Below are 57,671 nucleotides of genomic sequence, written 5' to 3'. Positions count from 1 at the left end.
TACGCAACACATTCATTTGAATTAAAAGGTTATCTTTACTATGGCTCATGTAGGCATTTTCTTTGGCAGCGACACTGGCAATACCGAAAACATTGCCAAGATGATCCAAAAGACGCTTCAGCAAAAATTCGGCAACGACGTGGCAGAAATCCACGACATCGCCAAAAGCAGCAAAGAAGATCTGGCAGCGTTTGATATCCTGCTGCTCGGTATCCCAACCTGGTACTATGGCGAAGCCCAGTGCGACTGGGATGATTTCTTCCCGACGCTGGAAGACATCGACTTTAACGGCAAGCTGGTGGCGCTGTTTGGCTGTGGCGATCAGGAAGACTACGCGGAATATTTCTGCGATGCGATGGGCACCATCCGCGACATCATTGAACCACGCGGTGCGGCCATCGTCGGCCACTGGCCAACCAAAGGCTACCATTTTGAAGCCTCCAAGGGTCTGGCAGACGATGACCACTTTGTCGGGCTGGCCATTGACGAAGATCGTCAACCTGAGCTGACCAACGAACGTGTAGACGCCTGGGTCAAGCAAATCACTGAAGAGCTGAGCCTGGCCGAGATCGTCGGCTAAGCCTCTGCCCCGGCGGATAGGTAACACATAGTAAGGGCGCCGTAGAGCGCGCCCTTCTGTTATCGGCATCACGGATTAGAGCAATAGAAGCTACAAGTTTGTAACTTCCTACCTCGCCACGGTAGACTGAGATATCGGTTTATCCCATCCATCAAAGCTTTGCATGATTACCCTGTAAACGTGCAAAGATATGTTTGTTAACAACCGGCGGTTTCTATTTGCAGCAACCGGTTCTATAATGAGACGCAATTAACGCTTTGTGCCAACCGATGCCATAGGCGAGAACGCCTCAACTTGATTAGCATAGTAACAGGACTGAATCCGCATGACTGATAACAACTCCGCATTGAAGAAGGCTGGCTTAAAAGTCACTCTTCCGCGACTCAAAATCCTGGAAGTCTTGCAGGATCCGGCATGCCATCACGTCAGTGCGGAAGATCTGTACAAAAAACTGATAGATATGGGTGAAGAAATTGGTCTGGCCACGGTATACCGCGTGCTGAACCAGTTTGACGACGCAGGTATTGTGACCCGCCACAATTTTGAAGGTGGCAAGTCGGTTTTCGAACTGACTCAGCAACACCACCACGATCACCTGATTTGCCTGGACTGCGGCAAAGTGATCGAGTTCAGCGACGAATCCATCGAAGTGCGTCAGCGCGATATCGCCAAGCAACACGGTATCAAGCTCACCAACCACAGCCTGTACCTGTACGGCCACTGTGAAACCGGTGATTGCCGCGAGAACGAAACGCTGCACAACAAGAACTGATTCTGGCCAGCCAGAACGCGAAAACCGCCTAAATGGCGGTTTTTTTATGCCCGGATGATAGGCAAAAAAATCCCCGGACAGGCCGGGGAAAAATATCCACTCAATTATCACAATTGCAGTTTGCTCTCACCTCGCACTATCTCCGCCCCTCTACCGACACGTAGGTGGGCGGAGTTCTCACTTACGCTTTCACTGGCTCGGCACGGCTGAAGCGTTTGCCATCCGGGCTGATTGCACGGATTTGCACGTCACCCGCTACGGATGGGCGTGCTTTATCGTCATAACGCTGCCACTGTTTGCCGCCGTCGGTGGAATATTCAATTCCCAGGCCCGGCAGAGCGATATTCGCCTCCAACTTGCCACCGATGATGCGTGCACCTGGGACCGGCAGGCGATAGCTCACACCCGCTTTATCCATCTTGGCCAGCTCACGTTGGCCAATCAGGTTGGCAAAGCGCAGCCAGTCCTGATCCAGAGTTTTGGTATCGACCTGATGGGTTTCGCCACCTTTGTACTCACGGCCAGCTTTGTAATCCTGCTCCCAGCTGGCGCGGTGCCATGCACGTTCTGCCAGCGACACAGCACGTGGGTAAATCATGTATTCCATCTGCTGGTCGGTACGCACCACTTCGCTCCACAGTTGGGCGGAAAGACCATATGCGCCCGGCCATGGTTTGTCGCTCTTGGCGGTGAAGTGGTTACCGTCACGGTCAACCGAGGTTTCGGCGTTCTGCGGCAGGTTGTTCGGCGCAAAGCTGAAGATCTTCTGCTCGTCGCTGAAACGGGTGCCCCAGTAGTAACCGTGCTCGTCCGGGCTGACTTCATACGGGAAGTCCATGTAGACGTAGTCCGGGTTAGAGATCACCACGTCATATCCCTTGTTCGCCCAGTCGTTAGCCGAGTCGAAACCACCCCAGTACAGGGTATCCCAGAAGTTCACCGCCACATGCTTGGTCGCGAAGGCCTTCGAGTCTTTGGCATCTTTCAGGCCGTCCTGCCACGCCTGCATTCTGTCAATGCCGTGCGCTTTCACCAACTGGCTGACTTCCAGACCGAAGTAGCTTGGCAAGTGTTCCATATCTTCCACTTTGCCGTCTTTGATGATGGCCTGACAAACCTGCGATTTGGCCCACGGCTTGTCTTCTTTGCTCAGATCGAGGATGCCCTTGCCCGCTTCCGGGTTTTTCACGTCGGTATAGCCAGCGCCCAGACGGATGTTCTTCGCTTCGTCCCCACCAAAGTGCCAGGTTTTCAGCGGCTGACCGGCCTCTTTGTGCATCTGAGCCACTTCGCCAATCACTTTGTCCACGAAGTTCTTGGAGGAATCCAGGCATGGGTTCAGGTAGCTCTGACGGTTGAAGTACTGTACAGAGGTGGTATTGGAGGTATCGGTCGGATCCACCAGGCGGAACTCGTTGGCCTCTTTCTCTTTCCCTTCGGCCAGCAGCTTCTTGTAGCGAGCTTCCATGGAAGTAATCGCCGCACGGGCGTGCGCCGGCATGTCGATTTCAGGGATCACTTCAATCTGGCGTGCCTGAGCATATTTAACGATGTCGATATAGTCCTGACGGGAGAAGAAGCCACCGTGCGGTGCCGGGCCAGAGCCGTATTGTGGCATCAGGCAGGTGGTCTCGCTCAGGTCATGACAACGCTGGCCGCCCACTTCGGTCAACTCTGGCAGGCCAGGGATCTCAATGCGCCAACCTTCGTCATCCGTCAGGTGGAAGTGGAATTTGTTCAGCTTGTAGGCTGCCATTTGATCCAGCAGGCGCAATACGGCGTCTTTTTGGTGGAAGTTACGCGCTACGTCCAGGAAAATGCCGCGGTATTGGAAGCGCGGTGCATCTTTGGCATCCAGAGTCGCGATCTTCTTGCTGCCGTCGGATGGGATCAGCGACAGGATGGATTGCAGACCATAGAACACGCCGGTCTGATCGAAACCAACGATCTCGGCACCTTTCTCGCCAATCTTCAGTTGGTAGGCACCTGGCACGGCCTGATCGCCTTTGAATGCCGCTGGCTTGATATCCGTCTTGATCGGATAACCGTTCGCCTGGCTCTCAATGCCCAGCAAGGCAAAACGCTCGGCTGCAGCATCTGCCGCTGGCTTGGTCAACGCGCTCAGCTCCAGCGCCACGCCTTTGCTCAGGTCAATATCCTTCGCATGGACTTTAACTTCCATCGGGGTTGGGATGATTTGCCCACGCAGCGATGCCATCGGCAACACTTTCAGATCCTGGTTCTTGGTGAAGCGGCTTTCTGGCACCATCAGAATGTTGTTGTCATCCTTGGTACGCTTCCACTGGTCACCGGTGAACGGGGCCACAAACTGGTTAACATCTTCGGTATCGGTATTTGACAGGATCTTCGGCTGAGCATCGCCGGAAGTGGCATACCAGCGCGGCAGGAAGTCGGTGCGGAACAGCTGCCAGTATTCAGCGATAATCGGGATTTCCACCGCCTGATTGGCCGGGAAGCTGGTGAATTTGTCCGTCGGTTCCAGCTTATACAGATCGCCGGTAATGTGGGTGATTTTGAACTGGTCGTTATCGACCTTCAACGTTTGGCGCGGGCTGTGGAAATAGATCGCCCAGTCTTTATCTTTGATTTCCTGATTGCCGTTGGTCAAGGTGATCAGCACCTTGTGGCAGGACGCCCAGTCGGCACCCAGCTTGGCACAGTCCACGCCGTTCTCAGCGGCACGGTTGTCCAACATCTTCAGATTGACCTGCAACTGGCTGAGTTGATCAACCACCTGCTGGTTGGCCATGGCAGAACCTACGCTGCCCAATAGTCCAACGGTAGCCGTCAGGGCGGCGAGAGCACTCATCTTAAACTTGTTCATCTGCAACCTCTTGCGTAATCAGTTGTTGTTTGCGCGAATTTCTTTCCAAATCTTGCCGCATTTGGCGTCATACGCCTGGCCATTGCCGGTATGGGCAGCCTGGATGCAGCTTTGGTAATCCAGCACCCGCACGGTTTCCTGCTCAGCGAACTGTTGGTGCTGTTTCTCTTGCTTCAACACGTTCAGCACCGCCTGGCAGGCCTGCAATTTCTCTGGTGAACCTTCCGCGGTATTGATACAGGCGCTGTAGGCCTGGCGCAGCTTGACATCTTCCGGTGGCGCGGCCGATTGCGAGCAGGCGCTAAGCCCGGCAACCGCAGCGATAATCAGCATCAGTTTTTTCATGGTTAAAGTCCTGTGGCATTTCCCCGGCAGCCTGGCCACCGGGGAGCGCATTAGAAGATAGTGAACGGTGCGATAACGATGAATTTGACGTCTTTCTCGTCCTGGAAGATGTTGCCGTAACCGCCGCCCCAGCTTGGAATATCGGAATGGTTGTCATACTGCGTGAAGTGCAGTTTGAACAGGGTGCCTTTGGCGCGCCCGTCCTGCATGGTGTACATCGCATCCAGGCTGTAAGCGCTCTCTCTCAGGCGCTGGCTCTGATCGTAAATCGGGTTGGTGCTTGGCTTGGCGTCCCAGGCGTAAACGTAGGAAGCGCCGACGGCCATACCAGGCAGGTTCCAGTTGCTCAGGTCATACATCACGCCACCAAACACGGCTTTTTCACCGTTGGCGTTAAAGTCGGAGCGGTTATCCCACCAGATATCGAGGCGGCCGTTTGAGGAGGCGTAGGTCGGGGTCATACGCTGCAGGAAGAAGCCTTGGTTACCTTCCGCCTTGACCATGGTGCCTTCCAGACGCCAGTTGAACTGGCCGGTGGTATAACCGAAGGTCAGCGCCTGCAACCATGCCAGACCATCATAGATGCTGTTCGGATCGCTATTGTCACCGATACGATCTTCAGCACCGTAGAACTGGTAGCTGGTAGTCATCGGGTTACCGGCCAGGTCAAACTTGTAAGATGCCTTGGTGAAATACTGATTCACGTAGCCTTGCGCCTGGCCAAATGCGGCTTCCAGCACCAGATCGTTTTTGAAATCGTATTTGGCACCCAGTGAGTGCAGATAGGAAACGTCGGTCTTGCGATCGTTCTGACGGAAGTCGTCCATCTCGATGTGCCAAGGCGCTTTGTACTTGTTGGTCCACATGTAGGAGAAACTCAACGCACCTGAATCGCCATAGTCAAAGTTGGCACCGGCTTCAGCACCCTGGTAGGTACCCGGCATAAAGCTCCAGTGCGGGGCCAGCAACGTTTGCCCGCTTGGCTGGATATAACCGGCACGCGCCCAGACCGGGCCGTACTTGAACTTACCGGCCGCTTTATACAGGCTGATACCGCTTTTATCGCCGGAGTAATCTTCATCATAGGTACGGTTACGGCTGGAGAACGCGATTTCGTTCGGGTGGCCACTCTCGCTGGATTCGGCCATTTCGATGGCGGTGAACGCCGCCACATCGATGCCAAACATGTCCGCCGCATAGCCGGAGTTGAAATCCAGGTTGGCGTTCCAGGTGGAGTGAGAGAGGTTGGTTTTAAAATCACCGGTTTCAACGTCTTTGCGATCGCGTTGACGTTGCCAGTAATAGACCCCACCGGTCAGCGTAGAATCGTCGATAAACCCTTCGGCTTGCGCTTCTGGGGCCATGACGAATCCGCTTCCTAATATTGCACCCGCGACTGCGAGCGCCAGCGTTTTACGCTGAGCACCGTGCGTACCCATAAGAAAATTCCTCTTTGACTTTGACTTTAAAGTGCGCCCGCCTGCGTTCACCACTGCCCTGCACGGTCGCTAATAAAAAAACCCTAATCGGGTAAAATTGTGCCGGATGATAAAATTCACCTCGGCCTTGATACTGTAGCTAGACTATTTTTCGCGACGCGAATTATCAAATGAAAAATGAGAGAGATTTGTCAAAGTATGACAAGGTGCACACATTGATGATAATTCGTTACAATAATGAGCAAGGTCACTATTTATAAATAATTACCAATAAAATCATATAATAAAAGCTTAAAAAAGCTAATCCCCTGTGGATTGAAAGGTTTCAGCAAGCGGAATACGCCGATTGGCGCCAAAAATGAGAGCGCTCTACAAATGATATTAATTCGCATCGCGAATATATAAGTCGAGATGATGAAAAATGATACGCGGTGACAACCAAGTTAATTCTTAGAAAAAAACAAGCGTGATCACCGCTAACACCAACGCAAGGGAGGGTTGGTTTTAGGGATAAAAAAAGCCGAAACGGACGCAGCATGTACACTGGTTTAGGTGCGGGATTTGTAGGGACGAACATGTTCGTCCCAAGTGGGTCAGGCAGTTAACCCTCCGTCGAGGATCAGGTTCTGTCCTGTCATATAACGACTGTCATCACCTATCAGAAATACCGCCGCCCTGGCGACTTCGCTGGCCTTGCCCAAACGCCGCAATGGGATTTGTTTGCGCAGCGCCTTCAGCGCCTCCGGTGGGATCGCGTCTGTCATCTCACTGTGAATGATCCCAGGCAGCAGGCAATTCACCCGTATGTTAAAGCGCGCCACCTCCAACGCCAGTGACTTGGCCAGGCCTATCATCGCCGATTTGCTGGCAGCGTAAGCCGTTTGCCCTACATTGCCCTTGATCCCCGTTATCGAAGACATCAGTACGATGGCACCTTCGCCCTGCCCCATCATGGCTGGCAGCAGGTGGCGGTTCCAGTAGAATACGGCATTGAGGTTAGTGTCCATCACCTGGCGCCAGCGCTCACTCGTTTGTTGGATGTGCAGACTGTCTTGGGCGATCCCCGCATTATGGATCACCGCCAAAGGCGCACCGAGGCGGGCCAACAGATCTGGCGCTACAAGGTTCACCGCCTGTTCATCACTGCCATCACAAGCAACGCTTTCCACCCAGCCAGGCAAACCGGCGCAGGCCTCAATCACCTCGGCTGAGGGCGACCGATCGCTACGGCAGGTCAACACCACGTTCCACCGTTTGGCCAACTCTTCCACCAGCGCGCGGCCAATCCCCCGGCTACCGCCGGTCACTAATACCCATTGTCTGGTCATAGGCTTATTCTTGCTGTTCGGCCAGAGATTGGCACAGTTCACCCAGTGTCATATTGGGTTTATCGATAAACATTTCGGCACTCAACGTAGCCCCGAATTCACGCTTGGCCAGCACCATCAGTTCGACGTAATCCAGGCTGTCGAGTTTGAGCTGATGCAAGGGCATCTCTGGCGAGAGGTCGTCCATCTCGAGATCTTTGGCATCACAGATCATTTCGCTGACGGTGAGGTAAACTTGTTGGTACTTTTCCATGGTATGTCCTTATGTTGTTAACTGACCAACGGCCAGGTTTTCAAGGTGACTGCCGTTGTTATCAGCGGCTGCGGCAGCGTGTTAGCCTGGATCTCCGCCCGTAACACCAGGCCGCTGTGTTTATCCCCCATGATCAGCATGGGCGAAATCTGGTAGTACAGCCGCTCTTCAAGATGAAAATGGGGATCGGGGGTAAAAAGTTGGGCGCTAAAGTGGGTTTCATGGTGTGTCTGCACCACCGGGATCTGTGCGAACACGTCGAGCAGCGTCTCGGCAGCCAGTTCGGGAAACGCTGCACTGAGCGTCGCCAGCGTTGCCGGGGATTGCACCAACAACTGAAATAACAGCGCATCAAAGAACCCCCAGGTCTGAGTGATATCAGAGACCTCTCCGGGAAACAGGCGGGCTAGTGCCATCACTTCAGCCACCGTCAGCGAGTGTTCCTTCACGCCAGCACTCAATGGCAAGAGTGGGGCCGAAGTCAGCGTGCTGCTAAAACAGCGTTCCTGCGTGGTACTGTCCAGCAGCGCACCGGTCACCGAGCTTCCCTTGCTGGCAATTTGCAACTGATACGACGTCTGGCACAACACTGGCTGGCGCAAACGTGCGCGGAAGGTACAGCCCTCCTGATCCGGCGCTGTAGCCAACAGGGCTGTGCTCAGGTGACGTTTCATATCCAGCATCGCACGCATGCCATGTACGCTCAGTTGCGCCACACCGATCTTGCGCGCCTGTTGCAGGTCAAAATGGATCGGATTGTAATCGCCAGAAAATGCGGCCCAGGCTTCAGCATCTTGCACGCTATAAGTGAGATCCATACTCATGCCTGCCCAATCACCAAGGCCGCATTGGCGCCGCCAAAACCAAAGCTCAGATTCAACGTATTTTGTAACGATGCAGAGCGATGCCCCTCACCGATGTAATCCAGATCGCATTGTGGATCGGCATTCGTCAGGTGGCAGGTCGCGGGCATCACCTGATGCTGCATGGCTTGCAGGCAGATGATGGATTCAAAACTGCCCGCCGCCGCAATAAGATGCCCGGAGTATGATTTGGTGCTGGAAAGTGGTGTGCTAAAAGCGGCTTCACCGAAGGCCAGTTTGATGGCCTGCGTTTCGTTCAAATCGTTGAGCGGCGTAGAGGTGCCATGCGCATTGATATAGTCGATATCAGCCGCCGCCAATCCCGCCTGGTCCAATGCTCGCGCGATAGTCTTGACCCGGGCAAGCTTGTCTTCGGCTGGGGCAGTAAAATCGACGGCATCGGAATAATTACCGTAGCCTTTGATCTCGCCAAGGATAGTTGCCCCACGAGCCAGCGCGGCTTCCCGTTCTTCCAGGCACAAAACGGCCGCCCCTTCAGACAGCACAAAACCGTTGCGATCCAGGCTGAACGGGCAGCAGGCCTTGCGGATATCTTCCTGCTCGCTCGCCAACGCGCGAAGGATATCGATGTTCCACACGGCGGCATCGGTACGCAGCGACTCCCCGGCTCCGGCAAGCATCATGGAGGCACGTCCACTGCGGATCACCTCAAAAGCATCCCCGATGGCGATCGTCCCGGTCGCACAGGCCGCAATCGGGCTGTTTTGATAACCGCGCAGGCCCCAGAACAGGCTGCATGCCGCCGTAGCCGCATTCGGCATCGACAGGAAACAGCCAAACGGTGACCCCAACCCCGTGCGCAGATAGCCTTCATAATTCATATGGGTTTCATCCTGCCCCGCCCAGCCGCTGCCCATAATCGTGCCGCACTCCAGCAGATCGTAATAGGCCGCCGGGCTTTCACCCTGAAACGCCATGCCCATCGCCTCACGGGCCGCGGCCAACACCAGCCGGGCAAAACGCGGCAGGCGACGACGGATCGCCGCAGGAACCCCTTTCAAGCTAGGCTCCTCGTCGATCAGCCCCAGAAAACGTGACTGGATCCCGACGCTGGATTTATCGTAATAACGGTAACCTAGCTGATAATCCATGATCGCTGCCCAGCTTTGCGCTGCATTCATTCCCAGCGGCGTCACCGCCCCGTAACCGGTGACCACCACTCGGCGCGGCATTAAACCTTTATTCATGATTTCCCCTTTCCCTGTCATTGTCTTTTGCCACACCACCGCCCAATGCCAGCCAGAGTTTCATGGTGGCATTGAGGTAGCTGTACTGCAGATCCGCCAGATTATTTTCAATGGTCAGCAGGGCATCTTCTGCATCCAGCAGAGTCTGGAAAGAAACGGCTCCCGCCTGGTATTGGCTAGTCGCCAGCGCTAAACGCTGCTGGCCTAGCTGCAGATTTTGCTGCTGGTTTTTTCTTTGCTGCTGATAGCCAAGCCGCTGCGTCATGGCGTTATCCACATCGGACAAGGCGCTGTAGACCGTGCTGCGAAACACAATCGCCGCCTGCTTGACATCCAGATCCGACTTTTCGATGGTCAGTTGTACGGTGTTCCATTCCACAAACGGTAAGGCAGCGTTAGCACCCAATGTTCTGGCCGGATTGCTGAACCACTGCTGGAAAACATTACTGGCAGCGCCGAGTGATGCACTCAACGAAAGCGTCGGATAAAAGCCTAGGCGGGCCACATCCGAACCCGCCAACGCCGCGCGCAGCTGGCTTTCCGCCGCTTTCACATCCGGGCGGTGGGCGATAACCTCAACCGGCAGCATCTTGGCTATTGGCACATCCTGGTGAGTGTCCAGAGAAGCTCGCTCTACCTGACGATCGGTGGGCGAACGGTTGAACAGGATGGCCAACGCGTTGCGGGCCTCCTCGCGCTGTTGTTGCAACAGGCGTAGCCGGTTTTCACGTTCGATCACCGATTGCTGCGCCTGCAATACATCAAGTTGCCCAGCCGCGCCCGCTGCGTAGCGGGATTGCAACATGTCGAGCGTCTGCTTACTGATTTGCAGCCCGGTCTGCTGTTGCGCGATCTGCTGATTGAGGCTGGCGATCTGCCAGTAATAGCGCGCGGTATCACCGATCAATATCAGCGCGGTGTTTTGCCGATCCTGCTCCGAGGCCTCAACCTGCCACTGGGCCTGCTCTCTGGCCCGCGCCAGCTTGCCCCACAAATCCAATTCATAGCTCAGATCCAGCGAGGTACGGTAAGACTCCGTCGGGGTGGTATTGCTGCGCAGGTTTTTTTCATTGCTTGCGCCGCCGCTAACCGCAACGTCCGGTGTAAGGTTGGTATTGGTTAACCCCGCCGCCAATCGCGCCTGCTGTAGCTGCAATCCGGCAATCGCCAAATCGTTGTTACTGGTCAGCACCCGACCAATCAGTGTCGAGAGTTGTGGATCGTCAAAGCTGTCCCACCAGCGTTGGCTGTGCTGTAAATAACCTGCCCCGCTCTCCTGCTGCCGCCATTCGGAGGGCACAGAAAGCATGGGCTGCTGATAGTCGCTTTTGACTAATGAGCCACATCCCGTCAGCAATAAGGGGAATAACAGTGTCCAGGAAAGTCTGCCCATCATCATTCGCGTGCCAACGCCTCCGTAGGGTGAAGGCGCGCGGCATTACTCGCAGGGAAAAAGCCAAACCCCAGGCCGATCAGCGCCGAGAACCCGCAGGCCAGCACCATCGGTGGCCAGGTAAAGATCATGGAAAACTCCTGCGTTACCCAGGAGAAAATCACCCCGGCCAGCCCGGCACCGATAATGCCAATCAGCCCACCCAGCGAGCAGATCACCATCGCTTCGATCAGGAACTGGCGCATAATATCCGCAGGACGCGCCCCAACCGACAGGCGGATGCCGATCTCATGGGTTCGTTCTGTCACGGATACCAGCATGATATTCATTACGCCAACGCCCCCCACCAGCAGGGAAATTCCGGCGATGGCGGTGATCAGCAGCGTCATGGAATCCGACGCCTTACGGATGGCCTGCGTCATCTGGTCATTGGTTTGGGTGAAAAAGTCACGCTGGCCATGCGCCTGCTCCAGTAATGCTTCTACCCGGCCTTGCACCTCACGCAATGAAATACCATCGTTGACCCGCAGGGTTATTGATTCGATCGGCATATTGCCGGACATACGCTCCAGCAACGCGGTGTAAGGCATCCACGCCCCAAGCATCATGCCGCTAAACTTACCGCCCTTACGCTCGGCTATACCGATCACCCGGTAAGGCGTACCCGCCAATTGGATGATCTCCCCCTCGGGCAGCTCATCTGGCTCAAACAGCGTGGCGCGCAGTTCCGGATCGATGATCACCACCGGTTCACGCTCGTCCAGATCACGCCCGGTAAAGCCGTTGCCGGAGAGGAAATGCAGGCCCTGCACGCGAAAATACGCGTTGCTGATGCCGGAAATCGACACCATAGCCTGCTTGCCTCCACGTACCGCTTTTACCGTATTGCTGACCAACGGCGAGACGCTATCGACATAAGGTTGCTCCGCCAGCAGTTCGACATCAGATACCGTAAGCGCCCGCGCAAAGTCGGGGCGGAGATTATCCCAGCCCAGCCCCGGCCGGATCTCCAGCGTGCTGGTGCCCAGTTGGCTGATTTCATTCAGAATACTTTGCCTGGCCCCTTCCCCGACCGCCATGGATGACACCACCGAAGAGATACCGATGATGATACCCAGCATCGACAGAAAGGCCCGTGCACGGTGCCCTAACAAGGCCCGCCAGGCCATCTTGACGGCCTCTTTCACGCTTTGCCAAAACCTTGTGCGGCCAGTAGCCACGGCAACCGGCAGCGCTGGCGGGGTCTCCAACGGCGCGACGGCATAGTTGGCCTGGTCGGAAATAATCTCACCGTCGCTGATTTCAATGATGCGCTGTGCCTGATTGGCAATATCACGATCGTGGGTCACGATAATCAGAGTGTGTCCTGCCTGGTGCAGCGCGTGCAGGATCCCCATTAACTCTTGGCCGCTGGCACGATCGAGCGCCCCCGTCGGTTCGTCAGCCAGAATGATTTCCGCCCCGTTCATCAGTGCCCGGGCGATACTGACCCGCTGTTGCTGCCCACCGGAAAGCTGGGCCGGTTTGTAATGAATACGCTGCTGCAACCCAAGCCGGGTCAGTAAATACTCGGCCCGTTGCTGACGCTCAGCCGTCGGCATCGCCGTATACAGAGCTGGTATGGCGACGTTTTCAGCGGCGCTGAGGTACGGCATCAGATGATAGCGCTGGAAAATAAACCCAATGTACTGGCTGCGTAATTGAGCCAGCTGTTCGCTACTGGCCTCTGGGGTGGAAATACCCTTGATGGACATCTCCCCCTGCGTCGGCTTATCCAGGCAGCCAATGATATTCATCAGCGTGGATTTCCCCGATCCGGAAGCGCCAATGATCGCCACCATTTCGCCCCGCTGAATGGTGAGTGAGATAGCTTTCAACACCGCCACCGTCTGCAATCCGGACACAAAATGGCGAGATACGCCGCGCAGGGCGATCAAAGGCTCACTATGTTCAGCCATGATGATCGCTTCCCGTCACTGAGGAGCTCAGCACCACGCGATCTCCCTCGTTGAGCCCTTCTTTGACTTCGGCAAACTGCCGGTCATTAAGTCCAATACGGACCCAGCGTAGCTCAAGCTGCTTGCCATTCATCACACGCACCTGATAGTGGTCTGCATCCCGCTGTGCACCAAAGGCGGCAACCGGCACACGCAGGATATTCCTGGCCTGTTCGGTGATGATAAACACCTGAGCAGTCATTGAGGTTCGAAGCAAACGCTGGGCGTTGGCGATCACAAATACGCCGTTGTAATACACCGCAGAGGCTTGTTGGCTGGAGGACGTCGCGAGGCTGTCGTCCAGCAAGGCCTCGCTAGGCGCATCCTGGATCGAGCCCATCACGCTTTCATAGCGCTTTTTCGGATCGGCAACCACGTAAAACCACAGTGGCTGCCCAACGCGAACCTTGAGGATGTCCGTTTCTGAAATGCGGGTATGCACTGACATGGTATCGACATCCGCCAATACCAAAATGGTGGGTACGGTTTGAGAAGAGACAATGGTTTGCCCCTCTTTGGTGACAATCCCCAACACTTCGCCATCTATCGGCGCGACAATGCGGGTAAAGCCCAGGTTGGCGCGGGCCGTTTCCAGCTCCATCTGTGCCTGAACGATTTGGGCATCATTCACCTTTAGCTGGGCGACCTGCGTCTGGAGCTGGGCCTGGGCTTTCTGCAACTCACTTTTTACGCCGGAACCTTCGCGATCCATTCTGCGCTGCCGGGTCAACTCCTGCTGATACTGTTTGAGCATCGCCTGAGTGACCTGCTTCTGCGCCTGAGCGCTTTGTAATGCCGCTTCTGATTTACGCAACGCATTCTGCTGCAACGTGGGGTCAATCTCTGCCAACAGTTGCCCGCGAGTGACGCGATCCCCCTGTTTCACATACAGCTTTTGCAGTTGCCCGTTGACCTGCGCCCCGACGCTGACCTGTAGCAATGGTTTAAGTATCCCGGTAGCCAGCACCGTTTTCTCAATATCACCACGGGTAATTTCGGCAGTATTGAGGGCACCCTCTGAAGTTGGCGTCATGGCATACCAGACAACCGCACCGCTCAATGCGGCCAATGCCAGCACAGCCATCAGCAACTTCTTCCCTGTCATTTTAATTTTCATGAGTATGCTGCCGCTGTCAGGTCTGGTTGCGATGCGAACAGGGTATCAACCTGCGCCATCCCCCCATTGTCCATGCGATAAACCCGATCAAACATCGACAGCACGCTTTCGCTGTGTGTCACGGTGATCAGCGTTTTGTGCTGTTCACGGCAATGGTCCAGCAAGGTCGTCATCACTTGATGCGCCGTATTTTCATCCAGGTTAGCCGTGGGCTCATCCAGCACCAGCACCGGGCAATTGCTGTACATTGCCCGAGCTAATAACAGGCGTTGGCGCTGCCCCAGGGACAACCCGGCATGGCTTTCACGGATCAGGGCATTGAGCCCACCCGGCAGTTTTTCTACTACCGAGTGCAGGTTCAGCCCCTCAAGGGAACGCTTAATCCGCTGGTGTCGATGCTCATCCACGTTCTCATCAAACAGCGTGATGTTCTCTAGCACCGAGGCATTGAACAGAATATCTTCCTGACTTTGCAGGAAGAACAAGGTGTGTATCTGCCGATAATCGACCGGCTGACCATCGACCACCACCTCACCTTGCTGCGGTGCCATCAGACCGGTCATCACTTTCAGCAGCGTGCTTTTGCCCGTCCCCGATTCACCGACAATGGCAATCCGTTGGCCGGGTTGCAGCGATATCGACAAATCATGCAGCACCGGCAGTTGGGCATCGTAGGCAAAGACAATATGGCGAAAACTCAACCGAGAGCTGAACTGCGGGAGCGTTTTAGGTGCTGCTTCATGCTCTGAGTTGGCAGGAAACAGATCCCGCGCACGGGTATCGATGACGTGCAGCTGGTTCTTCTGCAAAATGGCGTAGAATATTTTGGTGATATACGAGGTGAAAATCTCCCGCACAAAACTGTAGGCAAAAAACTCCCCTAGCGTCAGGACACCCTTTTTCAGTAATGGCAACGCCAGCAGCATGAAAAACACCATCTCCAGGCTGCCGATCAGCTGATACAGGCTGCTTTTGACCTGCTCATAGATCCTCTGCTGTTGCTGGCAGGTAAACAGGGATAGCGCGTAGCGGGCAAACACGCTTTTGCGCTGGCTATCCAACCCAGCGGATTTGATGGTGGAAAAACCCTGAATGCTTTCCAGAATAAAGTCGCTTTGCTCCGCCGTTTTTACCTGCAACTGCTGGGTGTAATAGCGATCGCGGTAGATGGCCCAGACGCTGATCAATCCCATTAGCGTAACGCCAACGCCAGAGACCATCGCCAGCAGCGGGCTCATGTAACACATGACGCCTAACGCGATAGCGCCGATAATCCAATCGGTACGCAGGCCGTTATCCAGCTCGATCTTGATGCCGGACGCCTGCTGCCAGTTAGAGAAGCGGCTGAACACGTCGCCCGGTGCGCGTTTGGCAAAGAAGTTGAGCGAATTACCGAGTAACCGCGAGAAACCGGCTACGCTGTTGACCACCACAAAGCGTTTGATAAACCGCTCCGTAACCCAACGCACGGCAAAGGCCAGCAGGGTAGAAACAAAAAACGCCAGCAGGAAATAGAAATACGGGAAGTCGGCGTCACCCGCCGAGGAGTAAACCTGATTGATGGCGCTGCCTACCATCGTCGGCATGATGAACAGGGTTAAGGAAATCAGAAAGGCCAGCACCATCAGCCGATAGATACCCGGCATCCTGGCGGTCTCTTTCAGGCTCATACACTCCAAGGCTTTGAAACCCGTACTGCGCTTTTTATCAGCCTGTGCCTGTGGGTCGGGTTGGTTTTCACTGTCCAGCACCAGCGCGTAGCCGCTGATTTCCAGTTTTAATGCATCGATGGGCAACAGTTGCTGGCCTATCGCCGGGTTCATCACGCAGACATAGTTGCCTTGGCGGTACGCCAACAGCACATAGTGGCTGGCACCATAGTGTAAAATGGCAGGCAGGGGCAGCTCCGCCAGCTCACCATGATCGAAAATCACCGGGTAAGCGGGTATGGCCAGCTCAGAGAGAATGGTGCATAACGTGGTCAACGAGGTGCCATGCTGCGACGCTGGATAGCGTTCACGCAAGTTCTCCAGCGGGGCATCGATGCCCTGCGTCTGCGCCAGCATGGTGATACAGGCCAACCCACACTCATTGGTTTCACCTTGAAAAACCTGCGTCGGGATTATCTTTTCCATGATCTGACTTCTTCAATTTCCAGATTATTCATTGATAAAAAATAACGAATGCGAGTGCCATAACAGCCAGTCTTCAGGATGCCGGGCTATCGACGTTTCAATGATTTCCGGCAGCCTGGCTTTCAAGCTGCGAGCCTGCACCGGCGGCTCAATATGGATTTTTAGTTCCTGGTCGTAATACAGGTAATAAAAAACCACCTGTGCCGATAACGCCCGGGCAATGCGTATCACTCCGCTGTGCAGATTGGCAGGGCGATCAAAAAGCCGACAAGGTAGTTTTGCCGTTGCTGCCGTATTGGCATTGACGGTGTAATCGGGGGTGATATCAGGGAAGATCATGATGTTCCGCCGATGATCCGCTGCCTCCATGATCGCCGCCATCAGGTTGCCAGCAATTTCCCGGCTATCGTCATGGATAGAACAATAAGCAAGATTGACCTTCCCTAGCTGACGGACTTTTTCCTGATAGATTTCCACACTGCTGGAAACGATCACCGTTGCCTGACCAGGGAAAGCCGCGCCCCCAACCATCCCGGCCAACACATCGGAAACCATATGCAACGGAGCTAGCACCACCGGTGAACCGGCTTGATGCAAAGGCTCCACCACGGCATTCAACTGCGCTTTACAACGCTCCATCTGAGCCTGTATCTGTGGGCTTTGCCCATAGGTGGCGGCCAGATCCAGTAGCCGCCGACGATAGCTCACCCCGGCAAAATCCAATTTACGGCCATCGCCAAGCAGGCACTGCTTATTGGCGGCGGCTACAAATGCACGCCTACGCTCCCCTCGATCGCCCAGCCGCAACCTTCTGCCCCATGCCGCCAACGCAAGAAACCAACGATAATCACCGTGCTGCAATAACCAACAGGCGGCGCTCCTCTGTGCTTTGCGCAAGGGAGCCATAGTACGCGTCAGCGTTGCCAGGCTATTTCGCCATGCCAGATAGGCCCACACAGCAAAGAAACGCATTAGGGCTCCAGCGGTTTGTCATGCTGTAACAACGACAACAGGTGGTCAGCAAACTCGGGGAACTCACGATCCTGTAATGCCAGCCATTTCCTGTTGACGATAAAGCTCGGCGTTGCGTCTATGTTGTAATAGCGGGTGACATCGGTCATATAGCTCAGTAAAGCTTTAACCTGTGGGGTCTGGCTAACACGGTTGTACTCCGCGAGATCGATGTTTTGTTCCTGAAGCCAGATATCACGATTTTTTGGGTTACTCAGGTCGATCTTGTCCCGGATAATCGCGTCATAGGCGCTCTGACGGTGCTGCGGTTCAATGCCCATCACCGTTAGCGTCGCAAACAATGAGGAAAAACTGGCCAAACCATTCATCTGCTCGTTATTGATATGCAAACGGATCAACTTGCTCCCGGCAGGCATCCGCGCTTCCAGCTTATCGATATTTTCTTCATTCAGGGCGCAGTAGTGGCAGCCATAAGAGAAGAGCTCGATAAGGGTATTGTCTTCGTTGATCGGACTATTGTTAGCATTGTTATTATCGAAAGCGACCAGGCTTTGCTGTTCGTCATTAGTGTTCAATACAAAATAGTGAAAATAGGCTGTCGTCACGAGGGATGAGACAATAATAACCACTAACGTATACAGGGTAATAAAAAGAGGGGTTCTGAACATAAAAAACGCGTCCTAAAAAGGCCTGGCAATGAGCTTTATTGTTGCGAAACAGGCTGACACGAAAAAAACCTCGCATCAGCACTGAAATAAACGCTGAATAATGATCCATGCCTTACCCGCCCTTACTGGACACAGGGTTGAGCGTGACTCTGGCTCAATAACCATCTACTCAAGGGTAGTAAGGACGGTGGCAACAGGATACTGTTACTCAGTATTACTTCTCAATGATACCGCAATTGGCCAATGCGGTAGGTTTAGAGTCCTGGCTGATGACTTTACCGGTTTTATCGGTACAGGTCGTTACCATATTGCACTTGAAACCAGAGGCGATATATTTGGTAGAACAGGTTTTGCAGGTACCGCCGACAATTGAGTTGGCTTGAGAAACAGTAAGCTTTTTCACAACATAATCCTTATATAGTGAGTATAAATCAGCCTTGGCATTATCTATCCCGATAGAAAAAAGCCATGCTTAGTATAAAGGCACAATAAACTATGCCTTTATTAAAGCATGCTGATTTTTATTATTTACCATCCTGTATTTCTGGCAAGAATAGCCGAACAACTAACGCAGATCAATAAATTTGTGGCTAATACGCAGAGCGAAAAAATATAAGTATAAGTGGTCGCAACCTCCCGTTATTTCGATATTTAGTAATAGGAATAAGCCAAGGTGAACGACTCAGAATTTACGCAATATTAAGTGCAGGCCAGATAAATCCGACGAGTTTATTACCACATTTTTTTATGGTCTTATGGTTGCAGGTAAAAACGCGGGCTAAATAACCAAAATCAGGGACAGTAAGCGGGATGGGAAGTGACATGAGGGTAGTATTCAGAGCAAAACTGGAGATGTCTCTTGACCAGAAGATCCGATCAAGAGACAAACAGGCAAGGAAACGCGCTAGGCTTGGCTAAGCTTAAGCGCCAATCTTGGCCCAGGTATCACGCAGGCCTACGGTGCGGTTAAACACCAAGCGCTCGGCTGTAGAATAGCGGCTGTCGGCGCAGAAATAACCTTCACGCTCGAACTGATAGGCTTTTTCCGGCTGGGCAGTTGCCAGGCTTGGCTCGACAAAGCCTTGCTTGATAACCAGCGATTCCGGGTTGATGGTGGCGAGGAAGTCCTCTGCCGCCGCCGGGTTAGCCACGCTGAACAGACGATCGTACAGGCGAATTTCTGCCGGTAAGGCGTGTGCCGCAGACACCCAGTGGATCACGCCTTTCACCTTGCGGCCATCGGCAGGATCTTTACTCAGTGTATCTGGGTCGTAGGTGCAGAAAATGGTGGTGATTTCACCCTCCGCATCCTTCTCCACGCGTTCCGCCTTGATCACATACGCATTACGCAGGCGCACTTCTTTGCCCAGCACCAGGCGTTTGTACTGCTTGTTGGCTTCTTCGCGGAAGTCTGCACGGTCGATGTACACTTCGCGGCTGAACGGCACTTCACGGCTGCCCATTTCCGGCTGGTTCGGGTGGTTAGGCATGGTCACCATTTCCACGTCTTGCGACATGTTCTCGATGATCACCTTCACCGGATCCAGCACGGCCATGGCACGCGGTGCGTGCTCATTCAGATCGTCACGAATACAGGACTCCAGCGCCATCATCTCGACGTTATTGTCTTGTTTGGTGACGCCGATACGCAGGCAGAATTCGCGAATGGAGGCGGCCGTATAGCCACGACGACGCAGACCGGACACGGTTGGCATACGTGGGTCATCCCAGCCTTCAACAATCTTCTCGGTGACCAGCTGGCTCAGCTTACGCTTGGACATGATGGCGTATTCGAGATTCAGGCGTGAGAACTCGTACTGACGCGGATGGCAAGGGATGGTGATGTTATCCAGCACCCAGTCGTACAGGCGGCGGTTATCCTGGAACTCCAGGGTACACAGCGAATGGGTGATCCCTTCCAGCGCATCGGAAATGCAGTGGGTGAAATCGTACATCGGGTAGATGCACCATTTGTTGCCGGTCTGATGGTGTTCCGCAAACTTGATGCGGTAGATCACCGGATCGCGCATCACGATAAACGGCGAGGCCATATCGATCTTGGCGCGCAGGCAAGCAGTGCCCTCGGCAAACTCGCCGTTACGCATCTTTTCAAACAGCGCCAGGTTCTCTTCAACCGTGCGGGTACGGTACGGGCTGTCTTTGCCCGGAGCCGTCAGCGAGCCACGATATTCACGGATCTGCTCGGGAGAAAGCTCGTCAACATAGGCCAGACCTTTGTTGATCAGCTCAACCGCATACTGGTGCAGTTGATCGAAATAGTCCGAGGAATAACGAACGTCGCCGCTCCAGGTAAAGCCTAACCACTCCACATCGTGCTTGATGGAGTCGACAAATTCGATGTCTTCTTTTACCGGGTTGGTGTCATCGAAGCGCAGGTTACATTGGCCCTGATAATCCTTGGCGATACCAAAGTTCAGACAAATGGACTTGGCATGGCCGATATGCAGATAGCCATTAGGCTCCGGTGGGAAACGTGTATGAACCGACGTATGCTTCCCTGATGCCAGATCTTCATCAATGATCTGACGGATAAAATTGGTTGGGCGGGCTTCTGCCTCACTCATGTCACTATTCCTCAAATGCAAAGCGCTACACATATAACCTTCTATGTTCCAATAAGCCGCGCCCAGAAACAACCGTTATTCGTCAAGTTCCCATGGTGCAAAAACAAAAAAAGCGGGAAAAGATCGCTCTTTTCCCGCTGATACTGCTTACCGCCCGTTTAACGCCCGGGCGGAGTCAGGGTTAAACCCAACTTATTTCTGGATCTCGAACAGCTTGGTCTGGCCAGCAACGACATTGCCGGTTGCCAGCGCCGTCAGGCCAGCATAGTCATCAGCATTGCTGACCACTACCGGGCTGATCATCGAACGCGCATTGGCGTTCAGGTATTCCAGATCCATTTCCAGGATAGGTTGACCTGCTTTCACCTCAGCACCCTCTTCCACCAGGCGTTTGAAGCCCTGACCGTTCAGCGCCACGGTGTCGATACCCATGTGCACGACGATCTCCGCGCCCTTGTCTGTTTCCAGGCAGAAAGCGTGGTTGGTGTTGAAGATTTTCACCACGGTGCCATCAGCTGGCGCCACGACGGTTTTATCGGTTGGGCGAATCGCCACACCGTCACCGACCGCTTTGCTGGCGAAGGCTTCGTCCGGCACCTGATCCAGAGCAACCACTTCACCGGTTACCGGCGCCACCAGCGCTTCCAACACGGTTTTAGCAACGTTAGGTACGGCCTGCGGTTTAACTTCTGCCGCAGCGGCTGCGGCCGCTGGAGCAGAGGCTGCCGCTACCGGGCCTGCTGCAATCACTTTGGTCATCGCACTGGCAATCAGTTCGGCACGAGTCCCGACAATCACCTGCACGCTTTGTTTGTTCAGACGGATCACGCCAGAAGCACCCAGGCGTTTAGCCAGAGCATCGTTCACCAACGCAGAATCTTTAACGTTCAGACGCAGACGGGTGATACAGGCATCGATCCCGGTCAGGTTGTCAGAACCCCCGATGGCGCTCACATAGCGACGAGCCAGGGTAGTGGTTTCATCTTCGTTCTTACCAGCAGCGGTATCCACGTCATAACCGTCGGTTTCGTCACCGGCAACCGCCAGTTCACGGCCTGGGGTCATCAGGTTGAATTTTTTGATGGTGAAGCGGAAGACCACGTAGTAGATAGCGAAGAACACCAGGCCTTGCGGGATCAGCATGAACCAGTGGGTCGCCAGTGGGTTACGCGTTGACAACGCCATATCCACCAGACCGGCACTGAAGCCAAAACCGGCAATCCACTGCATGCTGGCCGCGATGTACACGGAGATACCAGTCAGAATAGCGTGGATCACATACAGCACAGGAGCAACGAACATGAAGGAGAATTCCAGCGGCTCGGTGATCCCGGTGAAGAAGGCAGCGAACGCCCCCGCCATCATGATACCCAGCACTTTCGCTTTGTTCTCTGGACGTGCGCAGTGGTAGATGGCCAGTGCTGCACCCGGCAGACCGAACATCATGATTGGGAAGAAGCCTGCCTGGTAACGACCGGTGATACCGATAGTCGCTTTACCCGCTTCGATAGACTGCGAACCACCCAGGAAGTTAGGAATATCGTTAATACCGGCAACGTCAAACCAGAATACCGAGTTCAGCGCATGGTGCAGACCGACCGGAATCAACAGACGGTTGAAGAAGGCGTAGATACCGGCACCGGCAGAGCCGAGCTTTTGGATCTGCTCACCGAAGCTGACCAGACCGTTGAACACTACCGGCCAGATGTACATCAGGATGAAGGCAACCAGGATCATCAGGAAGGAGATCAGGATTGGCACCAGACGGCGGCCGCTGAAGAATGACAGCGCTTTCGGCAGTTCAACACCGCTGAAACGGTTGTAGACTTCGGCAGAAATGATACCCACCAGGATACCCACGAACTGGTTCTCGATTTTGCCAAAGGCGGCTGGAACCTGATCGAGAGGGATCTTTTGAATCATTGACACGGCGGCAGGTGAACACAGCGTGGTCACTACCAGGAAGCCGACAAAACCGGTCAGTGCAGCAGCACCGTCTTTGTCTTTGGACATACCGTAAGCCACACCAATGGCGAACAGGACCGACATATGATCGATAATGGCCGAACCAGATTTGATGAACAAGGCTGCCAGAGCATTGTCCCCACCCCAGCTAACCGGGTCAATCCAGTAGCCGACACCCATCAGGATGGCCGCGGCAGGCAGTGTGGCTACCGGAACCATCAAGGCCCGACCCACCTTTTGTAAATAACTAAGAATGTTCACCTTTTCCCCCTATTCGTCCGATGCCGGACCCTATTGGCAGTTTATTGAGATAACTCACTACCTTTTTAGAAATAACGCTTGGCACGTATCACTCATGCGGAGTGTAAAAAAATTATTTCGTATCGCAAATTAAAACCTCCTTTTTTGTGACAAATGTCACCAAAAAGTAGTGTTAAACTGCCACATTGCTAGCCATCGCACAAAACTTATTTTATCATTCAAAAAATCAACGGACAGTAATCCCGAATACCAGCTTCACAAAGCTGAGTTACGCTTTAAGCTACGGTTGTTGCCCGTACCAGTATAGACACAGTTTATTCTACCTAGAGGTGTACGATGAGACTTATCCCACTACAAGACACTACTCAAGTCGGCAAATGGGCCGCACGCCATATCGTTCAGCGTATCAACGCCTTCAAACCGACCGCAGATCGCCCGTTCGTCCTTGGCCTGCCAACCGGTGGCACCCCGCTGGAAGCCTACAAACACCTGATCGCGATGCACAAAGCCGGTGAAGTCAGCTTCAAGCACGTCGTGACCTTCAACATGGATGAATATGTTGGCCTGCCGCAGGAACACCCGGAAAGCTACCACACCTTCATGTACCGTAACTTCTTCGACCACGTTGATATCCCACGTGAAAATATCAACCTGCTGAACGGCAACGCACCAGACGTTGACGAAGAGTGCCGTCAGTACGAAGCCAAAATGAAATCCTACGGCAAAGTTAACCTGTTCATGGGCGGTGTAGGCTTCGATGGCCACATTGCGTTCAACGAACCAGCGTCTTCCCTGGCTTCACGCACCCGCATCAAAACGCTGACCGAAGAAACCCGTATCGCCAACTCCCGCTTCTTCGACGGTGACGTGAGCCAGGTGCCAAAATATGCCCTGACCGTCGGCGTAGGTACCCTGCTGGATGCGGAAGAAGTGATGATCCTGGTCACTGGCCGTGGCAAAGCACAGGCGCTGGAAGCCGCAGTGGAAGGCAGCATCAACCACCTGTGGACCATTAGCTGCCTGCAGCTGCATGCCAAAGCCGTGGTGGTTTGTGACGAACCGTCCACCATGGAACTGAAGGTGAAAACCGTTAAGTATTTCCGCGAGTTGGAAGCGGAAAGCGTTAATAGTCTTTAATTTTTTGCAGGGGGCTACATGTTCGCTTTAACCCAATGCCGGATTTTTACCGGCCACGACGTGCTTGATGACCATGCGGTAGTGATTGCTGATGGCCTGATTGAACGAGTCTGCCCACTGGCCGAGCTGCCAGCAGGCATCGAAACGCGCGATCTGGGTGGCGCCATCCTAGCCCCCGGTTTTATCGACGTGCAGCTTAACGGCTGCGGCGGCGTGCAATTTAACGACTCACTGGAAGCCATCTCGGAAACCACGCTGGAAATCATGCAGCGCGCCAACGAGAAATCCGGCTGTACCAGCTATCTGCCAACGCTGATCACCTGCAGCGACGATTATATGAAGCACGGCATCAATGTGATGCGCGCTTATCTGAAGAACCATCCCAATCAGGCCCTTGGCCTGCATCTGGAAGGGCCGTACCTGAGCCTGGAGAAGAAAGGCACCCACAACCCGGCGTTTATCCGCAAGCCTACCAGCGAGATGATCGACTACCTGTGTGCCAATGCCGACGTGATCAGCAAAGTGACCCTGGCGCCAGAAATGGTGGAACCACACTTTATCAAACAGTTGAGCGACGCCGGTATCGTAGTGTCCGCTGGCCACTCCAATGCCACTTACGATCAGGCACGCGTTGGTTTCGCCGCAGGCATTACCTTCGCCACCCATCTGTACAATGCCATGCCGTACATCAGTGGCCGCGAACCGGGCCTGATGGGCGCGATCTTCGACACGCCAGAAGTGTATACCGGCATCATTGCCGATGGGCACCACGTGGCCTGGGCGAGTATCCGTAACGCCAAGCGGGTAAAAGGTGATAAATTGGTGCTGGTTACCGATGCTACTGCACCAGCAGGCGCGGATATCGATCAGTTTATTTTTGCGGGTAAAACCATTTATTATCGTGACGGCCTGTGCGTTGACGAAAACGGCACTCTGAGCGGCTCCGCACTGACCATGATCGAAGCGGTGCAGAACAGCGTAGAGCATGTCGGTATCGCACTGGACGAAGCACTGCGTATGGCAACGCTCTACCCGGCTCGCGCTATCGGTGTCGAACAACGTTTAGGCACCATCGAAGCCGGCAAGGTCGCCAACCTGACCGCCTTTACCCGTGATTATCAAATCACCAAGACCCTCGTTAACGGCAACGAGGTTTAATCCATGAACAGCGAGTAGAATTATTGATGAGCACTGGCGGACAAGCACAAATAGGGAATGTTGACTTAGTTAAGCAACTTAACGGCGCAGCAGTGTATCGCCTGATCGACCAGCAAGGCCCGATCTCGCGCATTCAGATTGCCGAACTCAGCCAGCTTGCCCCCGCCAGCGTCACTAAAATTACTCGCCAACTGTTGGAGCGCGGGCTGATCAAAGAGGTCGATCAGCAAGCCTCCACCGGTGGCCGCCGTGCCATTTCCATTGTCAGTGAAACCCGCAATTTCCACACCGTTGCCGTCCGCCTGGGCCGCCATGATGCCACTATCACTCTGTACGATATGGGCGGTAAGTCGCTCGGAGAGGAGCACTATCCTCTGCCGGAACGCACCCAGGAGACACTGGAAAACGCACTGCTCAACGCCATTGCGCAGTTTATCGATAGCTACCAGCGCAAACTGCGCGAACTGATCGCCATTGCCGTGATCCTGCCTGGCCTGGTCGATCCGGCTTTAGGCGTAGTGCGCTACATGCCGCACATCAGCGTCGATAACTGGGCGTTAGTCGATCATCTTCAGCAACGCTTCAACGTCACCAGTTTTGTCGGCCACGATATCCGCAGCCTGGCCTTGGCGGAGCACTACTTCGGGGCTACCCGGGATTGTGAAGACTCCATTCTGGTGCGCCTGCACCGGGGCACCGGCGCCGGGATCATCGTCAACGGCAAAATCTTCCTCGGTAATAACGGCAACGTGGGGGAGATTGGTCATATTCAAATCGATCCCCTCGGCGAGCGCTGCCACTGCGGTAACTTCGGCTGCCTGGAAACCGTGGCAGCCAACGCTGCTATCGAACAACGCGTACGCCACCTGCTGAGTCAGGGCTACCCAAGCAAAATGACGCTGGACGACTGTAGCATTGCCGCCATCTGCAAAGCCGCCAATCGCGGAGATTTGCTGGCCAGCGAAGTGATCGAACACGTTGGTCGCTATCTGGGCAAGGCGGTAGCCATCGCCATCAACCTGTTCAACCCGCAAAAAGTGGTGATCGCCGGTGAAATCACCGAAGCGGACAAAGTGCTGTTACCCGCCATCCAAAGCTGCATCAACACCCAGGTACTGAAGGATTTCCGCAGAAACCTGCCGGTGGTCACTTCCGAACTCAATCATCGTTCAGCGATCGGTGCTTTTGCCCTGGCTAAACGGGCAATGCTCAACGGTGTACTTCTCCAACGGCTGCTAGAAAGTTAAACTGCCTGTTTGGCAGGGATGCACTTCTGGCTTTTTTGCCCTGCCGTTTATCATGAGACCAGCAACAATGACTATCAAAAACGTGATATGTGACATCGACGGCGTGCTGCTGCATGACAATACCCCGATCCCTGGAGCCGATCTGTTCCTGGCTCGTATTCAGGAGCAGGGGATGCCGCTGGTGGTGCTAACCAACTACCCTTCGCAAACCGCCCAGGATCTGGCCAACCGCTTTGCCGCCGCAGGCCTGGACGTGCCAGAAAGCGCGTTTTATACCTCAGCGATGGCGACGGCCGATTTCCTGCGCCGCCAGGAAGGTAAAAAAGCCTATGTGGTAGGCGAAGGCGCACTGATCCACGAACTCTACAAAGCCGGCTTTACCATCACCGATATCAACCCGGATTTCGTGATCGTGGGTGAAACCCGTTCCTACAACTGGGACATGATGCATAAAGCGGCCTTCTTCGTGAACAACGGGGCACGCTTTATTGCCACCAACCCGGATACCCATGGCCATGGTTTCACACCGGCCTGTGGGGCTCTGTGCGCGCCGATCGAGAAGATCACTGGCCGTAAGCCGTTTTATGTCGGCAAGCCTAGCCCGTGGATTATCCGCGCCGCGCTGAACAAGATGCAGGGCCACTCGGAAGAAACGGTGATTGTCGGGGACAACCTGCGCACCGATATCCTGGCTGGCTTCCAGGCCGGGCTGGAAACCGTGCTGGTGCTGTCTGGCGTCTCAAATCTGAACGATGTTGAATCCATGCCGTTCCGCCCGAGCTATATCTTCCCTTCCGTGGCGGATATCACTATTTTTTAAGCCGCAAGCAATGGCCCCTCACCCTAACCCTCTCCCACAGGGAGAGGGGACCGACCCAGCTCGTTGATCGCTTGACGTAATACCTTACCTTGCTGTTCTTACACTCTACTTTCCGAAGTCGCACAAGCTAATCAAGATCTCCGGACAGGTCCCTCTCCCTGTGGGAGAGGGTTGGGGTGAGGGGAAACATCGATCATCAAAAAGCCTGAAAATTTATCTCGCCCTCGCCTCATTCGGCAATAAATTATATATTCGACAATTTTTACCGCTAAAAAATGAATATTCTCTAATTTTAGCACCCCACCCCAAGACTATTTTTCAGCGTAACGTTAAATTGCTTGCATCTACCTCAGCTTTTGACGCATTTTCATTATCAGAAGGCAGCAAAGCCGCACCGTTACTGATCTTACAGGCGCGCTGCACATCACATCACCGCCATAAAATGTCGTTAGGAGAGTTTGTATGTGTTCTATTTTCGGTGTGCTCGATCTGAAGTCCGATCCGGTTGAATTGCGTAAAAGAGCGTTGGAACTGTCGCGCCTTATGCGCCATCGCGGCCCAGACTGGTCCGGCGTCTACGCCAGCGATAAAGCCATTCTGGTTCACGAGCGCCTGTCGATTGTTGACGTGAATAACGGTGCCCAACCGCTGTACAACGCTGCGCACACCCACGTATTGGCGGTTAACGGTGAAATTTATAACCATCAGGCCCTGCGTCAGCAGTTGGGTGAGCATTATCAATTCCAGACTGGCTCCGACTGCGAAGTGATCCTGGCGCTGTATCAGGAAAAAGGCCCGAACTTCCTGGACGATCTGCAAGGTATGTTCGCCTTTGCCCTATACGACACGGAAAAAGACGCTTACCTGATTGGCCGTGACCACCTCGGCATCATCCCGCTGTATATGGGGCACGATGAGCACGGCAACCTGTATGTCGCTTCTGAGATGAAGGCGCTGGTGCCGGTCTGCCGTAGCATTAAGGAATTCCCGGCGGGCAGCTACCTGTGGAGCCAGGACGGTGAAATCCGCGAATACTACCAGCGCGACTGGTTCGACTATGACAACGTCAAAGACAACGTCACCGATGCCAACGCTCTGCGCAACGCACTGGAAGAGTCGGTCAAAAGCCACCTGATGTCCGACGTGCCTTACGGCGTACTGCTCTCCGGCGGGCTGGATTCCTCGGTGATCTCTGCCATCACCAAAAAATATGCCGCACGCCGGGTAGAAGATGATGAACGCAGTGAAGCCTGGTGGCCGCAGCTGCACTCCTTCGCCGTCGGGCTGGAAGGTTCCCCGGATCTGCGCGCAGCCCAAGAGGTCGCTAACCACCTTGGCACTGTCCACCATGAAATCCACTTCACGGTGCAGGAAGGCCTGGATGCCATCCGCGATGTGATCTACCACATCGAAACTTATGACGTCACCACCATCCGCGCCTCCACGCCGATGTATCTGATGTCGCGCAAGATTAAAGCGATGGGCATCAAGATGGTGCTGTCTGGCGAAGGGGCCGATGAGGTGTTCGGTGGTTACCTGTACTTCCATAAGGCGCCAAATGCCAAAGAATTCCACGAGGAAACCGTACGCAAACTGCTGGCGCTGCATATGTACGACTGCGCACGTGCCAACAAAGCGATGTCTGCCTGGGGGGTAGAAGCCCGCGTGCCGTTCCTGGATAAAAACTTCCTGGACGTGGCGATGCGCATCAACCCGCAGGATAAAATGTGCGGTAACGGCAAGATGGAGAAGCACATTATTCGCCAATGCTTCGAGTCTTATCTGCCAGCTAGCGTGGCCTGGCGCCAGAAAGAGCAGTTCTCCGACGGTGTCGGTTACAGCTGGATCGATACGCTAAAAGAAGTCGCTGCCAAGCAGGTTAGCGATCAACAGCTTGAAACCGCACGTTTCCGCTTCCCGTACAACACGCCAAACAGCAAAGAAGGCTACCTGTACCGCGAGATTTTCGAAGAACTGTTCCCACTGCCGAGCGCGGCGGAATGTGTCCCTGGCGGCCCTTCCGTAGCCTGCTCATCGGCAAAAGCCATTGAATGGGACGAATCCTTCAAAAAGATGGATGACCCATCAGGCCGTGCCGTAGGCGTACACCAATCAGCCTATAAGTAAACCGTCACCGTTTTACCTTCGGCGGGCCTGATGGCCCGCTTTTTTGTGGATGTTTTCAACCGCTAACCCTCCGAATTGCCGTTTTTATCACCATACTGTTCACAACCCAGACAAACAAGCCGCCCAGTCGCTTTTTCGGGAAAAAACTAGTTGACGCAAATCGGCCATATACGCATAATGCGCCCCGCAACGCCGATGAAGGTTGAGCGAAAAAGATGGCTACGTAGCTCAGTTGGTTAGAGCACATCACTCATAATGATGGGGTCACAGGTTCGAATCCCGTCGTAGCCACCAATCTTTTTTGCGGGAGTGGCGAAATTGGTAGACGCACTAGATTTAGGTTCTAGCGCCGCAAGGTGTGCGAGTTCAAGTCTCGCCTCCCGCACCATTTTCTTTCATCAGTCGCGCATACAGCAGGTGGGGTATCGCCAAGCGGTAAGGCACTGGTTTTTGATACCAGCATTCCCTGGTTCGAATCCAGGTACCCCAGCCATCTTTTCAGATGGAACGCTGTAAAAAAGTTGATTATGCTATTGGGGTATCGCCAAGCGGTAAGGCACTGGTTTTTGATACCAGCATTCCCTGGTTCGAATCCAGGTACCCCAGCCATCTTTTCCGGATGGGGCGCAGTAAAAAAAGTTAATTGTGTTATTGGGGTATCGCCAAGCGGTAAGGCACTGGTTTTTGATACCAGCATTCCCTGGTTCGAATCCAGGTACCCCAGCCATACAACACCGTTAACCAGCAACATAAAATGGCTACGTAGCTCAGCTGGTTAGAGCACATCACTCATAATGATGGGGTCACAGGTTCAAATCCCGTCGTAGCCACCATGCTTTCTGCTTTACAATTGGGGTGTCGCCAAGCGGTAAGGCTCTGGTTTCTGATACCAGCATACCCAGGTTCGAATCCTGGCACCCCAGCCAAATTTAGAAAAGCTCGCTTCGGCGGGCTTTTTGCTTTTCTGAGTTTCTGCGTTTGGATTAATGGGCGCAACATGCGGCGCCCCATGTCATCACAGACCTAATGCATACTTCAGCGCCCGCTCTTTCAGCTTGCCCGCCCTTTCCGCCACCATCAGTGCCAGATTGCGCGCCACGCCCAGCGGAGCCAGGTTATTGCTGAAGGCGGTATAGAACAGATCCATGCCGCTTTGCATCAGCAGGTTATCGGTACGACGACGGCGCTGATAGCGCATCAGCACTTCTTCGCTAGCCCAATCCTCTCCCTGCTCACGGGCGTCGCCCACGATCTCCAGCAACGCATCCACATCGCGATAGCCAAGGTTCACGCCCTGCCCGGCCAGCGGGTTGATGGTATGCGCGGCATCGCCGAGCAGCACCAGCCCGGATTGCACATAGCGTTGCGCGTGGCGGCGCACCAGTGGGAAAGATCCGGCGGCATGAGCTTTCACAGCCCCCAAGCGGGATGGGAAAGCTGCCGCAATCTCTTGTTCGAGCTGCGCCATAGGTAACGCCTGCAACTGGCGAATACGCTGCGGGCTGTCATACCACACCAGCGTTGCCCACTGGTCGTACAGCGGCAGGAACGCGCGTGGGCCAGAGGGAAGGAATTGCTGCCAGGTCACATCCTGCTGCGGTTGATCGGTTTCCACGGTGATCAACATACACGCCTGGCGGTATTGCCAACCGCTGGTGCCAATCGCCGCCAGCTTGCGTACCTGTGAGTGAGCACCATCGGCACCCACCACCAAATGCGTCTGTAGGGTCTCTGACGAGCTTAACGTCACCTGCCATTGGTCATCGGCTCGATGCATCGCCTGTAGCCTTGCAGGGCAGTACAGCGTTAAATTCTCGCACTGTGCCAACTGCTGCCATAAAGCGAGCTGCAAAATACGGTTCTCGACCATGAAACCCAACTCTGGCAGCCCCAGCGTGGCCGCATCAAACGCCACCCGAGAGGACTCCCATTCCCAGGTTTCCAGCCTGCGATACGGTGCCGATCTCATCTGCAACACCGCAGGCCAGGCATCAAGCTGCTTCAACAAGCCAACGGAGGTGCAGCCAATAGCGGAGATCCGCAGGTCCGGCGGGCTTTGGGGATCGAACGTCTCGGGAGCCTCGTGCTCTAACAAAGCGACCGACAACCCAGCGCGAGCCAGCCCCAGCGCGGCGGCGGCTCCTACCATCCCACCGCCAACCACCACGGCATCAAAGCGTTTTTGAGAAGTGTTCATTTTGGCTATACTTTTGGTTAATTAGGCATCTTGGCTCAGTGTACCGGATTTTTAATCTGGCTTCAGGTCGCATGCTACTGCCACGTCGCTGGTCACCAGCGCGCCAAATGATTACAATGGCCTTCCTGCATGGCGCGTAACGCAACTTTCTCTCCGCACTGAGTAATGGCAAGTCAATGACGAAAAAACTACATATTAAAACCTGGGGCTGCCAGATGAATGAGTACGACTCATCAAAAATGGCAGATTTACTGGGAAGCACACACGGCTTCGAGTGGACTGAAAACGCTGAAGAAGCGGACGTGTTGCTGCTCAATACCTGCTCGATCCGCGAGAAGGCGCAGGAAAAGGTTTTCGCGTTGTTGGGCCGTTGGAAGCAACTGAAAAAGAACAACCCCGATCTGATTATTGGCGTCGGCGGCTGCGTTGCTTCACAGGAAGGGGAACATCTGCGCCAGCGCGCGCCCTGCGTTGACATCGTTTTTGGCCCGCAGACATTGCACCGCCTGCCGGAGATGATCAACCACGTGCGCGGTTCGCATAGCCCAATCGTGGACATCAGCTTCCCAGAAATCGAAAAGTTCGACCGCCTGCCGGAACCCCGTGCCGATGGGCCAACCGCCTTCGTCTCGATCATGGAAGGCTGCAACAAATACTGTACTTTCTGCGTGGTGCCTTACACCCGCGGTGAGGAAGTCAGCCGCCCAAGCGATGATGTCCTGTTTGAAGTCGCTCAGTTGGCCGCCCAGGGTGTTCGTGAAGTGAACCTGCTGGGCCAGAACGTCAACGCCTATCGTGGCGCAACCTTTGATGGTGGCATCTGCTCATTTGCCGAACTGCTGCGCCTGGTGGCCTCTATCGACGGGATCGATCGCATCCGCTTTACCACCAGCCACCCGATTGAGTTCAGCGATGACATTATCGCGGTATATGAAGATACGCCCGAGCTGGTCAGCTTCCTGCATCTGCCGGTACAAAGCGGTTCAGATCGCATTCTGACCATGATGAAACGTGCCCACACGGCGCTGGAATACAAAGCGATTATTCGTAAGCTGCGTCAGGCTCGGCCCAATATCCAGTTCAGCTCCGATTTCATTATCGGTTTCCCAGGGGAAACCCAGGCCGACTTTGAACAGACCATGAACCTGATTGCCCAGGTGAATTTCGACACCAGCTTCAGCTTTATCTACTCTTCGCGTCCCGGCACTCCGGCGGCAGACATGGTTGACGACGTCAGCGAAGAAGAGAAAAAACAGCGTCTGTATCTGCTGCAAGAACGGATCAACCAGCAGGTGATGCAGTTCAGCCGCCGTATGCTGGGCACCGTGCAGCGTATTCTGGTCGAGGGCACCTCACGCAAGAGCTTGATGGAACTCTCTGGCCGCACCGAATGCAACCGGACGGTCAACTTTGAAGGCACCCCAGATTTGATCGGCCAGTTCGTCGACGTCGAAATTACCGAAGTGTTAACCAATTCTCTGCGCGGTACCCTGATCCGCACCGAACAGCAGATGGAACTGCGCGTGCATCAATCCCCTCAAGCGGTGATTGCACGTACCCGTAAGGAAGATGAGCTGGGCGTCGGTAGTTACCAACCCTGATCGCCCCGCCACCTTGGCATTTTCCTTTTTCTCTGCCGGGCAGTCATTGTCCGGTAATTTTGTTTTTTATTTTGATTATGAGGCGACACAATAATGCAACTCCCACACTGCCCGAAGTGCAATTCCGAATACACCTACCAGGATAACGCCCTGTTCATCTGCCCTGAGTGCGCCCATGAGTGGAGCGACAGCGCGGCCGTTGAAGATGCCGATACCCTGATTGTCAAAGATGCCAACGGTAACCTGCTGGCCGATGGCGATGCGGTGACCGTGGTCAAGGATCTGAAGGTCAAAGGCAGTTCTTCCATGTTGAAGATCGGCACCAAGGTGAAGAACATCCGCCTGGTCGAAGGCGATCACAACATCGATTGTAAAATCGACGGCTTTGGCCCGATGAAGCTGAAATCCGAATTTGTGAAGAAGAGCTGATTTCCGCTGTTAACCACGGGGCGGATGTATGCGCCCCCTACCATTTCAGGGCGAATGTATTCGCCCTCCCCCCTTGAATTCCCTTCACTGCGCACAGATAGATCAGAGGTAAACTTGCGCCGGTGCGGTACACCATGAATAATTCAGGGTAGAGCTGTTCGGGGGTTGCCCTGAATGCCCGCGCTGAAATCGCGTTACGTGACATCAACCAGGCCCTGTTGAGCCTTGAGGAATCGTTTGAACGTCGCAACACAAGAAATCCTGTTGGAGCCCGCAGATAACCAACGCCTGTTGAGCCTGTGCGGCCCGTTTGATGACAACATCAAACAACTCGAACGTCGGCTGGGGATTGAAATCAACCGCCGTGACAACCGTTTCAAGCTGGTCGGTAAAAACCTGTGCGTGGTTGCCGCCGCCGATATTCTGCGCCATCTGTATGTGGATACCGCGCCGATCCGTGGCGTGACACCAGATATCGATCCGGAACAGATCCACCTGGCAATCAAAGAGAGCCGGGTGCTGGAGCAGGTGGCAGACAGCGTGCCGGATTACGGCAAATCGGTCACCATCAAGACCAAACGCGGCATGGTGAAGCCCCGCACGCCTAACCAGGCGCAATACATCGCCAATATTTTCGCCCATGACATCACCTTTGGCGTTGGCCCGGCGGGTACCGGTAAAACCTATCTGGCGGTTGCGGCTGCGGTAGATGCTCTGGAGCGCCAGGAAATCCGGCGTATCCTGCTGACCCGCCCGGCGGTTGAGGCTGGCGAGAAGCTGGGCTTCCTGCCGGGGGATCTGAGCCAGAAAGTCGACCCGTATCTGCGCCCGCTGTATGACGCCCTGTTTGAAATGCTGGGCTTCGAACGCGTGGAAAAGCTGATCGAGCGTAACGTGATCGAAGTTGCGCCGCTGGCCTACATGCGTGGCCGTACGCTGAATGACGCCTTTATCATTCTCGATGAAAGCCAGAACACCACCATCGAACAGATGAAGATGTTCCTGACGCGTATCGGTTTCAATTCGAAAGCGGTGATCACCGGCGACGTGACCCAGATCGACCTGCCCCGTAATCAGAAATCCGGCCTGCGCCATGCGGTGGAAGTGCTGTCTGAGGTGGAAGAGATCAGCTTTAACTTCTTCCACAGCGAAGACGTGGTGCGCCACCCGGTAGTGGCCCGTGTAGTGGTCGCCTATGAAGCTTGGGAAGCCGCCGAACAAAAACGCAAAGATGCCATCGCCGAACAACGTAGACGTGAGGCACCGGTTGCCTCCGAACAGGAAACACCATGAGCCAGGTTATTCTGGATTTACAAATTGCCTGCGCCAGCAGTGAAGGATTACCGGATGAAGCCACCTTCCAGCGCTGGCTGGAAGGGGTATTACCACAGTTTCAGGAAGAGGCCGAAGTCACCATCCGCCTGGTGGATGAGGCGGAAAGCAATGAGCTGAATCTGACCTATCGTGGTAAAGACAAGCCCACCAACGTGTTATCATTCCCGTTCGAGGCACCGCCGGAAGTCGAACTGCCGCTGTTGGGTGATTTGATTATTTGCCGTCAAGTGGTTGAACAGGAAGCGGTTGAACAACAGAAAGCGCTGGAAGCACACTGGGCGCATATGGTTGTTCACGGTAGCCTTCATCTGCTAGGGTATGACCACATCGAAGACGATGAAGCCGAAGAAATGGAATCTTTGGAAACCGAGATAATGCAGGAGATGGGTTACCCAGACCCTTACCTCGCGGAAAAAGATCCCATCTGATGTTAGCTGAGCACCCCGCAGCCCCGATTGGGGCTGTCGCTAATTTTGATAACTCAATAGAGTGATATTAACTAAAACGCCATGAGCGACGACCATTCACAAAGCAATGACAGCCCCAGTCCCAAGAAGGGGTTCTTTACTCTTATCCTTAACCAGCTGTTCCACGGTGAACCAAAAAACCGTGGCGATCTGGTAGAGCTGATCCGTGATTCCGAGCAAAACGACCTGATCGATCCCGATACCCGTGACATGCTGGAAGGCGTGATGGATATCGCCGAGCAGCGCGTGCGCGACATCATGATACCACGCTCCCAGATGGTGACGCTCAAGCGTAACCAGACGCTGGAAGAGTGCCTGGACGTGATTATCGAATCCGCCCACTCGCGCTTCCCGGTGATCAGCGAAGATAAAGATCACATCGAAGGCATTCTGATGGCCAAGGACCTGCTGCCATTTATGCGCGCAGACTCCGAGCCGTTCAGCATCGACAAGGTGCTGCGTACCGCCGTGGTGGTACCGGAAAGCAAGCGGGTTGACCGGATGCTGAAGGAGTTCCGCTCCCAGCGTTATCACATGGCGATTGTCATTGATGAATTCGGCGGTGTCTCTGGCCTGGTGACCATCGAAGACATTCTGGAGCTGATTGTCGGGGAAATTGAGGACGAATATGACGATGAAGAAGATCGTGACGTTCGCCAACTGAGCCGCCACATGTTCACCGTGCGGGCGCTGGCGCCGATCGAAGACTTCAACGACATCTTCGGCACCCATTTCAGCGACGATGAGGTGGACACCATCGGCGGCCTGGTGATGCAGGCCTTCGGCCACCTGCCAGCGCGCGGGGAAACCATTGAAATCGAAGGTTACCTCTTTAAAGTTGCGATGGCCGACAGTCGACGTATCATCCAGGTTCATGTCAAAATTCCGGACGACGCCCCGCAACCGAAACTGGAAGAATAACTTACACATGGCTAAAGCCTCATTACTAGATCGCCAGCGGGTTCGCGCCCTGCTGGCGCTTTTGACCGGTGCCTGTGGCACGCTGGCCTTCTCCCCTTACGATATCTGGCCTGCGGCCATTGTTTCGCTGTGCGGCCTGTTGGCCGTGACCCTCAACCGCACTACCAAACAATCCGCCCTGCTCGGTTTCTGCTGGGGTATGGGGCTGTTTGGTAGCGGCGTGAACTGGGTTTACGTCAGCATTGCCGATTTCGGCGGTATGCCGTTTGCCATCAATATTTTCCTGGTCGTGCTGCTGGCCGCCTATCTTTCGCTGTATACCGGGTTATTCGCCGGTTTGCTGACGCGGATCTGGCCACGGACCACCTGGTGGCGGCTGGCCATTGCCGCCCCGGCTCTATGGCAACTGACCGAGTTCCTGCGCGGTTGGGTGCTGACCGGTTTCCCCTGGTTGCAATTTGGTTATACCCAGATCGATGGTCCGCTGAAAGGCATTGCGCCATTGCTCGGCGTGGACGCGATCACGCTGATGCTGATGTCCCTCAGCGGCCTGCTGGTATTTGCCCTCAACCAGCGGCGCATCACCCCGGCGGTCATTGCTATCGCCATGCTGTTACTGCCGTGGCCGCTGCGCCAGATCCACTGGTTTACGCCGCAGCCGGATAAAGCGGTGAACGTCGCCATGGTGCAGGGCAATATCGAGCAGTCGATGAAGTGGGATCCGAAGGCGTTGCTCAGTACGCTGCAAACCTATCTGGATGAGAGCCGTCCGCTGATGGGCAAAGTGCCGATCATCATCTGGCCGGAGTCCGCCATTCCCGATGTAGAGAGCAATCAGAACGGTTTCCTTACCATGATGGACGATCTGATGCGCGCCAAGAACAGCAGCCTGATCACCGGTATCGTGGACGCTCGTGCTACGCAACAAGGTACGCAGTTCTTCAACAGCGTGATCGTGCTTGGCGAGGAACAGCCTTACAGCTACCCGGCAGCCAATCGCTATGACAAACATCACCTGGTGCCCTTTGGTGAGTTTGTGCCCTTGGAAACGCTGCTGCGCCCATTGGCTCCGTTATTCGACCTGCCGATGTCCTCGTTCAGCCGTGGTAATTATGTGCAGCCACAGCTCAGCGTACGCGGTTACAACCTGACGGCAGCCATCTGCTATGAAATCGTGCTGGGCCAGCAGGTGCGCGATAACTTCCGTCCGGATACCAACTTCCTGCTGACCGTGTCCAACGATGCCTGGTTCGGCCATTCCATCGGCCCATGGCAGCACTTCCAGATGGCGCGTATGCGTTCATTGGAGCTGGGCAGGCCGTTGCTGCGTAGCACCAATAACGGTATCACCGCCGTCGTTGGCCCAACCGGCGAAGTGTTGGCATCCATCCCACAGTTCACCCGCAAGGTGCTGGAAGTGAAGGTGACACCAACTACCGGCATCACGCCGTATGCCCGCCTTGGCTCTGCGCCAGTGTGGATCATCACCGTGCTGCTGGGTGGCATCGCGCTGCTCATTAGCTGGCGCCGCAGATAAGTTCTCTTTGGGCACGGTGCCTTACCGTGCCCTCTTCATTTCTTGTTGCCCCTTCCCTTCTGATGTTTCTGGCATGCTCCTTGCTTTAATTACCCTGTAGAACGTTGCTGATTTACTTTAACTGACATCTTGTCGCATCCGTGCACAACTCCAGCGCAAGTCTCGCACCCCAGTGGTGCATCAGGGGTTTATTGCATTCATTTGGTGCGCGTGATGTCGCAAAAAATGAAACAACTTAGTTTCATCTTGTTCACAATCGGTTATTTTCTATCGTAAATCGGCATTAGGACTATCTTTATAGCTCAGCCGTATTAACCCGCCCTCCCTGAGTGCGGGCAATCACAACAGCACAGGAGTTGGACCATGCAAATACGCAAATTGGCGTTATCGTTACTGCTGATCGGGATGGCGAGTAGCGTAGCCCATGCGGAAGAACTGACCGGTACGCTGAAGAAAATCAAAGATAACGGCGTGATTGTTGTTGGCCACCGTGAATCCTCAGTTCCGTTCTCCTACTACGATAATCAGCAGAAAGTTGTGGGTTACTCCCAGGACTATTCCAACCAAATCGTTGATGCCATCAAGAAGAAATTGAACGAGCCTAATCTGCAGGTGAAAATGCTGCCGATCACCTCGCAAAACCGCATTCCATTGTTGCAAAACGGCACCTTCGATTTTGAGTGTGGCTCCACCACCAACAACCTCGAGCGCCAGAAACAGGCCGCATTCTCTGATACCATCTTCGTCGTCGGTACCCGTCTGCTGGTCAAGAAAGGCTCCGACATCAAAGACTTTAAAGATCTGGCCGGTAAAGCCGTGGTTGTCACTTCAGGCACCACTTCCGAAGTGTTGCTCAACAAGCTGAACGACAAAGATCAGATGAAAATGCGCATCATCAGTGCCAAAGACCACGGCGATTCCTTCCGCACTCTGGAAAGTGGCCGTGCGGTGGCGTTTATGATGGATGATGCCCTGCTGGCAGGCGAACGCGCCAAGGCCAAACAGCCGGATCAGTGGGAAATCATTGCCACTCCACAGTCCAAAGAAGCCTATGGCTGCATGATGCGTAAAGACGATCCAGAGTTCAAAAAACTGGTGGATGAAACTATCGCTCAAGCTCAGACCTCTGGCCAGGCAGCCAAATGGTTTGAGGTCTGGTTCAAACAGCCAATCCCACCGAAAAACCTCAACATGAACTTCGAACTGTCTGACGACATGAAGCAGTTGTTTAAAGAACCAAACGACAAAGCACTGAACTAAACTAAAAATAAAGATCAAGCCAGCCAAGCTGGCTGTTGTAGATGACTGTAATAGGGCAGACAGGTATGCGGGGGGCCGTTCCCCTCCCGCATTCTTTCCTAAACACGACTCAAGGCACACCAAAAAGCCAGCCTGACTGGCGTGCGCCACGATTGAACGGTCATCAAGTTGTAAGGTTTGTAAGGTGTTTTGCACCTGTTTGCCGGAGTTCGTTATGTCAATAGATTGGAACTGGGGTATCTTTCTGCAGCAGGCCCCGTTTGGGAATACCACCTACCTGGGCTGGATCTGGTCCGGCTTTCAGGTTACGGTCGCCCTCTCCGTCTGTGCATGGATTATTGCCTTCTTTGTCGGTTCACTGTTCGGTATCTTGCGTACCGTACCCAACCGTTTTCTCTCCTCACTAGGTACCTGTTACGTTGAGCTATTCCGTAACGTGCCGCTAATCGTGCAATTCTTTACCTGGTATCTGGTGATGCCGGAGCTGCTGCCAGCCGATCTCGGCATGTGGTTCAAGAGCGAGCTCGATCCCAACGTGCAATTCTTTGTTTCTTCCATGCTGTGCCTTGGGCTGTTTACCGCTGCGCGCGTTTGCGAACAGGTGCGTGCCGCAATCCAATCCCTGCCCCGCGGCCAGCAGGCGGCCGGGCTGGCAATGGGCCTGACGCTGCCACAAACCTATCGCTACGTGCTGCTGCCCAACGCCTATCGAGTGATCGTGCCGCCGATGACCTCGGAAATGCTCAACCTGGTAAAAAACTCCGCCATTGCCTCAACCATCGGGCTGGTGGATATGGCCGCTCAGGCCGGGAAGCTGCTGGATTACTCCGCACACGCCTATGAATCCTTTACTGCCATCACCCTCGCCTATGTCGCTATCAACGCCGTCATCATGCTGTTTATGCGTATTGTCGAGAAGAAAGTGCAGTTACCTGGCCATATGGGGAGTAAATAATGTACCAATTTGATTGGGGATCGATCGTCCCAAGCTTCCCGTATCTGCTGCAAGGGCTGGTCGTCACGCTGAAAATCACCGTGACGGCTATTGTGTTCGGTATCCTCTGGGGCACCGTTCTGGCGGTGATGCGCCTGTCGCCGATCAAGCCGATCAGCTGGTTTGCGGCGCTGTACGTCAACCTGTTCCGCTCCGTGCCGCTGGTGATGGTGCTGCTGTGGTTCTATCTGGTGGTTCCAAGCTTATTACAACAAGTTCTTGGGCTGTCACCGAAAACCGATATTCGCCTTATCTCGGCTATGGTAGCCTTTTCGCTGTTTGAAGCCGCCTACTACTCGGAAATTATCCGGGCAGGTATTGAAAGCGTGTCGCGCGGTCAGTCCTCTGCCTCGCTGGCGTTGGGCATGACCCAGTGGCAATCGATGCGGCTGGTGATCTTGCCGCAAGCGTTCCGCGCCATGGTGCCGCTGCTGCTGACCCAGGGGATCGTGTTGTTCCAGGATACCTCCCTGGTGTACGTACTAAGCCTGGCCGACTTCTTCCGCACCGCGTCAACCATTGGTGAGCGTGACGGTACACAGGTGGAAATGATCCTGTTCGCCGGTTTGGTCTATTTTGTTATCAGTCTCGCCGCCTCGGCGCTGGTAAGCTATTTGAAGAAAAGGACTGTTTGATGATATCCCTGAAAAATGTTTCTAAGTGGTACGGTCACTTTCAGGTTCTGACCGACTGCACCACCGAAGTCAAAAAAGGCGAAGTGGTGGTGGTCTGCGGTCCTTCCGGTTCAGGCAAATCGACCCTGATTAAAACCGTCAACGGGCTCGAGCCGATCCAGAAAGGCGATATCGAGGTTAACGGCATTCAGGTCAACAACAAGAGCACCAACTTGGCGCAACTGCGCTCCAAAGTGGGGATGGTGTTCCAGCATTTTGAACTGTTCCCTCACCTGTCGATCATTGAAAACCTGACGCTGGCGCAGGTTAAAGTGCTCAAGCGCGACAAGGCAGCCTCACGCGATAAAGCCCTGAAACTGCTGGAGCGCGTGGGCCTGTCGGCACATGCCGAAAAGTTCCCTGGGCAGCTCTCTGGTGGCCAGCAGCAGCGTGTGGCGATTGCCCGTGCGCTGTGTATGGATCCGATCGCCATGCTGTTTGATGAGCCCACCTCGGCGCTCGATCCGGAAATGATCAACGAAGTGCTGGACGTGATGGTCAAGCTGGCGCAGGAAGGGATGACCATGATGGTGGTGACCCACGAAATGGGCTTTGCCCGTAAGGTGGCCCACCGGGTGATCTTTATGGATGAAGGGAAGATTGTGGAAGACACCAATAAAGATGACTTCTTCAACAACCCGCAGTCAGAACGTGCCAAAGACTTCCTGGCCAAAATCCTGCATTGATGTACCAGATGCGCCCTGCCCCCCAGGGCGCATCAATAGTGCTTGTTTGTTTCGCACTTTCCCCCGATCCTCATAGACCCCGATGAACTTAAAGCTGCCGCTAGCAAGACGACACGTAAATACCCTATAGATTTCAAGTTGCAGCTAGGCGACAAGCTATCTCATCCCCAGGAGCTTACGTTTTTGTAAGTGACTGGGGTGAGATAGCGCAGGTAACAACGCTGCAGCTTGAAAGATGACGGGTATAACGATAACGCTGAAGGAGAAAGTGATGTCCCGCCCTATTATTATCGATTGTGATCCAGGTCTTGATGACGCTATTGCCCTTGCCATGGCACTACGCGCCCCTACGTTAGATGTTAAAGCCGTCACCACTTCCGCTGGTAACCAGACACCGCAAAAAACCCTGCATAACGCCCTTGGCCTGCTGACGCTAATGCAACGGCAAGATGTCCTGGTCGCTGGCGGTGCCGCCAAGCCCTTGATGCGCGATCTGGTGATTGCCGATTACGTGCACGGTGATACCGGTATGGGCAACACCCATCTGCCAGCACCGGATTTCCAGCCTGTAAAACAAACTGCGGTCGAGTTGATTGCCGATCTGCTGCGTACCAGCCCAGAGCCGATTACGCTGGTAGTCACCGGCCCGATGACCAATATTGCCTTGCTGCTGTCACAGCACTCAGAGTTGAAAAGCAAGATTGAACGCATCGTGTTTATGGGCGGTGGGATGAATGCAGGCAACACCACGCCGGTGGCCGAATTCAATATCTACGTCGATCCGGAAGCGGCCGAAATCGTGCTGCAATCCGGCGTACCGCTGACCATGGCCGGGTTGAACGTCACCCATCAGGCATTGGTGTTACCGCAGGATATCGAACGCATCCGCAGCATTAATAATCCGGTGGCGGCAGCGGTAGCCAGCATGCTCGATTTCTACCTGCCGTTGTATCTCAGCCACCCGCGTGGCCTGCCGGGTGCCGCCATGCACGACCCTTGCACCATCGCCTGGCTGCTGGCCCCGGAGCTGTTTGAAAGCCGTGAGCTGTGGGTGGGTGTGGAGACCCAAGGTCAATACACCGTGGGCATGACGGTAGTGGATGAGTTTGGCCAAAACGGTAAACCGGCCAACGTCGAGGTGTTGACCCATATCAACCGCCAAGGCTTTATCGATCTGATGGTCGAGTGCGTTTCACGTTATTAAATGACCCCTCACCCTAACCCTCTCCCACAGGGAGAGGGAACCGATCGAGTGTGCTGATTGCCCTGTGTAATACCTTGTATTTCTTGTTCTTATGCCCTACTTTCCGAAGCCGCACAGCCTTATCAAAGATGCCGGGCAGCCCCCTCGCCCTGTGGGAGAGGGTTGGGGTGAGGGGACGGAACGTGCCACAACTCAATCACGTCACCTATGTCAGCCCTGTAACAAACTAACACCTGCACCAGAACATAATTCCGAACCCGCCTTTTACCGCGACTCCGAAGCCTCTGATAGGTGGGGATCATGCAGGTTAGCCGACCGTTGAGCGCAAGGATGCGCGATTCGAGCCTCCAAGGACGGATTCACGGCGTGTCGGCGTTCTGCATGATCCCCACCTGTGGCACCAGTAATCACAGCTATTGAGGTTTTGATGACGTAATATGTAAATGGGCGCAGTATGCAGCGCCCCTACATCAGTAGCATCTCTGCTGATATATCAAGGCTCAAACGGCCTACGTTGGAACTGATCGTGACCACACTTCGGGCACAGAGGCAGCACTTCCGGCGTATAGAAAGCCAGATGGTGATGGCATTTCTCACACACCAGATTGCCCAGCCCAACCACCTCACCGCTGTGGTAGACGCCGTGATGGCTAACATCTTTAAACACCTCACGCCACTCCAACTGGGTTTTATCGGTGATATCCGCCAGTTCCTGCCACAGGCTTTCTTTAATCACGCGCATAAACACGCTGTCGGTGAATTCCTCCCGGCTCTCTTCATAGCTGCGGGCGAACTCTTCCAGATCGCGGCGCACCGCCCGGGTCAACTGCTCTACTTCCGTACGGCTGAGATCCTCCACCTCGTTCAAGCGTTTCTCGGCACTGGCGACCAACTGGTCAATGTCACGCTCACCGTTCTTTAAACGTTCCGTCAGCGATGTCACCAACTCGCGGTAATACTGAGCAACCTTGTTCATAGCGTCTCCTAGATGAACTACTGCGACAGGACTTCTCCCCTAAAATTAGGCTGTGTCCCTCAATTGTCCATGGGCCGCTGGCGGTCATTTGAGCACATGACATGAGGTTTGATGAGCTAAATATGAGTACCGTACCAGCATGCTCAAATGACCCCCAGCCCAAAGGGTCGCGCCCCAAAAACCCGTTCTCTGCGTTGTCGGGCTTGAACGTAGACCCACTATGCCCTTCCCCCTCCGCCTTGATAACGGGCTTTTGTGTCTGCGACGGCACCACGCCCAATTGAGAAACACAGCCTATCCGTAATTATTTTAGTCGTAAATCACTGATGTGGCTTGGCTAGATGAGGTTTTGGCAGATTGTGAGTCACATCATGGCACAGATATTTTTTTAATACGTCGAGTCGGGCCGCTTGGTGTTGTTGCTGGCAGGTCTTATCAGCTATGCTATGCAGATCTAAAGATACTCACAGAATGCTACGGATGTAGCTGTTACACACCTACAGGACCATCGGCCGCCATGCAAGAGCAATACCGCCCCGAAGAGATAGAATCGAACGTACAGCTTCACTGGCAAGAGAAGCAAACTTTCAAGGTTACCGAAGACGCCAGCAAGGAAAAGTATTACTGCCTATCCATGCTGCCATACCCTTCTGGTCGTCTGCACATGGGTCATGTTCGGAACTACACCATTGGCGACGTGATCTCCCGCTACCAGCGCATGCTGGGCAAAAACGTGCTACAGCCAATTGGCTGGGATGCGTTTGGCCTGCCAGCCGAAGGCGCGGCGGTAAAAAATAAAACCGCACCGGCACCTTGGACCTACGACAACATCGAATATATGAAGAACCAGCTGAAACTGCTGGGCTTCGGCTATGACTGGGACCGCGAGATCGCAACCTGCGATCCTGACTACTACCGTTGGGAACAGTGGTTCTTCACCAAGCTGTACGAAAAAGGCATGGTCTACAAGAAGACCTCGGCGGTGAACTGGTGCCCACACGATCTGACCGTACTGGCCAACGAACAGGTGATCGACGGCTGCTGCTGGCGCTGTGATACCAAGGTTGAGCGTAAAGAGATCCCACAGTGGTTTATTAAAATCACCGGTTACGCCGATCAACTGCTCAACGACCTGGACACGCTGGAAAGCTGGCCAGAGCAGGTGAAAACCATGCAGCGCAACTGGATTGGCCGTTCCGAAGGGGTAGAAATCACCTTCGACGTTGCCGACTGCGCTGAGAAAGTTACCGTTTACACCACCCGCCCAGACACCTTTATGGGTGCTACCTATGTCGCCGTTGCCGCAGGTCACCCGCTGGCACAGCAGGGCGCGGTCAACAACCCGGCGCTGACAGACTTCATCGACGAATGCCGCAACACCAAGGTTGCCGAAGCCGAAATGGCCACCATGGAGAAGAAAGGCATGGCCACCGGCCTGTTTGCCATTCATCCGTTGAGTGGTGAGAAACTGCCAATCTGGGTAGCCAACTTCGTCCTGATGGAATACGGCACCGGTGCGGTAATGGCCGTCCCTGGCCACGATCAGCGTGACTGGGAGTTCGCTACCAAATACGATCTGCAGATCAAACCGGTCATTTTGAACCTGGACGGCAGCAAGCCAGACGTCAGCGCCGAAGCGATGACCGAAAAAGGCACCCTGTTCAACTCCGGCGAATTCGACGGACTGGATCACCTGGCGGGCTTTAACGCCATCGCCGACAAGCTGGTGGCCAAAGGCGTCGGCCAGCGCAAGGTGAACTACCGTCTGCGCGACTGGGGCGTGTCCCGCCAGCGCTACTGGGGTGCTCCAATCCCAATGGTGACCCTGGAAGACGGCACCGTAATGCCAACGCCAGAAGACCAACTGCCGGTGATCCTGCCGGAAGATGTCGTAATGGACGGCATCACCAGCCCGATCAAAGCCGATCCCGAGTGGGCAAAAACCACCGTTAACGGCCAGCCTGCGCTGCGTGAAACCGACACCTTCGACACCTTTATGGAATCTTCCTGGTACTACGCGCGTTACACCTGCCCGCAGTACGATAAAGGCATGCTGGATCCGGCTGCGGCCAACTACTGGCTGCCGGTCGATCAATATGTTGGCGGGATCGAACACGCCATCATGCACCTGATGTATTTCCGCTTCTTCCACAAGCTGATGCGCGACGCTGGCCTGGTCGATTCAGACGAGCCTGCCAAACGCCTGCTGTGCCAAGGCATGGTATTGGCCGATGCCTTCTACTACACCGGCACCAGCGGCGAACGCGTCTGGGTATCCCCGGTTGATGCCACCGTCGAACGTGACGAGAAAGGCCGCATTGTCAAAGCGACCGATCCTGAAGGCCGCGAACTGGTCTATGCTGGCATGAGCAAAATGTCGAAGTCGAAGAACAACGGCATCGACCCGCAGGTGATGGTAGAGAAATACGGCGCGGATACCGTGCGTCTGTTTATGATGTTTGCTTCCCCGGCAGAAATGACGCTGGAATGGCAAGAATCTGGCGTTGAAGGGGCAAACCGCTTCCTCAAGCGCGTCTGGAAGCTGGCTTACGACCACGTTGGGCAAGGAGCCGTTCAGCCACTGAACGTCAGCGAGCTCAATGAAGATCAGAAAGCCCTGCGCCGCGACGTGCATAAAACCATCGCCAAAGTGACCGACGATATCGGCCGCCGCCAGACCTTCAACACCGCCATCGCCGCCGTGATGGAGCTGATGAACAAGCTGGGCCGTGCGCCGCAGGAAAGTGAACAGGATCGCGCGCTGCTGCAAGAAGCCTTGCTGGCCGTGGTACGTATGCTGTATCCGTTCACACCACACGTCTGTTTCACCCTGTGGCAGGCGTTGAACGCCGAAGGCGACGTAGACACTGCGCCATGGCCAGTGGCAGACGAAGCCGCCATGGTGGAAGATTCCAAACTGGTGGTGGTACAGGTTAACGGCAAGGTGCGGGCAAAAGTCACCGTGCCTGCCGATGCCACCGAAGAACAAGTACGTGAGCGCGCCGCCCAGGACCATCTGGTGGCCAAATATCTGGAAGGGGTCACGGTACGTAAAGTGATCTATGTTCCAGGCAAATTGCTTAACCTGGTTGTGGGTTAACTCAAGGAGGCTTTGTGCGACTTCGTATTCTGACGTTGTTGCTGGGGTTGGCGGTGCTTGTCACCGCCGGCTGCGGTTTTCATCTGCGCGGCACCGCGCAGGTGCCCACAGAATTGCATACGCTGATCCTGGACAGCTACGATCCCTTTGGCCCACTGACCCGTGCCGTGCGCGAGCAATTGCGTCTAAGCGGGGCTACCGTGGTCAAATACGATCCGGCCCACAAGGAAGTCCCGTCACTGCGCATCGTCAATTCGACGCAAAGCCAGGATACGGTTTCGATCTTCCAGGATGGTAAAACGGCGGAGTATCAATTGGTGATGACGGTGCAGGCTCAGGTGCTGATCCCGGGGCATGATATTTACCCGATCAACGTCAAAGTGTTCCGTTCGTTCTTTGATAACCCGTTGACTGCGTTGGCCAAAGACTCCGAGCAGGACATCATCATGCAGGAAATGCGTGAGCAGGCTGCCCAGCAAATTCTGCGTAAGATGCTGGCAGTGCACGCGGCGGTGCAAGAAACGCAAGAAAAAGCCGCTATCGCTGGTGAAAAAGCGGCCAGTACCCCAGCACAATGATCCGTCTTTATCCTGAACAACTTGCCGCGCAGCTCCGAGAGGGGCTGCGCGCTTGTTATTTATTGAGCGGAAATGAACCCTTGTTGCTGCAGGAAAGCCAAGATCTGATCCGCCAGGCCGCCCAACAGCAAGAGTTCACCGAGCATTACAGCATTTCCCTGGATGTCCATACCGACTGGGATGCCATCTTCAGCATCTGCCAGGCTATGAGCCTGTTTGCCAGCCGGCAAACCCTGCTGCTGATTTTCCCCGAGAACGGCCCAACGGCCCCGATCGGCGAGCAACTGGTCAAGCTGGCCGCTTTGCTGCATGACGATATCCTGTTGGTACTGCGCGGCCCGCGCCTGACCAAAGCCCAGGAGAACAGCGCCTGGTTCAAGGCTCTCAGCGCTAATGGCGTCATGGTCAGTTGCCAAACGCCGGAACAGGCACAGCTGCCGCGCTGGGTCGCCCAGCGAGCCAAATCCATGCAGTTGGATCTCGATGACGCAGCCAATCAACTACTGTGTTACTGCTATGAAGGCAACCTGCTGGCACTTTCGCAGGCGTTAGAACGGTTATCACTGCTGCACCCCGATGGTAAACTGACGCTGCCCCGCGTAGAGCAGGCGGTAAACGATGCTGCCCACTTCAGCCCGTTCCACTGGCTGGATGCCCTACTGGCAGGCAAAAGCAAACGTGCCTGGCATATCTTGCGGCAACTCCAGCAAGAGGATGTCGAGCCGGTGATCTTGCTGCGCACCCTGCAACGGGAACTGCTGATGCTGCTGAACCTGCAACGCCGCATGGCGCACACCCCACTACGTACGCTATTCGATCAGCTCAAGGTCTGGCAAAACCGCCGCAGCCTGATCACTCAGGCTCTGCAACGCCTGTCGGGTCAACAATTGCGGCAGGCGGTGCACCTGTTGGCGCAAATTGAGCTCACCCTCAAGAAAGACTACGGCCAGTCGGTTTGGCCGGAGCTGGAAACCCTGTCGATGCTGCTTTGCGGCAAACCTCTGGCGACGAGTGTCACCGATGCCTACTAGCCCGCAACAGCCGCATACCCTGCACGCCTTTTTCGGTGGCACTTTTGACCCAATCCACTATGGCCATCTGCGCCCGGTGGCGGCCTTGGCTGAAGAAGTCGGCCTTGAGAAGGTCACGTTGTTGCCCAACCATGTGCCTCCCCATCGGCCACAGCCGGAGGCTAACGCGCAGCAGCGGCTAGCCATGGTCGAGCTGGCCATCGCCGGTAACCCATTGTTTACCGTGGACGATCGTGAATTGCACCGCACCACCGCGTCTTACACCATCGAGACTTTCGAAACGATTCGTAAAGAACGTGGCGCCGCAGCGCCTCTGGCGTTTATTATTGGCCAGGATTCACTGCTGAGCCTGCACAAATGGCATCGCTGGCAAGACCTGTTGCACTTCTGCCACCTGTTGGTGCTGGCGCGCCCGGGTTATAACCAGCAGATGGATACGCCAGAGCTGCAACGCTGGCTGGAACAGCACCAGATCGCCGATGCCGCCCTGCTCAGCCGCCAGCCGCACGGGTTTATCTACCTGGCTGATACCCCATTACTGGAGATATCCGCCACCGAGATACGCCAGCGCCGTCACCAAGGCATCAGCTGTGACGATTTGCTGCCGCGCCCGGTGCAGCGTTATATCGAGTTACAGGGTTTATATCGATAGGCCGCATGCTATACTGCGCCGCTATTTTTCAGGTATCCGCTGAAAACCCCAAGGATCTTGGCTAGCTGGGCAAAACCAGCAGGCTTTCAGCGGCATCCTGCCGAAACCATCACGATTCAGGCCAGTGACTTTGGGCAGTTGCCCTCAGCTTCCTGATGAACAGAACAACCCGAGGGGGAACCTTTGCAAGGTAAAGCGCTCCAAGATTTCGTTATCGATAAAATTGATGACATGAAAGGCCAAGATATTGTCGCTCTGGATGTTCAGGGCAAATCCAGCATCACCGACTGCATGATCATCTGTACCGGCACCTCAAGCCGTCATGTGATGTCGATTGCCGAACACGTCGTGCAAGAAGCCCGCGATGCCGGTATGGAACTGTATGGCATGAAAGGCCAGGCCGTTTCCGATTGGGTAGTGGTCGATCTGGGCGAAGTGATCGTGCACGTGATGCAGGAAGAAAGTCGCCAATTGTACGAACTGGAAAAGCTCTGGGGTTAAGCGGTGAAACTGCAATTGGTTGCAGTCGGCACCAAAATGCCCGACTGGGTGCAGACCGGCTTTATGGATTACCTGCATCGCTTTCCGAAAGATATGCCGTTTGAACTGACCGAGATCCCGGCGGGCAAACGCGGCAAGAATGCTGATATCAAACGCATTCTGGAAAAGGAAGGCGAGCAGATGCTGGCAGCGGTGGGCAAAGGTAACCGCATCGTTACGTTGGATATCCCAGGCACCCCGTGGGAAACGCCCCAGTTGGCACAACAGCTCGAACGCTGGAAACAGGATGGCCGCAACGTCAGCCTGTTGATTGGCGGCCCTGAGGGGCTGGCTCCGGCCTGTAAAGCCGCCGCTGAGCAAAGCTGGTCGCTTTCCCCGTTAACGTTACCGCATCCTTTAGTGCGTGTTTTGGTGGCAGAGAGCCTCTACCGCGCCTGGAGTATTACTACAAATCATCCTTACCACCGGGAGTAACCGGTGGTGACAGTAACAGAGTGAAAAAAAGCAGCGGGATGAAAATAGAACGTAACCCTTTTCGCGACTATACGGCCGAGTCTGCCCTGTTTGTACGCCGCGCCGTGGTGGCGTTTTTTATCATTCTGGTGCTGACAGGCATCCTGATTGCCAATCTGTATAATCTGCAAATCGTGCGTTTTGAAGATTACCGCACCCGCTCCAATGAAAACCGCATCAAGCTGCTGCCTATCGCACCCAGCCGCGGCATAATTTACGATCGCAACGGCACGCCGCTGGCGCTTAACCGCACCATTTACCAGTTGGAACTGATGCCGGAGAAGGTGGACGATCTGAAAGCCACGCTGGATGCCTTGCGCCCGGTGGTCGATCTCACCGACGACGATATCGCCAACTTTGAAAAAGAGCGCAAGCGCTCGCGCCGTTTCGTCTCGATCCCGGTGAAAACCCCGCTGACCGAAGTGCAGGTGGCCCGTTTTGCCGTCAATCAATTCCGCTTCCCTGGTGCGGAAGTCAAAGGCTATCAACGCCGCTATTATCCTTATGGGTCTGCCCTCACCCACGTGATCGGTTACGTGTCGAAAATTAACGACCGCGACCTCGAACGCCTGGACAAAGACGGCCAGCTACGCAACTATGCCGCCACCCATGATATCGGCAAGCTGGGTATCGAACGTTACTATGAAGATGTTCTGCATGGCAAAACCGGCTATGAAGAGGTTGAAGTCAACAACCGTGGCCGGGTGATCCGCCAATTACATGAACAACCGCCTTCCGCCGGTAAAGACGTTTATCTGACGCTGGATCTCAACCTGCAACGCTATATCGAGCAGTTGCTGGTCGGTAGCCGTGCCGCCGTGGTGGTCAGCGATCCGCGCACCGGGGGAATTTTGGCGATGGTTTCCAACCCAAGCTACGATCCCAACCTGTTTGTTGATGGTATCTCCAACAAGGATTATCAGGGGCTGCTCAACGATCCGAACCGCCCGCTGATCAACCGTGCCACCCAAGGGGTATACCCTCCAGCCTCCACGGTTAAACCCTATATTGCCGTTTCCGCTCTCAGTGCCGGGGTGATCACCAAAAATACCGTCGTGTTCGATCCGGGCTGGTGGCAATTGCCTGGGTCAGAGAAACGCTTCCGCGACTGGAAAAAATGGGGCCATGGCCGCCTCAACGTCACCAAAGCGCTGGAAGAATCTGCGGATACCTACTTCTATCAGGTAGCGTACGACATGGGGATCGATCGCCTGTCCACCTGGCTGACCAAATTCGGCTACGGCGAATATACCGGTATCGATCTTTCCGAAGAGCGTTCCGGCCTGATGCCAACGCGCGACTGGAAATTCAAACGTTACAAGAAACCGTGGTATCAGGGCGACACCATTCCGGTGGGCATCGGCCAGGGCTACTGGACCGCTACGCCGATCCAGATGTCCAAGGCGCTGAACACCCTGATTAACGACGGCAACGTCAAAGATCCGCATCTGCTGCAAAGTACCAAGATCAACGGCGTGTTGGTGCCGTTCAAGCAAAAAGAGAGCAAGCAGATCGGCGATATCCATTCAGGCTTCTGGGAAATAGCCAAAGACGGCATGTACGGCGTTGCCAACCGGCCTAACGGCACGGCGCGCAAGTTCTTTGCAGGAACGCCGTATAAAGCCGCGGCAAAATCGGGTACCGCGCAGGTATTCGGCTATGAAACCTATAACGCCCATAAGCTCGCAGAACATCTGCGGGACCATAAATTGATGACCGCCTTTGCCCCATTTGATAACCCAACGGTGTCAGTGGCCATCATTTTGGAGAACGGCGGTTCAGGGCCGGCGGTAGGCACCATTACCCGTCAGATCCTCGACCATATCCTGCTGGGCGACAACAATACGCAATTACCGGATGCAGAACCGCTGCCGCCAGGTATAGAAGGTGATTAAGGTAGAACATGACTGAAAGCCAACAAAAGGGCTCTATCTGGACCAAAATCCATATCGACCCCACATTCCTGTTATTTATTCTGGCCTTGCTGATCTACAGCGCCGTTGTGATGTGGAGCGCTAGCGGCCAGGATATGGGCATGATGGAGCGCAAAATCGGCCAGATCCTGATGGGGCTGATCGTGATGGGCGTGATGGCGCAAATCCCACCGCGGGTTTATGAAAGCTGGGCCCCCTACCTGTATATTTTCTGCGTGATATTGCTGATCCTGGTGGATGCCTTTGGCCAAATCAGTAAAGGCGCACAGCGCTGGCTGGATCTGGGCTTTGTGCGCTTCCAGCCTTCGGAAATCGCCAAGATCGCCGTGCCGCTGATGGTGGCACGCTTTATGAACCGTGACGTGTGCCCACCTTCGCTGAAGAATACCGGCATCGCGCTGGTGCTGATCTTCCTACCCACCTTGCTGGTTGCTGCACAACCCGATCTGGGCACTTCAATCCTGATCGCCGCCTCTGGCCTGTTTGTGCTGTTCCTGTCGGGGATGAGCTGGAAGCTGATTGCCGTGGCTGCCGTGGCGTTGGCCGCCTTTATTCCAGTGTTGTGGTTCTTCCTGATGCACGGCTATCAGCGTGACCGCGTGATGATGCTGCTCGATCCGGAAAGCGATCCGTTAGGGGCTGGTTACCATATTATTCAGTCGAAAATCGCCATCGGCTCTGGCGGCCTATCGGGTAAAGGCTGGCTGCACGGCACTCAGTCTCAGCTCGAATTCCTGCCGGAACGCCACACCGACTTTATCTTCGCGGTGTTGGCGGAAGAACTTGGCCTGATCGGCGTATTAGTGCTGCTGGTGCTGTATCTGCTGGTGATTATCCGCGGGCTGATGATCGCCGCCCGCGCACAGACCACCTTTGGCCGCGTAATGGTCGGTGGGCTGATGCTGATCCTGTTCGTCTATGTGTTTGTTAACATTGGTATGGTCAGTGGCATTTTACCGGTAGTTGGCGTACCTTTGCCTTTGGTCAGTTACGGGGGTTCGGCGCTGATCGTACTCATGGCTGGGTTCGGCATCGTGATGTCGATCCACACGCATCGGAAAATGTTGTCTAAAAATCTATAAGAGGTGTGCAATGCGTAAGGAATGGCTTTGGGTCGGCGCGGTTGCTGCTGCGGTATTACTTTCCGCCTGTACCACCACGACGGAAGAAACACAGGCTCCGGTGCAACAAGCCTACAACGGGCCGGTGACCGAGATCGGCGGCGTGGAGCCTCACTATGAACCCTATAACCCTGGCACTCTGCAGGATTATAAGGTTAATGGCGACACTTATCGCATCGTGCAAGATCCGCAGAACTTCTCGCAAACCGGCCTGGCAGCCTGGTACGGCGAAGAAGCCAACGGCAACACTACCGCTATTGGTGAGCAGTTCGATCCCAATGCGCTGACCGCTGCACATCCCACCTTGCCTATTCCTAGCTATGTACGCGTCACCAACCTGGCCAATGGCCGTCAACTGGTGGTACGCGTGAACGATCGCGGCCCTTATACCTCTGGCCGGATTATCGATCTGTCCAAAGCTGCCGCCGATCGCCTCAACCTGTCCAGCAACACCAAGGTGAAGGTCGACTTTATCAAGGTTGCTCCAGATGGCACGTTGAGCGGCCCTGGTACCGTGGGTACCGTCGTCGCCAAACAGAGCTACGCCCTGCCTCCACGCCCGGATCTCAGTTCCGGCGGCGGTATGGATACACCGATGCAGCAATCGGCACCGGTTGCCGCCCCTGCCGCACAAGCGATTGACAACGGCAGCATGAACTACAACGACAGTAGCGCAACCCCTGCCGCCTCCACTGGCCGTAGCGGTGGTTTCCTTGGTGCGCCGCAGCCGTTAGCCCCAGGCGTATTGGAAGGGTCAGAACCCCAGCCGGTCATCAGCGCGCCAACTGCAGCCCCGGTTGCGGCCACCGCAGCTGCAACCAGTGCCAGCGGTAGCTATGTCGTTCAGGTAGGTGCCCTGAGTAATGCCGAGCGTGCGCAAAGCTGGCAACAGCAGTTGAGCCAGCAGTTCGGCGTTCCTGGTAAGGTCGCCGCCAACGGCGCCGTCTACCGCGTGCAGCTTGGCCCGTTCAGCAATCGTCAACAGGCCGCACAGTTGCAACAGCGTCTGGCCACTGAGGCACAACAACAGTCCTTTATCACTGCCGCACCCTAGTCGTGAAACTCGGCAGGCCGATGCCGCCGACAGCAGGTCGTTGACTTATCTGAAACATTTTCTTTCAGGTAAATCTGTGTAAACCCCCTACTGTCGGCCGAATGGCTAATGCCTGCCGGGGCCCCGTCTGCTATAGTGTGACTCGTTTTTTAACTTAACTTTTACGGATGTTGTAGTCCCGATCATGAAACAGGTAACCTCTTTTCGCTTAATCAAAAGCCTCACGCTTGGCACTGCCATCGCGCTCAGCGCAGCGTCAGTTGCCCACGCAGACGACGTTAATATTAAAACCATGATCCCAGGTGTACCGCAGATTGATGCTGAGGCCTACATCCTGATTGATTACAACTCCGGTAAAGTGTTGGCGGAATCGAACGCCGACGCACGCCGCGACCCTGCCAGCCTGACCAAAATGATGACCAGCTACGTCATCGGCCAGGCGCTGAAATCCGGCAAGATTGGCCAGGACGATATGGTCACCGTAGGTCAGGATGCCTGGGCCACCGGCAACCCGGTGTTCAAAGGCTCCTCGCTGATGTTCCTCAAGCCGGGCGACCGCGTGCCAGTTTCCAAGCTGACTCGTGGTATCAACCTGCAATCCGGTAACGATGCCTGTGTCGCCATGGCGGACTACGTCGCGGGTAGCCAGGACGCATTCGTTAACCTGATGAATACCTACGTCAAACAGCTGGGCCTGCAAAATACCCACTTCCAAACCGTACACGGCCTGGATGCGGAAGGCCAGTTCAGCTCGGCGCGTGATATGGCGTTGATCGGCCAGGCGCTGATCCGCGATGTGCCAGACGAATACGCTATCTATAAAGAAAAAGAGTTCACCTTCAACAATATCCGTCAGCTGAACCGTAACGGTCTGCTGTGGGATACCAGCCTGAACGTCGATGGGATTAAAACCGGCCACACCAATGCGGCGGGTTATAACCTGGTGGCTTCAGCGACGGAAGGCCAGATGCGTCTGATCTCCGCCGTGCTGGGTGGCCGTACCTACAAAGGCCGCGAAACCGAAAGCAAAAAACTGCTGACCTGGGGCTTCCGCTTCTTTGAAACCGTCGCACCGCTGAAAGCAGGCAAAGAGTTCGCTTCTGAACCGGTTTGGTTCGGTGATGCCGATCGCGTCGAGCTGGGCGTAGACAAAGATGCCTATCTGACCATCCCACGCGGCCGGATGAAAGATCTGAAAGCCAGCTACGTGCTGAACACCCCGGAAATTCATGCTCCGCTGGCCAAAAACCAGGTGGTTGGCACCATCAATTTCCAGCTGGATGGCAAAACCATCGATCAGCGCCCACTGGTGGTGCTGAACGAAGTGAAAGAAGGTGGCTTCTTCGGCCGCATCGTGGATTATATCCGCCTGATGTTCCATCACTGGTTCGGCTAACCCTTGAATCGGCTGAGTTCGGCCCCATATAACAATTAACACTAACTCCCGCCCCGGCGGGAGTTATAATTTAGAGATCCGCCACAGCTGGAGCGCACCCACATGCAAAAGACTAAACTGAACGAACTGCTCGAATTCCCCTGTACCTTTACCTACAAGGTAATGGGCCTGGCACACCCCGAGCTGGTAGACCAGGTGGTTGAAGTGGTGCAACGCCATGCTCCAGGGGATTACAACCCGCAGGTCAAACCGAGCAGCAAAGGCAACTACCACTCCGTTTCCATCACCATCACCGCCACCCATATCGATCAGGTGGAAACGTTGTATGAAGAGTTGGGCAATATTGAAATTGTCCGTATGGTGCTGTAATTACAGCATAACTCCCTGCCAGCCAACCTGGTTCAGCACAAGCGCTGTCCGGGTTGCTCTGGTTCGCCAGGGATAAATGCTGGTCGCGGGCCAGAGCGCCCGGTATAATGTTTTTTACCACTTCTGTAACCTGACGATGCCCCGCTTGCAACACAATAAGATCATTCTCCGTCAGCTAGGGTTGCAGCCCTATGAGCCTGTATCCCAAGCCATGCACAGCTTCACCAATCACCGCGATGAGTCCACGCTTGATGAATTGTGGCTGGTGCAGCATCAAGCCGTGTTCACCCAAGGCCAGGCCGGTAAGGCAGAACATCTGCTGATGCCAGGCGATATCCCGGTGATCCAGAGCGATCGCGGCGGCCAGGTTACCTATCATGGTCCAGGCCAGCAGGTGCTGTACGTGATGGTGGATCTGAAACGCAATAAAGTAGGTGTTCGCCAACTCGTCACGGCCTTGGAAGAGACCGTTATTAATACCCTCGCCCATTTCAAGATCGAATCACGCGCCCGCCCGGATGCGCCCGGCGTGTACGTGGGCGAACAAAAGATTTGTTCATTAGGTTTGCGGATCCGCAAAGGTAGCTCATTTCATGGCCTGGCCCTGAATGTCGCCATGGATCTCACCCCTTTCCAACGCATCAACCCCTGCGGTTATGCCGGAATGCAGATGACACAGGTCAGCGCGCTGGCACCAGGTGTCGGGATTGCCGATGTGCATCCCATTCTGGTACAGGAATTTGTTCATTTACTCGGCTATCAGACGGTCGAGCTTCGTAACTGGAACCTGCACGATTATGAGTAAACCGATTCAGATGGAACGCGGCGTCAAATACCGCGATGCAGACAAAATGGCGTTAATCCCGGTAAAAACGGTGGCCACCGAACGCCAAGAGCTGTTACGCAAACCCGAGTGGATGAAGATCAAGCTCCCTGCCGACTCTACGCGCATTCAAGGCATCAAGGCCGCGATGCGCAAAAATGGCCTGCATTCGGTCTGCGAAGAGGCGTCATGCCCAAACCTGTCTGAGTGCTTTAACCACGGTACCGCCACCTTCATGATCCTGGGGGCCATCTGTACCCGCCGTTGCCCATTCTGCGACGTGGCTCATGGCCGCCCGGTGGCTCCCGATGCCAACGAGCCGGAAAAGCTGGGACAAACCATTGCCGACATGGCATTGCGCTATGTGGTGATCACCTCGGTTGACCGTGACGATTTACGTGACGGTGGCGCACAGCACTTTGCCGACTGCATTACCGCCATCCGTGCCAAGAGCCCGAACATCAAGATCGAAACCCTGGTGCCAGACTTCCGTGGCCGTATGGATCGTGCGCTGGAAATCCTTACCGCTACGCCGCCAGACGTGTTTAACCATAACCTGGAAAACGTGCCGCGTGTTTATCGTCAGGTACGCCCAGGGGCTAATTACGAGTGGTCACTGAAGTTGCTGGAGCGCTTTAAAGAAGCTCACCCGTCTATTCCGACCAAGTCAGGCCTGATGGTGGGTTTGGGTGAAACCAACGCGGAAATCGTGGAAGTGATGCGCGATCTGCGCCGTCATGGCGTAACCATGCTGACGCTGGGGCAATATCTGCAGCCAAGCCGTCACCATCTGCCAGTGCAGCGCTATGTCAGCCCGGCGGAGTTTGACGAAATGAAAGAAGAAGCGATGGCAATGGGCTTTACCCATGCTGCCTGCGGCCCGTTTGTGCGTTCGTCCTATCATGCGGACTTGCAGGCCAAAGGGCTGGAAGTGAAGTAACCGCGGTAATCTTTTGTTACGCTTCACCCGCGATTAACGCCAAAAAACGGATGTCCTTACGGCATCCGTTTTTTTATGGCTCAACGGCAGAGGCGGTTAAATGTCTTTCTTTTCGACGCTCTGCTGCGCGGTAGGCGTTTCAGCCGTATTCTGTGCAGGAGAG

50 protein-coding genes and 7 tRNA genes (1 of these 57 running past the window's edge) are annotated in these 57,671 nt (G+C 54.8%); 38 read left to right on the top strand and 19 right to left on the bottom strand.

The window, feature by feature from the left end:
* The first annotated feature begins 40 nt into the window (after positions 1–40).
* Both fldA and fur read left to right on the top strand, forming a co-directional pair.
* On the top strand, positions 41–580 hold the full coding sequence (gene fldA / locus WN53_RS15625) for a flavodoxin FldA (protein WP_024483171.1): 540 nt from the start codon (positions 41–43) through the stop codon (positions 578–580).
* Between the two features lie 325 nt (positions 581–905).
* On the top strand, positions 906–1,352 hold the full coding sequence (gene fur, locus WN53_RS15620; RefSeq protein ID WP_021805300.1) for a ferric iron uptake transcriptional regulator: 447 nt from the start codon (positions 906–908) through the stop codon (positions 1,350–1,352).
* A gap of 181 nt (positions 1,353–1,533) precedes the next feature.
* On the opposite strand, the gene WN53_RS15615 is transcribed toward fur, so the two are convergent.
* From WN53_RS15615 to nagE, 16 genes are all read right to left on the bottom strand, one after another.
* On the bottom strand, positions 1,534–4,197 hold the full coding sequence (locus WN53_RS15615) for a beta-N-acetylhexosaminidase (protein ID WP_024483172.1): 2,664 nt from the start codon (positions 4,195–4,197) through the stop codon (positions 1,534–1,536).
* An 18-nt stretch (positions 4,198–4,215) separates the two neighbouring features.
* Positions 4,216–4,542: a ChiQ/YbfN family lipoprotein gene (gene chiQ, locus WN53_RS15610; RefSeq protein ID WP_024483173.1), complete on the bottom strand. Its 327-nt coding sequence runs from the start codon at positions 4,540–4,542 to the stop codon at positions 4,216–4,218.
* Between the two features lie 50 nt (positions 4,543–4,592).
* A complete protein-coding gene (chiP, locus tag WN53_RS15605; protein WP_024483174.1) occupies positions 4,593–5,981 on the bottom strand; it encodes a chitoporin ChiP in 1,389 nt (462 codons plus the stop codon).
* Positions 5,982–6,574: 593 nt separating this feature from the next.
* Positions 6,575–7,309, bottom strand: a complete 735-nt coding sequence (locus tag WN53_RS15600) for an SDR family NAD(P)-dependent oxidoreductase (protein WP_024483175.1) — start codon at positions 7,307–7,309, stop codon at positions 6,575–6,577.
* 4 nt (positions 7,310–7,313) lie between these two features.
* Positions 7,314–7,562: an acyl carrier protein gene (locus tag WN53_RS15595; RefSeq protein WP_024483176.1), complete on the bottom strand. Its 249-nt coding sequence runs from the start codon at positions 7,560–7,562 to the stop codon at positions 7,314–7,316.
* A 17-nt stretch (positions 7,563–7,579) separates the two neighbouring features.
* A complete protein-coding gene (locus WN53_RS15590) occupies positions 7,580–8,380 on the bottom strand; it encodes a MaoC/PaaZ C-terminal domain-containing protein (RefSeq protein ID WP_024483177.1) in 801 nt (266 codons plus the stop codon).
* Between the two features lie 2 nt (positions 8,381–8,382).
* Positions 8,383–9,633, bottom strand: coding sequence for a beta-ketoacyl-[acyl-carrier-protein] synthase family protein (locus WN53_RS15585; RefSeq protein ID WP_024483178.1), 1,251 nt, complete (start codon positions 9,631–9,633; stop codon positions 8,383–8,385).
* Positions 9,626–11,029, bottom strand: coding sequence for an efflux transporter outer membrane subunit (locus WN53_RS15580; protein WP_024483179.1), 1,404 nt, complete (start codon positions 11,027–11,029; stop codon positions 9,626–9,628). Before WN53_RS15580 ends, WN53_RS15585 begins: the two co-directional genes overlap by 8 nt.
* Complete coding sequence (locus WN53_RS15575; RefSeq protein WP_037411382.1) at positions 11,029–12,984, bottom strand: MacB family efflux pump subunit; 1,956 nt, start codon at positions 12,982–12,984, stop codon at positions 11,029–11,031. The genes WN53_RS15580 and WN53_RS15575 overlap by 1 nt, the downstream gene beginning before the upstream one ends.
* Positions 12,977–14,140 carry an efflux RND transporter periplasmic adaptor subunit gene (locus tag WN53_RS15570; RefSeq protein ID WP_024483181.1) on the bottom strand — a complete coding sequence of 388 codons (1,164 nt, stop codon included), beginning with the start codon at positions 14,138–14,140 and terminating at the stop codon, positions 12,977–12,979. Before WN53_RS15570 ends, WN53_RS15575 begins: the two co-directional genes overlap by 8 nt.
* Positions 14,137–16,275 (bottom strand): peptidase domain-containing ABC transporter, encoded by a 2,139-nt coding sequence (locus tag WN53_RS15565; RefSeq protein WP_024483182.1) that lies wholly within the window; start codon positions 16,273–16,275, stop codon positions 14,137–14,139. The genes WN53_RS15570 and WN53_RS15565 overlap by 4 nt, the downstream gene beginning before the upstream one ends.
* 24 nt (positions 16,276–16,299) lie before the next feature.
* Positions 16,300–17,247 carry an ABC transporter gene (locus tag WN53_RS15560; RefSeq protein WP_024483183.1) on the bottom strand — a complete coding sequence of 316 codons (948 nt, stop codon included), beginning with the start codon at positions 17,245–17,247 and terminating at the stop codon, positions 16,300–16,302.
* A complete protein-coding gene (locus WN53_RS15555) occupies positions 17,247–17,915 on the bottom strand; it encodes a thioredoxin domain-containing protein (protein WP_024483184.1) in 669 nt (222 codons plus the stop codon). The genes WN53_RS15560 and WN53_RS15555 overlap by 1 nt, the downstream gene beginning before the upstream one ends.
* Before the next feature lie 214 nt (positions 17,916–18,129).
* Entirely contained in the window at positions 18,130–18,318 is a 189-nt protein-coding gene (locus tag WN53_RS15550; RefSeq protein ID WP_024483185.1) for a DUF4762 family protein, read from the bottom strand.
* A 517-nt stretch (positions 18,319–18,835) separates the two neighbouring features.
* Positions 18,836–20,500 (bottom strand): glutamine--tRNA ligase, encoded by a 1,665-nt coding sequence (glnS, locus tag WN53_RS15545; RefSeq protein ID WP_024483186.1) that lies wholly within the window; start codon positions 20,498–20,500, stop codon positions 18,836–18,838.
* 192 nt (positions 20,501–20,692) lie between these two features.
* On the bottom strand, positions 20,693–22,726 hold the full coding sequence (gene nagE / locus WN53_RS15540) for an N-acetylglucosamine-specific PTS transporter subunit IIBC (RefSeq protein ID WP_024483187.1): 2,034 nt from the start codon (positions 22,724–22,726) through the stop codon (positions 20,693–20,695).
* A 336-nt stretch (positions 22,727–23,062) separates the two neighbouring features.
* Between nagE and nagB the strand changes: the two genes are divergently transcribed.
* The 12 genes from nagB (at position 23,063) to WN53_RS15480 (ending at position 30,141) form a co-directional block, all read left to right on the top strand.
* The gene (gene nagB / locus WN53_RS15535) at positions 23,063–23,863 is read left to right on the top strand and encodes a glucosamine-6-phosphate deaminase (RefSeq protein ID WP_021805317.1); all 801 of its coding nucleotides are present in this window, start codon (positions 23,063–23,065) and stop codon (positions 23,861–23,863) included.
* An 18-nt stretch (positions 23,864–23,881) separates the two neighbouring features.
* Positions 23,882–25,021 carry an N-acetylglucosamine-6-phosphate deacetylase gene (gene nagA / locus WN53_RS15530; RefSeq protein WP_021805318.1) on the top strand — a complete coding sequence of 380 codons (1,140 nt, stop codon included), beginning with the start codon at positions 23,882–23,884 and terminating at the stop codon, positions 25,019–25,021.
* A 26-nt stretch (positions 25,022–25,047) separates the two neighbouring features.
* Complete coding sequence (gene nagC / locus WN53_RS15525; RefSeq protein ID WP_024483188.1) at positions 25,048–26,268, top strand: DNA-binding transcriptional regulator NagC; 1,221 nt, start codon at positions 25,048–25,050, stop codon at positions 26,266–26,268.
* A 67-nt stretch (positions 26,269–26,335) separates the two neighbouring features.
* Positions 26,336–27,088 (top strand): HAD-IIA family hydrolase, encoded by a 753-nt coding sequence (locus tag WN53_RS15520; RefSeq protein WP_024483189.1) that lies wholly within the window; start codon positions 26,336–26,338, stop codon positions 27,086–27,088.
* Between the two features lie 462 nt (positions 27,089–27,550).
* A complete protein-coding gene (gene asnB, locus WN53_RS15515; protein WP_046808104.1) occupies positions 27,551–29,215 on the top strand; it encodes an asparagine synthase B in 1,665 nt (554 codons plus the stop codon).
* A 217-nt stretch (positions 29,216–29,432) separates the two neighbouring features.
* A tRNA-Met gene (locus tag WN53_RS15510) sits at positions 29,433–29,509 on the top strand.
* A 9-nt stretch (positions 29,510–29,518) separates the two neighbouring features.
* Positions 29,519–29,603, top strand: a tRNA-Leu gene (locus tag WN53_RS15505).
* A 30-nt stretch (positions 29,604–29,633) separates the two neighbouring features.
* Positions 29,634–29,708 (top strand) — tRNA-Gln (locus WN53_RS15500).
* A gap of 41 nt (positions 29,709–29,749) precedes the next feature.
* Positions 29,750–29,824 (top strand) — tRNA-Gln (locus tag WN53_RS15495).
* Between the two features lie 43 nt (positions 29,825–29,867).
* A tRNA-Gln gene (locus WN53_RS15490) sits at positions 29,868–29,942 on the top strand.
* A gap of 29 nt (positions 29,943–29,971) precedes the next feature.
* A tRNA-Met gene (locus tag WN53_RS15485) sits at positions 29,972–30,048 on the top strand.
* Between the two features lie 18 nt (positions 30,049–30,066).
* Positions 30,067–30,141: transfer RNA gene (locus tag WN53_RS15480), tRNA-Gln, on the top strand.
* 89 nt (positions 30,142–30,230) lie between these two features.
* Here WN53_RS15480 and ubiF read toward each other — a convergent pair.
* Positions 30,231–31,412, bottom strand: a complete 1,182-nt coding sequence (gene ubiF / locus WN53_RS15475) for a 3-demethoxyubiquinol 3-hydroxylase (protein ID WP_024483190.1) — start codon at positions 31,410–31,412, stop codon at positions 30,231–30,233.
* 176 nt (positions 31,413–31,588) lie between these two features.
* On the opposite strand from ubiF, the gene miaB reads away from it, so the two are divergent.
* From miaB to rihA, 11 genes are all read left to right on the top strand, one after another.
* A complete protein-coding gene (gene miaB / locus WN53_RS15470) occupies positions 31,589–33,013 on the top strand; it encodes a tRNA (N6-isopentenyl adenosine(37)-C2)-methylthiotransferase MiaB (RefSeq protein WP_024483191.1) in 1,425 nt (474 codons plus the stop codon).
* Positions 33,014–33,106: 93 nt separating this feature from the next.
* Positions 33,107–33,442 carry a zinc ribbon domain-containing protein YjdM gene (locus WN53_RS15465; RefSeq protein WP_021179990.1) on the top strand — a complete coding sequence of 112 codons (336 nt, stop codon included), beginning with the start codon at positions 33,107–33,109 and terminating at the stop codon, positions 33,440–33,442.
* Positions 33,443–33,679: 237 nt separating this feature from the next.
* Positions 33,680–34,735, top strand: coding sequence for a PhoH family protein (locus WN53_RS15460; protein WP_024483192.1), 1,056 nt, complete (start codon positions 33,680–33,682; stop codon positions 34,733–34,735).
* Positions 34,732–35,205: an rRNA maturation RNase YbeY gene (gene ybeY, locus WN53_RS15455; RefSeq protein ID WP_024483193.1), complete on the top strand. Its 474-nt coding sequence runs from the start codon at positions 34,732–34,734 to the stop codon at positions 35,203–35,205. The genes WN53_RS15460 and ybeY overlap by 4 nt, the downstream gene beginning before the upstream one ends.
* An 81-nt stretch (positions 35,206–35,286) precedes the next feature.
* Positions 35,287–36,165, top strand: coding sequence for a CNNM family magnesium/cobalt transport protein CorC (corC, locus tag WN53_RS15450; RefSeq protein WP_024483194.1), 879 nt, complete (start codon positions 35,287–35,289; stop codon positions 36,163–36,165).
* A gap of 7 nt (positions 36,166–36,172) precedes the next feature.
* Positions 36,173–37,702 (top strand): apolipoprotein N-acyltransferase, encoded by a 1,530-nt coding sequence (gene lnt / locus WN53_RS15445; RefSeq protein WP_024483195.1) that lies wholly within the window; start codon positions 36,173–36,175, stop codon positions 37,700–37,702.
* A gap of 363 nt (positions 37,703–38,065) precedes the next feature.
* Positions 38,066–38,962: an amino acid ABC transporter substrate-binding protein gene (locus WN53_RS15440; protein WP_024483196.1), complete on the top strand. Its 897-nt coding sequence runs from the start codon at positions 38,066–38,068 to the stop codon at positions 38,960–38,962.
* Positions 38,963–39,176: 214 nt separating this feature from the next.
* On the top strand, positions 39,177–39,917 hold the full coding sequence (locus WN53_RS15435; protein ID WP_024483197.1) for an amino acid ABC transporter permease: 741 nt from the start codon (positions 39,177–39,179) through the stop codon (positions 39,915–39,917).
* Positions 39,917–40,591 carry a glutamate/aspartate ABC transporter permease GltK gene (gene gltK / locus WN53_RS15430; protein ID WP_021805327.1) on the top strand — a complete coding sequence of 225 codons (675 nt, stop codon included), beginning with the start codon at positions 39,917–39,919 and terminating at the stop codon, positions 40,589–40,591. The genes WN53_RS15435 and gltK overlap by 1 nt, the downstream gene beginning before the upstream one ends.
* A complete protein-coding gene (locus tag WN53_RS15425; RefSeq protein ID WP_021179998.1) occupies positions 40,591–41,316 on the top strand; it encodes an amino acid ABC transporter ATP-binding protein in 726 nt (241 codons plus the stop codon). The genes gltK and WN53_RS15425 overlap by 1 nt, the downstream gene beginning before the upstream one ends.
* Before the next feature lie 271 nt (positions 41,317–41,587).
* Entirely contained in the window at positions 41,588–42,520 is a 933-nt protein-coding gene (gene rihA / locus WN53_RS15420) for a pyrimidine-specific ribonucleoside hydrolase RihA (protein WP_024483198.1), read from the top strand.
* A 493-nt stretch (positions 42,521–43,013) separates the two neighbouring features.
* On the opposite strand, the gene WN53_RS15415 is transcribed toward rihA, so the two are convergent.
* The gene (locus tag WN53_RS15415; protein WP_024483199.1) at positions 43,014–43,496 is read right to left on the bottom strand and encodes a zinc ribbon-containing protein; all 483 of its coding nucleotides are present in this window, start codon (positions 43,494–43,496) and stop codon (positions 43,014–43,016) included.
* A gap of 517 nt (positions 43,497–44,013) precedes the next feature.
* Here WN53_RS15415 and leuS point away from each other — a divergent pair.
* From leuS to lipA, 13 genes are all read left to right on the top strand, one after another.
* Positions 44,014–46,596, top strand: a complete 2,583-nt coding sequence (gene leuS / locus WN53_RS15410; RefSeq protein WP_024483200.1) for a leucine--tRNA ligase — start codon at positions 44,014–44,016, stop codon at positions 46,594–46,596.
* 14 nt (positions 46,597–46,610) lie between these two features.
* Entirely contained in the window at positions 46,611–47,174 is a 564-nt protein-coding gene (gene lptE / locus WN53_RS15405) for an LPS assembly lipoprotein LptE (protein WP_024483201.1), read from the top strand.
* On the top strand, positions 47,171–48,205 hold the full coding sequence (gene holA / locus WN53_RS15400) for a DNA polymerase III subunit delta (RefSeq protein WP_024483202.1): 1,035 nt from the start codon (positions 47,171–47,173) through the stop codon (positions 48,203–48,205). Before lptE ends, holA begins: the two co-directional genes overlap by 4 nt.
* Positions 48,195–48,857 carry a nicotinate-nucleotide adenylyltransferase gene (gene nadD, locus WN53_RS15395; RefSeq protein WP_024483203.1) on the top strand — a complete coding sequence of 221 codons (663 nt, stop codon included), beginning with the start codon at positions 48,195–48,197 and terminating at the stop codon, positions 48,855–48,857. Before holA ends, nadD begins: the two co-directional genes overlap by 11 nt.
* Before the next feature lie 183 nt (positions 48,858–49,040).
* Entirely contained in the window at positions 49,041–49,358 is a 318-nt protein-coding gene (gene rsfS / locus WN53_RS15390) for a ribosome silencing factor (protein ID WP_021180005.1), read from the top strand.
* Positions 49,359–49,361: 3 nt separating this feature from the next.
* Entirely contained in the window at positions 49,362–49,832 is a 471-nt protein-coding gene (gene rlmH, locus WN53_RS15385) for a 23S rRNA (pseudouridine(1915)-N(3))-methyltransferase RlmH (RefSeq protein ID WP_004949595.1), read from the top strand.
* Positions 49,833–49,870: 38 nt separating this feature from the next.
* Entirely contained in the window at positions 49,871–51,766 is a 1,896-nt protein-coding gene (gene mrdA, locus WN53_RS15380; protein WP_046808103.1) for a peptidoglycan DD-transpeptidase MrdA, read from the top strand.
* Positions 51,767–51,774: 8 nt separating this feature from the next.
* Positions 51,775–52,887 (top strand): peptidoglycan glycosyltransferase MrdB, encoded by a 1,113-nt coding sequence (gene mrdB, locus WN53_RS15375; protein WP_021805334.1) that lies wholly within the window; start codon positions 51,775–51,777, stop codon positions 52,885–52,887.
* Between the two features lie 10 nt (positions 52,888–52,897).
* Positions 52,898–53,980, top strand: coding sequence for an endolytic peptidoglycan transglycosylase RlpA (rlpA, locus tag WN53_RS15370; RefSeq protein ID WP_024483204.1), 1,083 nt, complete (start codon positions 52,898–52,900; stop codon positions 53,978–53,980).
* Between the two features lie 184 nt (positions 53,981–54,164).
* Complete coding sequence (dacA, locus tag WN53_RS15365; protein WP_024483205.1) at positions 54,165–55,376, top strand: D-alanyl-D-alanine carboxypeptidase DacA; 1,212 nt, start codon at positions 54,165–54,167, stop codon at positions 55,374–55,376.
* Between the two features lie 102 nt (positions 55,377–55,478).
* Entirely contained in the window at positions 55,479–55,745 is a 267-nt protein-coding gene (gene ybeD / locus WN53_RS15360; protein ID WP_021180010.1) for a DUF493 family protein YbeD, read from the top strand.
* 136 nt (positions 55,746–55,881) lie between these two features.
* Positions 55,882–56,550, top strand: coding sequence for a lipoyl(octanoyl) transferase LipB (gene lipB / locus WN53_RS15355; protein WP_024483206.1), 669 nt, complete (start codon positions 55,882–55,884; stop codon positions 56,548–56,550).
* Entirely contained in the window at positions 56,543–57,508 is a 966-nt protein-coding gene (gene lipA, locus WN53_RS15350) for a lipoyl synthase (RefSeq protein ID WP_024483207.1), read from the top strand. The genes lipB and lipA overlap by 8 nt, the downstream gene beginning before the upstream one ends.
* A gap of 96 nt (positions 57,509–57,604) precedes the next feature.
* Here the strand turns inward: lipA and tatA are convergent, their stop codons facing one another.
* On the bottom strand, positions 57,605–57,671 hold the 3' end of the coding sequence (gene tatA / locus WN53_RS15345) for a Sec-independent protein translocase subunit TatA (protein ID WP_024483208.1). The gene runs 140 nt beyond the window's last position; only the last 67 of its 207 coding nucleotides appear in the window; its start codon lies off the right edge, out of view — the gene reads right to left on this strand; its stop codon occupies positions 57,605–57,607.

This window comes from Serratia fonticola (genome assembly GCF_001006005.1).
In the GTDB taxonomy this organism is placed as follows: domain Bacteria; phylum Pseudomonadota; class Gammaproteobacteria; order Enterobacterales; family Enterobacteriaceae; genus Chania; species Chania fonticola.
This window is presented reverse-complemented; position numbering and strand designations above follow the sequence as displayed.

Excerpts from the sequence above, each read along its gene's own strand:
- fldA (WP_024483171.1), top strand. The coding sequence starts at position 41 with ATGGCTCATGTAGGCATTTTCTTTGGCAGCGACACTGGCAATACCGAA.
- fur (WP_021805300.1), top strand. The coding sequence starts at position 906 with ATGACTGATAACAACTCCGCATTGAAGAAGGCTGGCTTAAAAGTCACT.
- WN53_RS15615 (WP_024483172.1), bottom strand. The coding sequence starts at position 4,197 with ATGAACAAGTTTAAGATGAGTGCTCTCGCCGCCCTGACGGCTACCGTT.
- chiQ (WP_024483173.1), bottom strand. The coding sequence starts at position 4,542 with ATGAAAAAACTGATGCTGATTATCGCTGCGGTTGCCGGGCTTAGCGCC.
- chiP (WP_024483174.1), bottom strand. The coding sequence starts at position 5,981 with ATGGGTACGCACGGTGCTCAGCGTAAAACGCTGGCGCTCGCAGTCGCG.
- WN53_RS15600 (WP_024483175.1), bottom strand. The coding sequence starts at position 7,309 with ATGACCAGACAATGGGTATTAGTGACCGGCGGTAGCCGGGGGATTGGC.
- WN53_RS15595 (WP_024483176.1), bottom strand. The coding sequence starts at position 7,562 with ATGGAAAAGTACCAACAAGTTTACCTCACCGTCAGCGAAATGATCTGT.
- WN53_RS15590 (WP_024483177.1), bottom strand. The coding sequence starts at position 8,380 with ATGGATCTCACTTATAGCGTGCAAGATGCTGAAGCCTGGGCCGCATTT.
- WN53_RS15585 (WP_024483178.1), bottom strand. The coding sequence starts at position 9,633 with ATGAATAAAGGTTTAATGCCGCGCCGAGTGGTGGTCACCGGTTACGGG.
- WN53_RS15580 (WP_024483179.1), bottom strand. The coding sequence starts at position 11,029 with ATGATGGGCAGACTTTCCTGGACACTGTTATTCCCCTTATTGCTGACG.
- WN53_RS15575 (WP_037411382.1), bottom strand. The coding sequence starts at position 12,984 with ATGGCTGAACATAGTGAGCCTTTGATCGCCCTGCGCGGCGTATCTCGC.
- WN53_RS15570 (WP_024483181.1), bottom strand. The coding sequence starts at position 14,140 with ATGAAAATTAAAATGACAGGGAAGAAGTTGCTGATGGCTGTGCTGGCA.
- WN53_RS15565 (WP_024483182.1), bottom strand. The coding sequence starts at position 16,275 with ATGGAAAAGATAATCCCGACGCAGGTTTTTCAAGGTGAAACCAATGAG.
- WN53_RS15560 (WP_024483183.1), bottom strand. The coding sequence starts at position 17,247 with ATGCGTTTCTTTGCTGTGTGGGCCTATCTGGCATGGCGAAATAGCCTG.
- WN53_RS15555 (WP_024483184.1), bottom strand. The coding sequence starts at position 17,915 with ATGTTCAGAACCCCTCTTTTTATTACCCTGTATACGTTAGTGGTTATT.
- glnS (WP_024483186.1), bottom strand. The coding sequence starts at position 20,500 with ATGAGTGAGGCAGAAGCCCGCCCAACCAATTTTATCCGTCAGATCATT.
- nagB (WP_021805317.1), top strand. The coding sequence starts at position 23,063 with ATGAGACTTATCCCACTACAAGACACTACTCAAGTCGGCAAATGGGCC.
- nagA (WP_021805318.1), top strand. The coding sequence starts at position 23,882 with ATGTTCGCTTTAACCCAATGCCGGATTTTTACCGGCCACGACGTGCTT.
- nagC (WP_024483188.1), top strand. The coding sequence starts at position 25,048 with ATGAGCACTGGCGGACAAGCACAAATAGGGAATGTTGACTTAGTTAAG.
- WN53_RS15520 (WP_024483189.1), top strand. The coding sequence starts at position 26,336 with ATGACTATCAAAAACGTGATATGTGACATCGACGGCGTGCTGCTGCAT.
- asnB (WP_046808104.1), top strand. The coding sequence starts at position 27,551 with ATGTGTTCTATTTTCGGTGTGCTCGATCTGAAGTCCGATCCGGTTGAA.
- ubiF (WP_024483190.1), bottom strand. The coding sequence starts at position 31,412 with ATGAACACTTCTCAAAAACGCTTTGATGCCGTGGTGGTTGGCGGTGGG.
- miaB (WP_024483191.1), top strand. The coding sequence starts at position 31,589 with ATGACGAAAAAACTACATATTAAAACCTGGGGCTGCCAGATGAATGAG.
- WN53_RS15465 (WP_021179990.1), top strand. The coding sequence starts at position 33,107 with ATGCAACTCCCACACTGCCCGAAGTGCAATTCCGAATACACCTACCAG.
- ybeY (WP_024483193.1), top strand. The coding sequence starts at position 34,732 with ATGAGCCAGGTTATTCTGGATTTACAAATTGCCTGCGCCAGCAGTGAA.
- corC (WP_024483194.1), top strand. The coding sequence starts at position 35,287 with ATGAGCGACGACCATTCACAAAGCAATGACAGCCCCAGTCCCAAGAAG.
- lnt (WP_024483195.1), top strand. The coding sequence starts at position 36,173 with ATGGCTAAAGCCTCATTACTAGATCGCCAGCGGGTTCGCGCCCTGCTG.
- WN53_RS15440 (WP_024483196.1), top strand. The coding sequence starts at position 38,066 with ATGCAAATACGCAAATTGGCGTTATCGTTACTGCTGATCGGGATGGCG.
- WN53_RS15435 (WP_024483197.1), top strand. The coding sequence starts at position 39,177 with ATGTCAATAGATTGGAACTGGGGTATCTTTCTGCAGCAGGCCCCGTTT.
- gltK (WP_021805327.1), top strand. The coding sequence starts at position 39,917 with ATGTACCAATTTGATTGGGGATCGATCGTCCCAAGCTTCCCGTATCTG.
- WN53_RS15425 (WP_021179998.1), top strand. The coding sequence starts at position 40,591 with ATGATATCCCTGAAAAATGTTTCTAAGTGGTACGGTCACTTTCAGGTT.
- rihA (WP_024483198.1), top strand. The coding sequence starts at position 41,588 with ATGTCCCGCCCTATTATTATCGATTGTGATCCAGGTCTTGATGACGCT.
- WN53_RS15415 (WP_024483199.1), bottom strand. The coding sequence starts at position 43,496 with ATGAACAAGGTTGCTCAGTATTACCGCGAGTTGGTGACATCGCTGACG.
- leuS (WP_024483200.1), top strand. The coding sequence starts at position 44,014 with ATGCAAGAGCAATACCGCCCCGAAGAGATAGAATCGAACGTACAGCTT.
- holA (WP_024483202.1), top strand. The coding sequence starts at position 47,171 with ATGATCCGTCTTTATCCTGAACAACTTGCCGCGCAGCTCCGAGAGGGG.
- nadD (WP_024483203.1), top strand. The coding sequence starts at position 48,195 with ATGCCTACTAGCCCGCAACAGCCGCATACCCTGCACGCCTTTTTCGGT.
- mrdA (WP_046808103.1), top strand. The coding sequence starts at position 49,871 with ATGAAAATAGAACGTAACCCTTTTCGCGACTATACGGCCGAGTCTGCC.
- mrdB (WP_021805334.1), top strand. The coding sequence starts at position 51,775 with ATGACTGAAAGCCAACAAAAGGGCTCTATCTGGACCAAAATCCATATC.
- rlpA (WP_024483204.1), top strand. The coding sequence starts at position 52,898 with ATGCGTAAGGAATGGCTTTGGGTCGGCGCGGTTGCTGCTGCGGTATTA.
- dacA (WP_024483205.1), top strand. The coding sequence starts at position 54,165 with ATGAAACAGGTAACCTCTTTTCGCTTAATCAAAAGCCTCACGCTTGGC.
- ybeD (WP_021180010.1), top strand. The coding sequence starts at position 55,479 with ATGCAAAAGACTAAACTGAACGAACTGCTCGAATTCCCCTGTACCTTT.
- lipB (WP_024483206.1), top strand. The coding sequence starts at position 55,882 with ATGCCCCGCTTGCAACACAATAAGATCATTCTCCGTCAGCTAGGGTTG.
- lipA (WP_024483207.1), top strand. The coding sequence starts at position 56,543 with ATGAGTAAACCGATTCAGATGGAACGCGGCGTCAAATACCGCGATGCA.